Raw genomic sequence first — 48,838 nt, forward strand, 5'->3', positions numbered from 1 at the left:
CAGTCCTCCCAGTCCTCGCCCCCACGCATGACGCGCCAGTCATCGAGGTCCTCCAGTCCCGTGCGAGCCAACTCGGCGTATTGCACCGGGCACTCCCACAGTTCGCGGGCGGAGAGCCTCGTGGGCACGGGAGTGCCCGGGTGGTCCTCCGGGGCATACAGGTGGACCACCGCGCGGTACCGGTCATCGGTGGTGGAGTCGGCGGCGGACCAGGGATGCTGAGGGTGCTCGCAGGAGGCATCCAGGTCGATGGTTGCAAGAGCGGCGGCCAAGTCACGGGCGTACGAGGGCGGCAGCCCTTCGTATGTCTGGTCGATGCCCATCCACATGCACAGGAACAGGCCGATCCGCTCCTCGTCCCGCACCTGCCCGGAGAGCCAGCGGCGGGCGGACCACAACGCGACCGGGCCAGTGTTGTCCTCCCAGGACCGCCGGATCGCCTCCTGCATGGCGACGACGTCGAGACCGCCGTCGTCGCGGACGAACCGTGCATCGAGAGGGGAGACATCGATAGCGCCGAAGATCTCCCGGTCCGCCTCACGCATGCGGTTCACGGCCCGGTCGACGAGGTCCGCGAGAAATCCCTCGCAGTCGAACGCCGCCAGGTCGTCGTCCTTGAGCCCGCTGTCTTCGGCGAATGCAGCCCGCCCGGCCGCGGTCAGCATGCTCACCCCGGCCTCGATCCCGTACTCCGAGTCCAGGTCCACGGGGTGACTGCCGGCCGGGCAGGTGCAGGAGGCGGGGTCGAGCGTGGAACGGAATCCCTCAAGGACCGCCGTGTACGACGTGAACAGGGACTTGCTGAAGATGCGTGCGGAGAGATACCAGCAGGTGGCATACAGGAGGACCGCGTACCCGGCCCGCTCCTGGCGGACTTCTGGAGTGCCGTTGCTGTCGAGCGACGCCGCTGCGTCGTCGGCGAGGAGGGCGAGGGTCGATTCAGGGTCCACGTAGGGGTAGTCGCTGACGATTCCCGACAGGTCGGAGATCAGTTGGGGGTGGTGGGCGGGCAGTGCGGGCGTCGTTTCCATCACGTCTGTGCCCGACGTCTCCGTTGTGCGGGGCGGTTCCCGGTAGAAGGCGACTGCCACCCCCCCCGTTACGGCCCGGAGAGCGTTTCTCGACGAACGCTACGCCGAGGTGGCGAAGCACTATGACTTCAAGGCACTGACCACCCTGACCATGGCGATCGACCAGCTCAGCTTCTTCATCGGCTGGGCCCGTCATCGGCAAGCCCTGGCCGGTCAGTTCTCTGGCAGACGAGCATGGGGACTGAGAGAGGCGACAGCGTGACCGTCCGGGGCAGGGCTCGCACTCGGCCCCCGACGGCTCCGGGCAGCATCGCCGCCCGGAGCCGCTGTGGGGGTGTCTAGCAGCCGAATCCGCCGGACGACGTCCAGTGGTTGAGTCGGGCCCATGTCTTGTGGCCGACGATGCCGTCGGCCCTGAGGCCCTCGCACCTCTGGAAGTACTTCACCTTGGCTGCGGTACCGCTGCCGAAGGTGCCGTCGACGGCCAGGCGTTCACCCAGAATCGAGTTGTTGAGCTCGCACTGGAGCTGCTTTACGACGGCACCCCTATCACCACGCGAAAGCACGGGCTCAGTGCTGGCGTAGTGGCAGGCGTAGGAGCGCGCGGCAAAGGCGTTCGGTGCTGCTCCGACAGCCAGCGACGCCGTGAGCGCGGTGATGCTCAGAGCGGTTGCCATACGCTTTCTCATGTGTATTCCTTTCACGTTGAGGGGGAAATGCGTTGGTCGGTCGATTCGCCAAGCCAGGAAATCTGCTCCGGCGAGGGAGAATGGTGTGGTCACGGCTGCGCGCCGGTGGCCGAGATGAAATTCCGGGGCTGGCGGAGTGCGACGGCTCGGTCAGCCGCGGCCATCACATGCCTTGCAGTCGCCGCTTCCGCGACAGCTGTCGCACTTCCACACGCCCCGGTAGCCGGAGCCGTCACAGGTGGTGCACTTCCCATCTCCCTTACAGCGCTGGCACTTGTTCCACATGATCAGTTCCTTCCTGATTGGTTCGTACTGTGACCGTGAGCGGGTGCGGTGGGTCGGAGGTAAACGGGCCCTCCGGCACAAGCACCGCTCAGTGCTCTGGCGAGGCCGGTGCTGCCGGGCCCGTACCGCCGAAAGACACCTTGCCCGGTGCGAAGGTCCAGGTCAGGGCTTCAGCAGCGTCACCTTTTGCACTGCAACTTGCACCGCCGTAACCTGCTGCTCCTTCTGTTGCACCGCAACGAGAACTCACCAGCCGGAGGCTTTTGTGGGTGAACCGACCGTGCTCTTCACGGAGCTGGCACGTGCTTTAGTCCAGGCCCTGGACGCGTGGGCAGCAACGGTCGGGCAAGCGACCGACATCGACAAGCGGCCCACACGCGCAGGCCTGATCGCGGAACTGGAGAGGGGCAGAAGAGAACTGGAAGGCCTGGGCCGGAACCGAAAGAAGATCGATGAGCCTTTGCTGGCATACTGGCTCAAGGGTCGTGATCAACTCCTCGTGGGCAGGAAGCGAAACAGGCTTCCCAGCGAAGAGGACAGCGCGGCCATCGCCCGCGTTCTTTCGGAAAAGGCGTGTCACAGCGCCGCGCAACTACCCCGGATCAGCACCGAAATCGCCGACCTTTCGCGTCGCCTCAAAAACGAAGGCGGAATTCGCTGGCGAGACGAGGTCCTTGCGAGCCTCACACGCGAGGCCGACCCGAGCGGAAATAGGGAACCGGATAGCAGCCCCACCTCAATGGCCGTACCTTCGGCAGCCGCAGAATCTCAAGGCACTCCCAACTCGTCCCGGGCACACACCGGCTGTGCCACGCCGATCGCGTCCTCCACGGGCACGAACGGGCAGGATGCTTCCGCCTCGCCGCCGCTGACCACCAGTGGCAACTCGCACGGCGCGCCCCGGCCTGACGGGAGGCAGTGGCCACGGCGCGAACGGCACGGATGGGGCAAGGCATTGGGCAGTGCTGTTGCTGTTGTCGTCACCGCTGCGGCCCTCATCACCGCCCTCGTAGTGGCGACGTCCGACGAGGGCGAGAGCACTGAATCAGGTGCCGAAAGCGACGCCCCCCATAGGCTGCAGCCAACCGGCGCGGTCCCTCCCGCGCAGGGAACTCTTGCGGAAGCCAGTATGTCGCCCCCCGGCATGGAGAAGGGAGCCCTGGGTGAGGACAGTCGGTGCAGTGCGCCCTTTCAGGGTCCGGATGCGATCATGTGGCGGGTGTGCACACGTGTCGAGAGCGACCGCGTCTCCTTCGCCTTGAAGATCACCAACCGTAGCCGGGCAGAGGCCACGGTCAGGGCTCATCTGGAGTACGCCCAAGCCAGCAAGTTCCACCGGTGCCCGAACGCGCCCCACCCCCAGAAGCTCAGCGTCCCGGCAGGTAAGACCCTCATCACTGATCCCAGGCAGTGCACTGCGCCCCGCAACCAGACGCCCTTCGCTTATCAGGGGGTTGGCTGGGTACTCGCTGAAGAAGCCACTGCCGGCTCCTACGAGCTGTCTCCCACCGCCCATGTCTATCCCGACCGGGTCATCTGGAAGCCGGACCTGGTGTGACACCGAGCACCGGCCCGAACCGGACGGAGCGCAGGAAGTGATGGTCGTACGGCGTTCAGGTGCATCGCGCGGGCATTCCTGAGCTGCTGCCCAGTACTCGCCCCGCGGAATGATGTTGTCTGCCCTTGCCCTCGCCCGCTCAACCTCGCCCGGCACCGACCTCAGGTGACCAGGTCGATGGCGTTGCCTGGTCGGACATGTCGTGGTGAGCCGTTCGAGGTGATGGCTTCTCAGGTACGCCGAGACAAGAGGGCGACGAACGCGATGTAGGTGATGGCGGCGGTGGCCACGAACCAGAAGTACGGATCGCCGCTTCTTCCGGATGCCAGCTCACCGATGAAGGCGCTGAGATTCCCCACGGTGAGCACGATGCCCGTGCCGGCCCAGGCCCATCCTCCGATCCGGGCGAAGCGCTCGTCGGGAGCCTTCGCGGTGAGGCCCTGATAGGTCTCGCTCCGGCGTCCCAGCAGCACTAAGGCAAGACTGCAGACCGCCAGGATCCCGAACGTCACCAGGCCGAGAGCGAGGTGGCCGCCGGCAGTCGCGGCCACGAGGCAGGCGACACCGACGGCGAGGAATAAGCCGGGGACGGACCGCCTGGCTGCGTTACTGGTCTTCTGCTGGGCCTTCTCCCCAAGGCCAGGCAGTCACTCAGCAGGCGTTGCCCGGCGACTCGGCGAGCGGTGGCGGCGGTAGTAGGAGAGGGTGACGGCAGCGAGTAGCGGGCCCCAGAGGACCAAGGGTTGGTAGAGAATGCCGACGACGAGGTTCCCGGCAGGCGTCATGTCAGTGTGTGGGTATGTCCACCACCACGGGACATTGGCCCAGAGCAGGGTGAGCGCGACCGCGCTGAAAGCGGCAGGGACGGCGGCGGCCAGGGGACGGACTCTTCGCCCTCCGATCAACGGTACCCAGCCAGGCACGACCTCGCCCCACGGCCGTACCAGACCGATCGTCAGGAAGGCGCCCAGCTCGCAGAGGACGCTGAGTGTCAGCATCCACACCTTCGCCCCCACCGTCTCGAAGCCGGCGAAGCCTGCATCGCTGTATCCAGCCGGGTATCCGAGCACCAAGAGGATGCGCCACAGGCCGCTCGGCAGGACCACCAACGTCGTCAAATGCGCGGCGCATACCGCCCAACGAGGAGCCGGCGCTGCGGAGGTGACAACAGTGGGCGGGTTCGACCGAATGCTCATGTCAGCCATCTTCACGCGCTCCGCGCAGCGTTCCATCGTCCTGCGTGGCTGTCTCAGACAGCCACCTGGTACGAGACCTGGACGACGTGGTCAGCCGCGCGGGGGAACCGCCGTCATGCTGCGAGACGATGGACTGAGGGACTACGTTCGGATGGTTGCCTGCACACCGGGGCGAACCAAGCGGCAGTTGCCTCGGCCGTAGCCCGGGCCCCGCCGTCCGGCCGGGAGCAGACCGAGGCTGAACACCGCCACGCCGCAACCACTGATGATCCACCTGCCCGGATGGCTGGCCTCGGCGCGCCGGGGTTACTCGCCGAGGTCCGCTGTGAGCGTGGTGCGGGGCACGCTGAGCACTGCGTCGTAGGCGTCCAGGGCGGGAACGGGAAGGAAGCCGTCGTCCATGCGGATGCAGGTGGGCTCCGGCAGGTCGTGGTCCCGGGAGTGTGCGCGCAGTGCGTGGAGGTCCACCAGTGCTGGTGCCTCCGGCACCCCCACGAACAGGGCCTCCAGGCTGTCGGGGATCGCCGTCGGGGCGTCGGCTGCGGACTGGCGCATCCCGGCGGGATGTGCGGGATCGGGCACGTTCTGCACGGTCCGGCCGCCGCCGCTTGTCAGGGCCACGGACACGTAGTCCGTTCCGAGTTGCTGGGCGAGGGCGTGCCCCATGGGAATACGGGGAAGCGGACTGCCTTCGGGGCTTGCGGTGCGCTGGATGTGGGCGTTGTGCGCGGCGACCACGATGCGGGTGCCCGGTGCGGACTGGTCGAGCAGCTCCAGCAGGCTGTCGGCCAGGTAGCGGTCGCGGGCGGCGAGATCGGCGGCGTCCGGTGTGCCGCTGAGCAGTTCGGACATCGCGCGCTGCATCTGGTCGGTGCGCCAGGCTGCCCAGACGTCCGAGAGAGCGCGTTCGTAGGCGTGGTGTCCGCTGCGCTGGACGTAGATCTCGCGCATGGCCGTGACGCGGTTGAGCAGCCGGCCGAGCGTTGCCGAGAGCCGGTCCTGCGGCTCGGGGCCGAGGGCGAGGCGGGCGTGGGCGGAGACGAGGCCCGAGCCACCCGTGAGCGGCTCCGCCAGTTTCAGGGCGGTACGGGCATAGTGTGCCGCGCCGGGATCGACGTCGGTCAGGTAACTGGCGACCGGCTCCAGTGCGGGCGTCAGCGAGCCGCCGGCTGCCGGGATGTCGAGGCCGGCAAAGCGGACCGGGTACGCTGCCGTGGCGTTGTGGGAGCGCAGCCACCGTATGGCGTCGCGGCCCTCGGCGGACTGGCCCGGATAGCCGTCCGGATGAGGCGTGAGCAACGTGTCGAGGTCGCCGTTCCCACCCTGCACCCAGGCATCGACGGCCCGCCCGGAGGAAGCGCCGAACTCCACGGCGTAGACGGTGAATCCGCACTCCTGGACCAGGAAACGCAGTATGCGTTCGCGCAGCAGCCCGAACTCGCGTATCTGGTGGGAGTTCTCGCCGAGAGCGACCACTCGCGCATCGCCGACGAGTCGGTGCAGCACCACCAGGTCGTCGAACGGGGCGTTGGGATCGTCGGCGGTGAGACGGACTGCGTTGCGGGTTGTCCATTCGGCGAGGGTGAGTGGATGACTGGTGCCCATGATCGCGACCCTAGCAGTCGGCGCTCAGGCTGGGGGCGGGGCTCGTTGGTAAGGCGGCAGTCAGGACAGCAGCGCGACGGTCAGCAACTGGCGGGTCAGCGGCCGGAATTGGGGCGCAGCCGGCTGTTGGCGGCGCAGTGAGCTCCTCATCAGGGCGGCGCCGGCGACGGTCCGCACAGACGCTTCAACCATGGAGCGCGAACGACGCCCGGTCCTGCCACTTCGCGCCGTCATACACCAGGAGGTCAACTGACGAGACCCGGGACGTGAAGGGTGGTTGGCTGAGGAGGTCGGCCTCGATCTCCTCCAGGACAGCGTCGTCCTGGCCGTCGGCGATGGTCAGGTGGGGCACGACTTCGGTGAACTTGCCTCCGTAGGGAGGAGCTTCGGGCCACCGGTGAGTGAGCACCTCGGTGAGTCGCCGCAACCGCATGTCTGGCTCAGGACGGAGAAACAGCACACCCGGAAACCGCCCGCAGCTTTCAAATCGCAGGTCAAAGGCATGCTGCCTGCCGAGCATGTCAGTCAGAGCCGAGCAGGCACCCTGATCTGTTCGGCTCTCGTCGAGGAATGGGAAAAGCACCGTGATGTGTGCGGGAACCCCGGCTCGGGCTGACGGATCGAACCGCTCACGCCATGCGCGGACGGCCGGCTCTGCTTCCGGGATCCTGACGATGAGTCCTGTCTGGCCCGCCTGAAACCTACTCGTGCTGTGGTCTGCCATGCCACGGCATGTTGCCATCTCAGAGGCTGGCGACGGCACTTACGAGGCAGCTGTGCTGTGGCGGGTGTGTGCGCCGGGGCCGGCCCGTCCCCCGATCGGGCCGGCCGCGGCGCTGTCCTGATTCTCAGCGGGCTGGTTCGTCGGCGAGGTAGGGCGGGGCGGGCTCGTACTGGATGTAACGGCGCACGGCACGGGCGTGATCGCGGCCGTGCAGCTGTCCGACCAGCCAGAGTGCCATGTCGATGCCTGCGGACACGCCCTGGCTGGTGACCAGTTCGCCGTCGACGACATAGCGTGCGTCGCGGACCACGGTGATGTTCCCGCGTGCCTGAAGGGTGTCCTCAAAGGCGTGGTGCGTGGCCACCCGGCGGCCGCGGGCCGCGCCCGCCTCGTGCAGCAGGAGGGCCCCGGTGCAGACACTGGTGGTCCAGGCTGCCTGGTCGGAGGCTTTGCGGATCCACTCGATGAGGACGGGGTTGGTCACCTCGGTGCGGGTCCCGTTCCCGCCGGGCACGAGCAGCACGTCGAGCGGCGGGTGCTCGTCGAAGGTGTGGTCGGGCAGCACCCGCATGCCCTTGTTGCAACGGACAACGTCCCGTCGCTCCGCGATCAGCACGGTGGTGTCGTCCTGCTCCCGGATCATGGCGGAGGAGGTGAACACCTCCCAGGGACCGACGAAGTCCAGTTCCTCGGCCCCCTCGAACAACAACAGCCCATAGGCCGTCATGCGTACTCCTTGTGGGATCGGAATCTGTCCCGGTATTCGGACGGCGCGATGCCGACCTGACGGTGGAAGGAGCGCCGCAGCGTCTCCGCGGTACCGAAGCCGCACCGGTGGGCGATGGCCTCGATGGGATCGTCGCCTTCGACCAGCGCCCGGCGTGCCGCCTCCACCCGCACCCTCTCCACGTACGACGCCGGCGGTATGCCGAGTTCGGCAGTGAAACGGCGCTGTAGGTGACGGGGACTCAAGCCTGCTTGAGCGGCCAGATCGGCGATGCCGTGCCGTGCGCCGGGATCCGTGTGGATCGCCGACACCGTGGTCCGGATCGGATCGCTGGACGGCTGGCGCGACCACAGCGGCACGCTGAACTGTGACTGGCCGCCGGGCCGGCGCAGGAAGAGCACCAGTTCCTGCGCGACGGCATGGGCGATGTCCCGGCCCCAGGTCGTCCTCCACCAGGGCGAGCGCGAGGTCCATACCGGCGGTCACACCGGCCGAGGTCCACACCCGCCCGTCCCTGATGAAGATCGGGTCGCAGTCCACCCGCAGCTCCGGATGCTGCCGGGCGAGCTGGCCCGCACGGGACCAGTGGGTGGTGACCCGGCGGCCCTCGACGAGGCCGGCGGCCGCCAGCAGGAACACCCCGCTGCACACCGAGGTGACGCGCCGGGCGGATGCCCCGGCCGCCGCGATCCACTCGGTCAGCGCGCTGTCCCGCGCCGCCTGGTCGACGTTGTCGCCGCCCACCGCCACCAGGGTGTCGATGCCGCGCGGGTCGAGCTCGGCCACACCGTGTCCGGCCAGTACGGGCAGGCCACTGGTCGACCGGACCAGGCCGGCGGTGGGCGCCAGGATCTGACAGTCGTAACCGCCCGAGAGCGTCCCCGCGTACTGGAACACCTCGTGCGGGCCGACCAGATCCAGTGACTGGAAGCCGTCGAAGATGACGAAGACGATGCGACGTTGTTGCACGTCTTCAGCCTGCTGGCCCCGGGGGATGGCGTCAACGACGGGCATCCCACCATTCGTGCCATCACCCGAGGGCCTCCTGCGACATGGACGCGGCCGGGTGCTTGACGACTCGGTGGGCACGGCACCGAAGACCTTGGTGTTGCGGTGGGGATTCGGGGAGCGCGGCGGTGTATCGGGGCTGTCGGTCGGGTGTGGGTGGGATATCGGGGCTGTCGGGTCGATGTCGGTGCGGACTGGCACCTTTCGAGAGGTCCTGCCGGGTGCCCCATCCGGCTGTGTGGGTTCGGGAAAGGTATCTCTCGTGCATGACGTAGTGATCGTGGGCGCAGGCCCGGTCGGTCTGTTCCTTGCCTGCGAGCTTGGCCTCGCTGGCTGCTCTGTCCTGGTGCTTGAGCGGGAGCCGGAGCGCCACTCCCCGTTCAGGGCGAAGCCGCTCGGGATGCGGGGCCTGTCCGCCGCGTCGGTGGAGGCGTTCTACCGCCGCGGGATGCTGCACCAGCTGCGGGTGGCATCCGGCGTCCATGACGATTCCGGCGCGGACCCCGCTGCGCACGAGCCGGCACCCCCACGTGGCGTGGGCCATTTCGCGGGCATGGTGCTCGATCCGGCCCAGGTCGATGTCGCCGCCCTGCCGTACCGGCTTCCCAGCCCGGCGGCGGAGGGCATGCTGACCTACCTCGAAGCGGTCGAGACGCTGCTGTCCGAGCAGGCCTCCCGGCTCGGCGTGGAGATCAAGCACGGCGTCACGGTCTCGGCCATCGCCCAGACCGATGAGAGCGCGGTCGCGCAAGCCGGCGGGCAGGAGTACGCGGCGCGTTGGGTCGTCGGCTGTGATGGCGGACGCAGTGCGGTACGTGGGCTCGCCGGCTTCGAATTCGTCGGCACCGAGCCACAGTTCACCGGTTACACCATGCACGCCACCGTCGCCGATTCCGAGGAGTTGCGTTCTGGGATCAACCTGACGCCGACAGGCATGTACCTCCGGCTCTCGGAAGGGCACATCGGCATGATGGACTTCGACGGCGGCGCGTTCGACCGTTCGCAGCAGCCGACCCGTGACCATCTCCAGGCGGTGCTGCGCCGGGTGTCCGGCACCGACGTGACGCTGAGCGAGGTGCATCTCGCCTCGAGCTTCACCGATCGGGCGATGCAGACGACGACCTACCGACGGGGACGGGTCCTGCTCGCGGGCGACGCCGCTCACATCCACTCGCCCCTCGGCGGGCAGGGGCTCAACACCGGCCTCGGCGACGCCATGAACCTGGGGTGGAAGCTCGCGGTGACCGTGCACGGGTATGCGCCGGACGGGCTGCTCGACACCTACACCCGCGAACGCCATCCGATCGGTGCCGGGGTGCTCGACTGGTCGCGCGCCCAGGTGGCGGTCATGCGGCCGGACCCGCATGGCCAGGCGGTCCAAAAAGTGGTTCGCGACCTGATCGGGACCCGGGACGGAACGACCTACATGTTCGAGAGGATATCGGGAGCGTCGATCCGTTACGACCTTGGCGGCGAGCATCCACTGGTCGGCCGCCACGCCCCGGACTTTCGCCTCGAGAACGGCACTCGGCTCGGCGACCTGATGCGGGACGGACGGGGCGTCGCGCTCGAATTCAGCACCGACCGGTGCCTGCACGAGTCAGCGATGGGTTGGGAGGGCCGGATGCGGTATGTAGCCGGTCCGGCGAGAAATGACCTCGGATTGGGTGCCGTGCTTGTCCGGCCCGACGGCGTAGTCGCCTGGGCAGGTGAGCGCGCCCCTGATCGTGAAGCGTTTGAGCGGGCGGCCAGTCAGTGGTTCGGTGCTCCGGAAAACTAAAGCAGCCACTTCGTTCTCGTCAGCGGCTACTCCGTTCCCCTGAGTGGTTACCTCGTTCTCTTTTTCCGTCGCCGGCACCCGGACCGGCCCGTGACCTGGCTGAACACCGCAAACGCGGGCGACAAGGTGATGGACCTCGAAGCCCGCTGGCAGACAGACGTACTCGACGCGCGCCCGGACGTGGTGTCGATCCTCGTCGGGGTCAACGACATGGGCTGCCACACGCTGGACCCGAAGGGGCACGTGATCCGGGTGGAGGAGTTCGAAGCGGGTTACGACCGCCTGCTCGCGCCCCTCGCCGAGGCGGGCACGAAGCTGATCCTCATCGAACCGTTCCTCCTGCCGATCCGCGGCGTCGTCGAGGCCGGTGCCGCGCTCATCGGAGAGGAAGAGCGAAGGGAATGGCGCACCGGCCTGGACCCGAAGATCCAGGCCGTGCGCAAGCTCGCCCGTAAGTACGGCGCGCATCTGCTCGCTGCCGACGGCATGTTCGCCGAGCTCGCCGCGACGACCGGGCCGGAGTACTGGGCCGCGGACGGCATACACCCGACGCCGGCCGGTCACGCCGCACTCGCGAGCGGCCTGGCTGCGCCTGGTCGCCTGACCGGGCCTCGCGATCGGCTGCGAGCGTGACCGCGTATGCCGCCTGCTACCTGCCGCCTCTCGCCTGCCGCCGGTTTGAAAACCCTCCGTCAGTTGAAGGATGTAACGCCGCCTGGCCCCCCGTACGTTGGCACCGCCGCAGCGAGCCTCAGCCATGTACGGGGGGTCCCTCTCCTGTCCGGAAGGCGTTGCTGTGGCGAAAAGGCTGGTCATCGAACCCGCCTCACAGGCAAGAACTGCCGAAGGAGAACAGACCAACCATGATCACCGAGTCGACCCCCCACGGGTCGGTGCGGCGGACGATGGCCGCATTCGCCGCGGTCGCCCTCGCCATGCTCGCCACCTCAGTGTCGCCGCTCACGACCGGAACGGCCCACGCGGACACCCCCACCCTGGCGGGCCTGTCCCTGTCACCTCGCCTGCCCCAGGCGGACGGCCTTGCGGCGTCCTTGGACCTGGCGAAGGACTCGCCGGACTACAAAACCGAGATCGTCATCAACAAGTCGCCGATCGCGACCTGGAGCATCGTGCCCAACGGTGACGGTAGCTTCCTGATCCGCAACGACAAGACACAGAAGTGCCTCGACTTCAACACCGACAACGATCACCTCGTCGAGCCGGTGTACTGCGACCAGAACAACACCAAGCAGAACTGGTACCTCCAGCCCGCGCCCGGTGGTGGCGGCTACTACCTGATCCGGAACGTCAACACCGACAAGTGCATGGATGTGTTCGGCGGAAGCAGCAACGACGGCACCACAGTCGGCATCTCCGGCTGCAACCGTGGCAGCAACCAGGAATGGACCATCGGCCCGACGCCCAGCCCGGACTACACGGGTCCCACCCTTTCGGACCTGGCCACCGCGTACGCGCTGAAGCAGTGCAGCAACAGCTCCAGCATCATCAAGTCGTGTGATTACGACATCACCGGCGACAGCGTGGCGTCCGTGGGGAACCTGCAACGGGTCAGCTCCAACGTGTGGAACAACAGCACCGACCCCGCGGACCGGACCATCACCTGGACGCAGACCTCGTCCCAGACCAACACGGTGGGCACCTCCCTCACCGTCACCAGCGAGGTCGGCATCAACGTCGAAATCGTCACCGCCAAGGTCAGCACCGCGATCAGCGCACGCTACGAGCATTCGTGGACGCAGACCGACACCGTGAGCGATGCCAACAAGATATCCGTGAAGCCGAACAACTACAGCTGGGCGATGCGAGGCCAGCTGATGAAGACGGTGACGGGTCAGTGGAAGTTCACCAATGACCTCGGTGACACCTGGTCCGGGGAGGGCACCGCCACCGTTCCCGCCGTCGACGGTACCGACGGTCTCAGCAGCAACCTGGTGCTGTGCACGAGCGACAGCCTCGCCAAGGAGTGCGTCGACAACCGGTAACCAGCGCAGGGCTGCAGAGCGCTGCACCTGATGTCTGACGGCACGCCGTCGGACAGTTCCCCGGCTTCCGCTATCGGAGCCGGGGAACAACGCGTTGGTCCCGCCGCACCCGGCACCGGTCAGCAGCAGACGTCTACGGGGGCGACTGGCCGGAGTTCTGCCGGCGGGTCACCTCCGCGGCGATCTCGACCCGTGAGGTCATCGCCAGCTTTCTGAGGATGCTGGACACATGGGTGCTGACGGTGCTTCGGGCAATGGACAGCCGAGCCGCGATCTCGGGATTGGAACACCCTTCGGCCACATGCTCCGCAACCAGGCGCTCCGTATGGGTGAGTGCCTGCCAGCCGTCGCGAACGCCGGTCCGGGCCCGGTGGGAGCCCCGGCGGACGGCGACCGCTCGCAGCCGGGAGGTCGCCTGTGTCACGTCCCAGACCGCGCCCAGTTGCGTGTACGTGTCCAGCGCCTGGTCGAGGAGGAGACGGGCCTCGTCCGGTCGCCCCCGGCGGGCCAGTATTTCCGCCGCATCGGTACAGGTGTGTGCCGCGTTGAGCGGCCGCGGAGCGTTGCGGTAGCAGCGGACCGCTTCCATGAGCAGGTCGGGGTCCTCGTTCAGCAGGCCTTGGCAACGGTAGGCGTCACCGAGGTGGTAGAGGCCGCCGCTGTGCTCGGCCCGCTGCTGCGCGGCGGCGGCGTATCGTCGTGCGTCCTCGTGATGCCCCCGGGCCAGCGCCAGTCGGACCAGATCAGGCGTCAGGAAGCCCAGGATCAGCTGGCCCGGCAAGTGGCCGACGCCCTCGTCGAACGCCTCGGCAAGCCGGCCGTAGGCGCGCTCGCTATCGCCCTGCGCCTCGTCCAGAAGGGCGCCCGCGCACAGCGGCAGATACTCGTAGAAGGCGGCGACCGTGACGTTGTCGATCTCGGGCGGCGTGGCCTTCAGGTGTGCTTCGGCATCGGGGCGCCGGCCTCTGTGCACGGCGATCACCGCTGCCACCGCCCGCAGTGCCCGGCTCATCGAGGCGGCCTGGCCGCCGTAATCGAGACCTGCGGCGACCTCCGCCAGCGCATCGTCCCAGTGCCCCGAGTGAAACGCGAGCAGCGCGCAGGACAGGTGGTACCAGGGCAGGAAAACCCCTCCGGTGCGCTCCGCCGGTCTTCGTACGGCGGCGAGGGTCTGCCGGGCGTCCGGTCCGAGGTCGAGGTCGATGTAGCAGTTGCCCAGGGAGAGTTGCAGCCCCAGCCACTGGGCCGGGTGCATCGTGTCGGGTGTGAGGCGGGTGGCCTGCCGCGCCAGTTCGACCGCTTCCGCGTCCGGCGTTTCGAGGAAGCGCTTGGCTGCCAGGACGTGCAGGGCGCTGGCCAGGGCGAAACCGTCATCGGCCTCGTCGGCGACGCACCGGGCACGAGAGGCGACCGCCCCGGCTTCGGTGAGGTCACCCAGCGCGAAGAGACACACCGCGCTGAACGCCTGGAGCCGGACCCGCTCGATCGCCGGTAGGTCCGGGCTCCGGTATCCGGCCCGTGCCTCTGCCAGTGCCAGATCCGGTCGGCCGCGGGCGAACGCTGCCTGGATGACGATCCAGCGCAGCAGGCATTCCAGACCGGGTTCCGGTGCCTTGGCCAGGGCGGAGCGGGCACTTTCCTCCGCTTCGGCGAGGTGACCGGAGGAGAGCTGTGCGACGGCGTGGTGCAGTGGAAGATTGCCGTACCCGGCATGCGTGGGGTCGCCGAGTTCCAGCGCCGTGGTGATCAGCCGTAGCGCCATGGCCGGTGCCCGGGTGGTGAGCCGTGCCGCGGCTCCCTCCAGCCACGTGATCAGGAAATCCGGGCTCGGCACCCCGTTGAGCAGGTGCTCGGCGACGCGTTCGGGCGCTGCCCCGGACTCGGCCAGACACTGTGCCGCTCGCGTGTGCAGCATGGCCCGCAGCGGTCCCGGCACGGCGTCGTACAGCGCGTGCCGGATCATTTCGTGACGGAAGCCCAGGAAGGGGCCGGAGTCCGTCAGTACCCCGGACGCCTCGGCCTCCGCCATGATGCTCAGCAGGTCGCGTATCGGGATGTCCGCGACCGCTGCGAGTTCGGCCGTGGTGCAACTGGCGCCCAGTACGGAGACGATGCGCAGCATCTGCAGCACGTCCTCACGCAGGTACCGAAGCCGGTGCGTCACCAGAGCGGTCAGCGGCGGCAGCGAACAGCCGGGCGCGATGTCCGCCAAGGAGTCGTCGCCGGTCTCAATGGCGTGCTCGCGCTGCAACGCGGCGATCAACTCCGTGATGTACAGCGGGTTTCCGGCAGCTCCCTCGGCCATGCGCCGCAGTCGCGGGCCGGCCTCCCGGCCGCACAGCTCGGTCAGCAGGGCCGCCACGGCTTGTGCATCCAGGGGTGCCAGTTCCAGCAGGGTGTGGTTGCCGGTGATCCGGTTCCGTGACAGGCGGTCGACGTCCCCCGCTCCGGTCAGCGGCCGGTGGGCGCCCACCACCAGCAGCGGCAGTTGGTGCACCGACCGCACCAGCTTGTGCAGCACCGCCACACTCGCCGAGTCGGCCCACTGGAGGTCGTCGAGGAACAGCGCCAGCGGGCCCTGCGCGCACAGGTCCTCGACCAGCCCGACCAGCGCCTCGATCGTCGCGGCAGCTGCTCCCGCCGCCTCGCTCCTGGCGCCCGGCAGACCATAGCGGGCATCGCCGCGCAGCACCTCGGCGGCCTGCGCCCGCCGGTCGTCCGAGGGGGACTCCTCGATCCTCAAGCAGCTGGAGATGAAGGCGAACGGGCAGTGCTGGGCCAGGCTCTGGGCACGGCCGTACAGCACCCGTATGCCCATCCGCCGTGCGTCCGCCGCTGCCTGCTCCAGCACCGCGGTCTTCCCGAGACCGGCCTCACCCACAACGAAGCCGGCCTGCCCTTCCCCCGCGAGCGTGGACTCCGCCAACCTGGAGAGCTGCGCCAACTCAGTCGCACGACCCAGAAGACGACCTTCGAAAGATGTCATGCAACCCCCACGCGCCATGCAATGTCAGGGATTTCATAGCACACGTCTTGGATATGCCTAGTAAGGGACCACTCTCTGGACGGATCGTCCGGAGGTCTTCGCCCACGCCCACGGCTGATGGGAAGCCGTCCGTTCGGATCACCGAGGGCGGCCCTTCAGGTGATCTTTCGGACCGCTTACGGGGAGGTGGCCGCCGCAAGGGGTACGGCGTTGCAGCAAGCACGCCCCTTGAACCCCACGAGGAGATCGGCCATGTACGCAGCAGTCCGACGGTACGAAGGGGTGACCGATCCAGGCGAGGCAGCACGCCGGGTCAAGGAAGGGTTCGTACCACTCATGCGCCAAATCCCCGGCTTCGTGGCCTACTACTGGATCGATGCGGGGAACGGAGTGATGGTCTCGACCAGCATCTTCCGCGACCAGGCCGGCGCCGAACAATCGGTATCCCAGGCAGCGGATTTCGTGCGTGACAACCTCGCGACACTGCTTCCCCATCCGCCCCTGGTATCGGCCGGAGAGGTCGTGGCCTCCGCCTCCTGACCGGCGGCAATAACGGCCGCTGTCCGTGACGCGCCCCGGCACCCCGCTGACCAGGCCGGACAGTGGCCGGGCTGTCCCGGACATGTCCCGGACAGTCAAACCGTTCCCTCGTCCTGCCTGCCCTGATGAGGATGACGACTGCCCAGAACACTTCGACTGTGAGGGGACATCATGCGTACCCGAATATGGATCACCAGTGCCGCGATGGGAGCCACCCTGCTGATCGGCGGAGCCGCCGCCACCGCGCAGGCAGCACCCTCGTCCTCGTCGAACGGCACGACAGTGAGCACGTCGGCCGCGGGCGGGATCTACATCGGTACCTACCGCAGCCTGTCGGCCTGCAAGGCGGACGGCCGGAACTCGGCCCAGCAGTGGACCTGCGTACCCCGGCCGGACGGCAAGTTCGATCTCTATGTCTACAACTGAGCGTCTGGGCGTCCGGGCGTCTGGACGCCTGAGCAACTGAGCAACTGATGTGACGTGAACTCCGGTTGGCGCGTGCCTCTGTGTGTGTGAGGCACGCGCCTTCTCGTTGCACGGTGGCCTGCGTGAAGCGCTGCCGGGCCGCCGACCGAGCGTTGCACCGGCACCACCGGCACCGCCGGCCCGGTTCGAGGGAGAGAATGTCCTGGATATCCCTTGATTCCCCTGTCGGGTCCTCGAACACTGACCTGCACGGGGGAAGGGGTACGGGGTGGCCGTCGAAATCTGCTTGCTCCACACGATCAGTGCGCGGGTGGACGGCCGGGAGGTGGATCTGGGGCATCTGCGCCAGCGTCAGGTGCTCGCGGCTCTCCTCGTCGAGGCCAATCGCCCCGTCTCCGTGGAGCGGTTGACCGACCGACTGTGGGGCGAACGCCCGCCGCAGCGCGCCGCGACGACGCTCTACAGCTATGTGTCGCGGCTGCGTCGCGTCATCGAGCCGCTCGGCGCGTCGATCAGCCGCCATCCGCACGGCTATCTGTGCGAGGTGGACCCGCAAACCGTCGACCTGCACCGTTTCCGCGACCTGGTCGCACGGGCCCGTTCCGCCGGGGACGATGGCCACGCCGCACGGCTGCTCACCGAGGCGCTGCGGCTGTGGCACGGCGAGGCGTCGGCCGAGCCGGACACCCCGTGGTTCAACGCGCTGCGCGACACCCTCGAAGGAGAGCGCCTGGCCGCCGAGTTGGACCTCAACGACCTGCTGCTGCGGCAGGGCCGGGAATCCGAACTGCCGGGCCCGCTGCGCCTGCTGGCCCAGGCACACCCCCTCGACGAGCGGATCGCCGCGCAGCTGATGCTCGCCCTGCACCGGCAGGGCCGCACCCCGCAGGCGCTGGAGGTCTATCGGGGCATCACGCGACTCCTGGACGCGGAGCTGGGCCTCGCCCCGAGCCCCTCGCTCAGGCAACTGCACCAGGACATCCTCGTCGGCGCGCCACTCCTGGGCGTCGACGCTCTGGGCGGGCCGCTCGACGACACACCCCCCGACTCCGGCCCCGGTTCCGACTCCGACTCCGGCTCCGGCTCCGATGTGGGGCCCGGCCCGTCGCCGGTGGCGGCCGCCGCAGCCACTCGAATGCCGGTGCCGCGTCAATTACCGCCGCCCCCACCGGTGTTCACCGGAAGGGGGCGCGCCATGGCGGAGCTCGACCGGCTCCTGGAACCGCCGCCCGCCCACGACGGTACGGTGCCGATCGCGGGCATCGGTGGATCCGGCGGCATCGGCAAGACCTGCCTCGCCCTGCACTGGGCGCACCAGCGGCTGGACCAGTTCCCCGAGGGACAGCTCTACCTGAACCTGCGCGGCTTCGAACCGTCCGGGACGCCGACGACCGTCGCCTCGGCCCTGCGCGACCTGCTCGACAGCCTGGGCGCACCCGAGGGGTCCGTCCCCACCGGACTCAACGCCCGGATGGGGCTCTACCGCAGCCTCGTCCAGGGACGCCGCATCCTGGTGATCCTGGACAACGCACGCGACGCCGAACAGGTCAGGCCGCTGCTCCCCGGCAGCCCCACCTGCGTCGTCATCGTCACCAGCCGCCACCACCTGGCCGGCCTGGTCACCACGCACGGCGCCCGCCTCCTCACGCTCGGCCCGCTGTCCACCGCCGACGCCGCGTCACTGCTCACCCGTCGGCTCGGCCGGGACCGGGTGCGCAAGGAACCCGCCGCGGCCTCCGGCCTGCTCCAGCTGTGCGGCGGGCTGCCGCTGGCCATCAGCATCATCGCCGCCCGCGCCGCGGTCCACCCGACGTTCCCGCTGCGGGCGCTCATCCGCGATCTGCACGGGGCGGGCGGCGCCCTCGACACCCTCGACGCGGGGGACGCCTCCGCCGACCTGCGGGCCGTCTTCGCCTCGTCCTACGGCGCGCTCAGTGAACCCGCACGCCGGATCTTCCCCCTGCTCGGCCTGCCCGCCGGCCCCGACATCGGCCTGGCCGCGGCGGCCGCCCTGGCCGGGGCCGAGCCCCGTCAGGTCAGCCGGGCCCTGACCGAACTGGTCCGCTCGCACCTGGTGACCGCCCACCGGCCTGACCGCTACGCGATGCACGATCTGCTGCGCGCCTACGCCGCGGAACTGGCCGCGGCGGACCCGGCGAGCCGATCCGCCTTCGAGCGCCTGGTCGACCACTATCTGCACACCGCCCACGCCGCCGACCGGCTGCTGTCTCCCCACGGCGAGCCGATCGCCCTGACACCGGCCCTGCCCGGCGCGGCGCCCGTCCAGCCGGCCGACCACCAGGCCGCCCTGGCGTGGTTCACCGCCGAACGCGCCGTGCTGACCTCCCTCGTGGCACAGACCCACCATGCCGAACTGCACGTCAAAACCTGGCAGTTGGCAGCAGTGCTGCCGACGTTCCTGGCACGACGCGGCTTGTGGGACGAGCTCACCGCGACGCAGTACGCCGGGCTCGAAGCGGCGACCGCCCTCGCCGACCGCTCGTACCAGGCACGCATCCACCGCGAACTGGGCAACTCCTGCTGCGAAACCGGCCGCTTCGACGATGCGCACGCCCACCTGGTCCAGGCCCTCGACCTGTACCGGGAGCTGGGCGACACGGTCGGGCAGGCCCACACCCACCTCAACCTCGGCTGGCTGTGGGAGCGCCGGGGAGATCAGCAAAAGGGCCTGGAACAGGATCTGCTCGCACTGGACCGCTTCGAGGCCGCGGGCCACGAGACCGGCCGGGCCAGGGCCCTCAACGCCGCCGGCTGGGACCATGCGCAGCTCGGCAAATTCGAGGAAGCCGCCGACTTCTGCCGGGAGGCGCTCGCCCTGCAGCAGCAGCTGGGTGACCGCCGCGGTGAGGCGAACACCTGGGACAGCCTCGGCTACGCGCTCCAGCACCTCGGCGACCACCGGCAGGCGGCCGACTGCTTCCTGCGGAGCCTGCACCTGAACGAGGAACTCGGCCACCAGTACAACCAGGCCGAGACGCTGGAACATCTCGGCGACACCCACGAAGCCGGCGGTGACACCGCGGCGGCCCGCGCGGCCTGGCAACGGGCGGCGGACCTGCTGCACGCGATGGGACACCACGACGCCGATCTCCACCGGCTCTGCGGCAAACTCCAAAACCCCTCCTGAACAGCCCATTCAAGAGATGGACAAGGTTTCTCCAGGACCGCCCGAGCATCGTGAGAGGCGCCAGTACGGCACCCGGAACGAGTAGGGAGTGTGGAGATGTACCGGAAGATCGAAGCAATGGGGAGCAGGCTCCTGGAGCGGTTCGTGCCCAAGGCCGAGGCATCCGCCGCCGGCTGCTACGTGTGCGTCCAGGGCGGGCCGGGCTCCGGCTGCGCGCGGTGGAACCACACCTGGGTCAAGGACCAGTGCACGAACACGTTCATCCGCTGCGGCTGCTTCTGACGGCGCCGTTTTCACAGGTCATCGCCGTCCGGCCGGGTCGCGCACCGGCGCGCCGCCCGGCCGGCTCCGGCGCATGAAGGGGCATCCGTACCGTGGACATACTCGCCGTAGCCTGCGCGTCCTGCCTTGCCGTGGTCTTCGGGGCGGCGGCGCTGGGCAAGCTCCGCAGCCGGGACGCGTTCTCCCGGTTCACGCAGTCGCTGACCACCATGGACCTGCTGCCCGCCGGCTGGGTGCGCCCCTGCGCCGTGCTCGTGGCGGCGAGCGAGGTGGCGGTGCTTCTCCTTCTGCTGGCAAGCCCGTTGGCAGTGCCTGCGGGCCTCGTCGGGTTCCTCCTCGCGGCCGGACTGCTGCTGGCGTTCACCGCGGGCGCCGCGCTCATGGTCACCCGAGGAGTACGTGCGGTGTGCCGCTGCTTCGGGGCCTCCGGCACCCCGATGGGCCGGCTTCATGTGCTGCGCAACGGTGTGCTGACGCTGATCGCGGCGGGGGGAGCGCTCAGCGGCAGCGGCACCGGCATCGGGGCGGTCGCACCGGCGTACGGGGCGGTGGCGGTGGCCGGCGGGGCCGTCGTAGGGGCGCTGGTGACCAGGCTCGAAGACCTCGCGGCGCTGTTCCGCCCGTCGCTGCCGGCCCGGCCGGAACCCGCCCGCGACTGAGGGATCAACACCGGCCCGGTACCGCAGGGGCCGTACGGACAAGAGGAGTTGGGCAATGTCCTTCCTGATTGCGGCAGTGGTGTTCGTCGGCATGCTCTGCACGCTGGACCTGGTCCTCACCCTGGGGGTGATCAAGCGGCTGAGGGAACACTCCGAGCGGCTGTCCGGGACGAGCGGCCCCGGCAGCCGGTTCGACACCCTCGACATGGCCGTGGGGGAGGAGGTGGGGGAGTTCGCCACGTCCACCGTGGACGGCGAACGGCTGACCCGCGGCATGCTCGCCGCGGACACGCTGGTGGCGTTCTTCGCCCCCGGTTGTCAGCCGTGCCGGGAGAAGATGCCGGCGTTCGTGGACCACGCCCGGGCCCTGCCCGGTGGACGGGCGCAGGTGGTGGCCGTCGTGGTCGGCGATCCCGCCGAGGCCGCCGCGTTCGTGACCGAGTTGTCCCCGGTCGCCCGCGTGGTCGTCGAGGAGGGGCCCGACGAACCGCTGAGCGCCGCGTTCCGCGCGCGATCGTTCCCCACCTTGCTGCGGGTGTCACCGCACGGCGACGGCCGGGTCCTGGTCACCGCCAACCGCATAGCGCTGGACCGACCGGTCACCGCGGCGCGATGACGGACATGGACGTCACACCGCGCGGACGCCGGGTGACCCGGGGCACGGGGGCCCGGCTCACCACGGCGTGGTCGCTCGCCGCCAAGGCCGCGCCCGGCACCCTTGTCGCCTTTGTGCTGCTGACGCTGGCGACCGGCGGGCTGCCGGTCGCCACGGCGCTGCTGACCAAACGGATACTGGACCACCTGGTCGCCGGTGCCTCGACCGGGACCCTGACCGGGCTGGGGCTGTGCCTCGCCGCGGTCGGCGTCGTGACCGGGGCGGCGCCGCAGGTCGGCCAGTATCTGCGCGCGGAGCTCGACCGCCGGGTCGGACTGCTCATGCAGGACCGGCTGTTCACCGCAGTGGACGGGTTCGTCGGACTGGAACGGTTCGAGGACCCCCGCTTCCTGGACCGGCTGCGGCTGGCCCAGCAGACCGCCGGCGGCACCCCCAACGAAACCGTCTCCGGCGCCCTGGGCATCGTCCGGGCCGCCGTCACCCTCACCGGTTTCATCGGCTCGCTGCTGGTGCTCAGTCCGGTGCTGACCGGGCTGGTGCTGGTGGCCGGAGTGCCGGTGCTGTTCGCCGAGATCGCGCTGTCGCGACGGCGGGCGCGGATGGTGTGGGACATCGGCCCAGCCGAGCGGCGGGAGCTGTTCTACAACGATCTGCTCTCCAGTATGGAAGCCGCCAAAGAGGTGCGGCTGTTCGGCATCGGGGGCTTTCTGCGCGGGCGGATGCTGGCCGAACGGCGCACGTCCGACGCCGCCAAGCGAGCGGTGGACCGGCGGGAGGTCCGCGCCCAGGCGGGGCTCGGGCTGCTCGCCGCGCTGATCTCCGGCTGCGGGCTCGTATGGGCGGTGGGGGCGGCGCGGTCCGGCGACCTGTCGGCCGGTGACGTCACCCTGTTCGTGGCCGCGGTGGCCGGTGTGCAGGGCGCACTCGCCACGCTCGCGCTGGAGGTCGCCCGCACGCACCAGGCGCTGCTGCTGCTCGACCACTACCTGGCGGTGACCACCGCCGGTCCCGATCTGCCGCTCGCGGCGGAACCCCGTCCGCTCCCCGCCCTGAGCGGCGGAATCGAACTGCGCGACGTGTGGTTCCGATACTCCGACGCGCATCCGTGGATCCTGCGGGGGGTCAGCCTGCGCATCCCCCACGGCCAGGTGCTGGCGCTCGTCGGGCTCAACGGAGCCGGGAAGTCCACGCTGGTGAAGCTGCTGTGCCGGTTCTACGACCCCACCCGCGGAGCGATCCTGTGGGACGGGGTGGACCTGCGCGAGGTGGACGTCACGGCCTACCGCCGACGCCTCAGCGTGGTGTTCCAGGACTATATGCACTACGACATGACGGCGGCGGAGAACATCGCCCTCGGGGACCTGGACGCGCTCCACGACGACCAGCGGCTCAGCGCCGCCGCCGAACGGGCCGGCATCCACCAGAAACTGGCAGGCCTGCCGCACGGCTACCGCACCCTCCTGTCGCGGATCTTCTTCACCCACCCGGAGGGCGACAGGGCACAGAGCGGGGTGATGCTCTCCGGCGGGCAGTGGCAACGGCTGGCGCTGGCCCGCGCGTTCCTGCGGGAGGGGCGGGACCTGATGATCCTGGACGAACCCTCGGCCGGGCTCGACGCCGCGGCCGAGCACGAGATCCACGCCGCCCTGTGCGGCCACCGGGGCGACCGCACCGGTCTGCTGATCTCCCACCGGCTCAGCGCGGTACGCGACGCGGACCGGATCGTCGTACTCAAGGACGGCCTCATCGCCGAACAGGGCAGCCATGACGCGCTGATGGCGCTGGACGGCGAGTACGCCCGCCTGTTCACCCTGCAGGCGACCGGTTACCGGACGGACGGCGAGCCGGTGGGAGCCGAGCCGGGTACGGCGGCGCCATGACCGCGGCGTCATGGGCTCTGGCCGCGGGTGTTCCGATACTGGCCGTCGCCCTCGCCCTGACCGCCTCCGGCCTCCGGCGGCGGCTGGTCGCGATCACCGTTCGCGGCGCGAGCATGGAACCGGCCTACCGGGACGGCGACCGGGTCCTCGTACGCCGTGGACGCCTGCCCGGACCGGGCCAGGTGGTCGTGGTGCGAGACCTCCCGACCACCGGCCCGGCCGCCGCCCCGCCACCCGCCGCCACGTCCCGCGCGGTGCCGGGCCCGGCGCTGCTGATCAAGCGCGTGGCCGCGGTGCCCGGAGACCCCGTGCCCCGCGACCGGGTCGCCGCGCTGGCCGGTGTTCCCGAGCGGTACGTGCCCCACGGACAACTGGTCCTGCTCGGCGACAATCCGGCGGCCAGCTTCGACTCCCGCCACCGGGGCTACTTCGCGGCCGCGCAGGTCGTGGGAACGGTATGGCGCTCGCTGCCCGCACCGACACGGCCGCAGGGCGGCAGTCGTGGTCGGTACGGTGATCGCTGAGTTGTGCACTGGGCCCGACCACGCTGGAACGGGTACTACCAGCGATCCCACCAGGCGGGCAGTTCCGGGACGTCGAGCACGAACCCACTTCGCCGGCCGGGCAGTACGCCGATCGCCGACTCGGCGCGGTGGCGACGCTGGAAGTCGCGGGCGCCTGCGCCGTTCTGCTGGGAGAACCGAAAAGCCTTGCCCGCCCTGTGTGTGCGGCCGTTGCGGGGATCCGTCCAGGCCACCTCGATCCGCACCGTCCAGTGGCCCGGACCCCGTGGGTTCTTGGCAAACGAGGTATGCGCCGCGACGACCCGGCCCTGCAGGGCCGGGCCCTCGCGACGCAGCCGCCGCAGGTGCCGGTAGTGCGCGAGGCGCAGCAACCTGGTCCAGCCGAAGACGGCGGCAGCAGTCCCGGCGATGCCCACCAGCGGGATCGCCGTGTCCACGATGGCCGGGTCACCGGTCAGCGGCCTTGTGAGGAAGGCGGCGGCCATCGCGCCGAGCACGAACCCGATGAAGGGCGCGACGATCGCTCCCACCACCAGGAGCGTGATCCGGACGATCCGCATGAGAGGCGATCCTAGTTTCTCGCCCTCCCCGGCCGACTCGCGCCGGATCGAGGCACCGGCTACCCCAGGCAAGCCGGCCGGTGCCTCACCGCGCGCTGTGCGGCGCCGCGTTCCCGGTGTGGACGGTCACGAAAGGATCTCGACGTACCCGTCCGTTCCGTGCACGCGGATCCGCTGCCCGTCCCGGATCAGCCGGGTGGCCTGCGCCACGCCCACGACGGCCGGCAGGCCGTACTCCCGGGCGATCACTGCGCCATGGGTCATCAGGCCGCCCACCTCCGTCACCAGGCCGGTGATTCCGACGAACAGCGGCGACCAGCTGGGATCCGTGAAGGTCGTGACCAGGATGTCGCCCGCTTCGAGATCGGCCTCCGCGATGTCGAGGATGACGCGGGCCCTTCCCTCGATGGTCCCGGCGGACACCGGTAGGCCGACCAGGGCGCCGGCCGGCACGTCGTCGCGCCGGTACGCCCCGGTGACGGCCTCACCCTCCGACGTGAGCACCCGGGGCGGAGTGAGCGCCTGATACGACCGGAACGCGTCCTTGCGCGGCTGGATGAGCTGGTCATCCACCTGGTGCGAGCGCACGACGTCGCGGAACTCCTGGAACGTGAGGTAGAAGACGTCCTCCTGCTCGGCGAGCACGTTGGCCTGCACGAGGCGCTCGGCCTCCCGCAGCAGGGCCTGCTTGTAGACGAAGTAGCGGCTGACGATGCCGTACTTGGGATACTCCCGGTACCCGATGAAGGTGCGGACCCGGTCGATCATCCGCTTGGTCTCGTCGGCTTTCCGGCCCCCGTCCGGCAGGGCCCGCAAGCGCGACAGCACGTCCTGTTCCTTCTTCTGCGCCTTCTGCCGGCCTTCCTCGAACCGCCGCTCGGCGGCGCCCGGTTGGAAGTTCCTGACGTTGTCGAGGATCACGGGCACGAGCGTGGTGGGACGCTCGCGCCAACGCGGCCTGGTGATGTCGATCTCGCCGACGCAGCGCATGCCGTACCGGTCGAGATAGGCCTCGATGGCGTCGCGCGCTTCGGTCCCGCCCGCGAGCTTCGCCAGCTCGTCCAGGAACCCCTCGTCCTCGACGCCCTGCAGGAACGCCACCACCTCGGGATGCCGGCGGATCACGTCCGCAACGTCGAGCAGCGCCAGTCCCATCTCCGACGTGACGTTGTCGGGGGCGGACAGCGTGAGCGTGTCGGCCGCGTTCTTCTCGCCCAGCCACTCCTGCAGCTTGTCGTTGAGCCACCACGTGGCCTCCATCCCCGCCATGATCACCTGAAGGCTCAGCGGATCACTGAGGACCCGCTTGTGCTCCTCGAAGGCCTCCAGCAGGAAGTCGAACAGCGCCGGTCCGGTCTTCGTCCGGATGTCGCGCTCCAGAGCGGCGATGGACGCCTGGCTGCGCTCGATCAGCTTGGTGACGATGGCCGGATCGGTCTCGATCGGGGCGGACGCGCCGCCGGCCGGCGGCCCGCCGGACTGCGGTCCTCCGGGAGGGGCGTCCGGGAGCGACGGGACGAAGTCCTCGCGGTCGAGGACGGTCTCCAGCGCGTCCCTGACCAGCGGATCGCCTCTCCCGATGAGCTCCAGGAGGCCCGCGCGGCTCGCGGGCGAGGCCAGCCGCCGGGTGACGTCGACGAACAGCCTCCCGCCGGCCTCCTGCATCGGCGCCATGGCCGTCAGCTGCCACAGGGACAGCCCCAGGGGCTTCATCGGGTCGGTCATCATCTGCTGATGGCCGACGGAGACATAGACGTGATTCTCCTGGTCGCCGGCCTCGGGGATGGGGAACAGCGTGGTGATCGGCCGGCTCTGAACGATCCGGAAGTCCCCATCGACCAGGCACCATTCGATGTCCTGCGGGCGGCCGAAGTGCGCTTCGATCCGACGCCCGAGCTCCACGAGCCGCACGACCTGCGCATCCGTCAGCGCCGGCTGCTCCTGCCGCTGCGCGTCGATCGCCACTTCCTGCGTACCGCCGGCCGGCAGGGCCTGAACGGCACGCTGTTTGGCGGCGATCGTCTTGGCGACGACTTCGCCGTGTCGCACCTTGAAGACGTCCGGGTTCACCAGCCCGGAGACCAGGGCCTCGCCGAGGCCGAAGCCGGCGTCCACGGTGGCGACCTGCCGGTTGCCCGTGACGGGGTCGGCCGTGAACAGGATGCCGGCCGCCTGCGGGAAGACCATCTGCTGTACGACCACGGCCATGTGCACCGTACGGTGGTCGATGCCGTTTTGCCGGCGGTAGGTCACGGCCCGCTCGGTGAACAGCGAGGCCCAGCACCGGCTGACGTGCCGGAGGACCGCCGTCGGCCCCACGACGTTCAGGTAGGTGTCCTGCTGGCCGGCGAAGGAGGCCGTCGGCAGGTCCTCTGCCGTCGCGCTGGACCGGACGGCGTAGGCGACTTGCTCGCCGAACGGGGCGAGCGCGTCGGTGATCGCCGCCGCGATATCGCCCGGAAGGGCAATCCCTTCGATGGTCCGGCGAATCTGCGCGCTGAGCGTGCGGATCGCCTCCCGGTCGTCCGGGTCGGTGCGCGCCAACTGGTCGAGCTGACTGTGGACCGACGGTGCTTCCGCCATGATCCGCCGGAAGGCGTCCGTCGTCACGCAGAAGCCACCCGGCACGCGGATGCCTTCGATCCCCGACAGCCCGCCCAGATGCGCGCCCTTGCCGCCCACGACCGCGACCTGCGTCTCGTCGATCTCTTGAAGATCCAACACGTACTGCTCAGTCATCGGGCTACCTCCTCCGCGCCGTGCACCCGCAACCGCAATCGCGCTGCCGGTCCCCCCATCGGTTCGACGTCACCGCGTCCCCCGTACGTCGACAACAACACACGCACGTCGTGCCCCTCATTTCCGCAGGTTGTGTGGCCTCGGCCGACGATTCTGCGCTGTGCCCCGGGTCTTGCCGCAAGCCCCCCAGTGCGCTATACGTTGAGAGTGGCAAGGAGAGAACTCTCCTTGCCTTTCCCTTTGCCCCTCGCCGTCCGCTGGGGCCTTGTCGTCCCGGCCAGTTCGTCCACGCACGCGCCGTCGACCGCGCACCGGCACCCCGGCCCCCGGCACCTCTCGGCGCCCCGCCCGGGCATCGTCGTGGTGCATGCCGGTCGTCAACCGTTCCATGAGCATTCAACTGACTGCTCCTGGCCATCGTTGAGGACTGCCTCTACGTTCCTTGAGGCTCTCGAAGGAAGGGACTCATGGACGCACTCCTCGCAGTCCGGGCTCGCGGGATCACCAAGTCGTTCGGCGATGTCGTCGCGCTCGACGGCGTCGACCTGGATGTGACGCAGGGGCAGATTCACGGCCTGGTCGGACCGAACGGCGCCGGCAAGACGACCTTGCTCGGCCTCCTGTTGGGTCTGGCCGTCGCCGACAGCGGCAGCCTGGACATCCTGGGTACACCGGTCGGGCGGACGCTCGACGCTCCCGACGGTGTCGCGGGCTTCGTGGACGGACCCGGTCTCTACCCCTCGCTCACCGCTCGGCAGAACCTCGCCGCACTGGCCGCTCTCCGCGGTGACGACGCGCGGACGACGGTGATCGACGACGCGCTTGCGCAGGTCGGGCTCACCGATGTCGCCGACGAACGGGCCCGCGGCTTCTCCCTCGGCATGCGACAACGGCTGGGGCTGGCCGCGGCGCTGCTCACCAGGCCCCGGCTGCTGGTGCTCGACGAGCCGTCCAACGGTCTGGACCCGGCCGGCAAGAAGCACGTACTCGGTGTCCTGACCCGGCTCGCGACGGACGGCACCAGCGTCGTGCTCTCCAGCCACCGCATGGACGACGTCGAGGCCCTGTGCTCCGACGTCACCCTCCTCGCCACCGGCCGGGTCGTCTTCTCCGGGCCGCTGAGCAAGCTGGCCGCCGAGGAGCAGGAACTCGACTACCGGGTACGCACCTCCGATGCCCCCGCCGCCCGCCAACTGGCCACCGAAACGGCCGGGATACGCCTCGTCGAGGACGCCGGGGTACGGCACGACGCGCAGGTGCTCGTCGTACGCGCGCTGGCGCCTGCCCTCGACGAACTGGTGGTGCGGCTGGTGCAGGCGGGCATCGCGGTACGCGAGCTCTCCCCCCTGGTGTCGCCGCTCGAAGCAGCGTTCCTCGCCCTCACCGAGCCTGCGGAGGCCGGACGATGACCGTGCCCCTCACCCACGCCCAGGCCCAGAACCAGGCAACCGCCCACGGTGCCGGTGCCCGCCGCGCCTCGGTGGCGCGTTGCTACCGCTTCGAGCTGGTCAAGCTGGTCTCACAGTGGCGGATCCGCCTGCTGGTCCTTGCCTGCTGGATCGCGCCGGCGCTCTTCGTCGCCGCGGTGAGCCAACAGAGCACGCTGCCCGTCGACACCCTTTTCGGCCGCTGGATGCACGCCACGGGATGGGCCGGACCGCTGGTGCTGCTCGGTTTCGCGGGCACCTGGGCGCTGCCGCTGCTGACCTCGGTGGTCGCCGGCGATGTGTTCGCCGCCGAGGACCGGCTCGGCACCTGGCGCCACCTGCTCGTGGCGGTCCGGTCGCCCCGGCGGATCTTCGCCGCGAAGGTGTTCGCCAGCCTCACCGTCCTGCTGCTGCTCGTGGCCGGACTGGCGTGTTCCAGCGCGGCCGGCGGGGTCGTGGCGGTCGGCAACCAGCCGCTGGTCGGGCTCGACGGCCACCTGCTGACGCCGGCGGACGCCGCCGTGAAGGTCCTGCTCGCCTGGGTCTGCGTCCTCGCTCCGACCCTGGCCCTCGCCGGGATCGGACTGCTCGGGTCCGTCGCGCTGGGGCGCTCCCCGATGGGACTGCTGCTGCCCGTGCTCGTCGCCCTCGCGATGCAGCTCGCCCAGATGATGCCACTGCCCGTCGCCGTACGCCTCGCCCTGCCCAGCTACGCCTTCATCGCCTGGAACGGCCTGTTCACCGGCCCGGCCCAGCTCGCCCCGCTCCTGATCGGCATCGGTGTCAGCCTGGCGTGGGCCGTACTGGCGACCGCGCTGGCCTACCTGCTGTTCGTGCGGCGCGACTTCACGAACCTGGGCTACGACGGCTCGGGGCGCCGCGCGGTCACGGTCGGAGTGCTGCCGCTGATCGGGCTGGTCGCCATGACGGTGGCGGTCCTCACCACGTCGACCACGGCCTCGGCGACCGGCTCCGGGATCGGGCAGGAGAAGGTGCAACGCTCGGTCGCCACGGCATTCGCCCACCTGTACCGCATGCAGACCGAGCAGCTCCACCGGCCCGCCGTCACCGAGGCGCAGTTGGGAGCCACGGCGACGTGCAACAAGGGCAGCCTCCAGGTCGCCGCGCAGGGGCCGGGCAACGACTGGCGCTGCGTCGTCTCCTGGCACCTCCCCGGCGTCCAGGCCGTGGGGCAGGCCATCTATCAGCTCGATGTGACCCCGGACGGGCGGTACATGGCCGATGGCGATGGGCCGAAGGAAGTCAACGGCTATTTCCTGGTGCGGACCCCGGAGGGGGACACGCCGAACCCGCTGTGGCAGTTCGACGGCAATGTCGAACTTCTCTCCACCTCGAAGGGATGACTCCATGCAGGTCATACGCCGCCGTCGACATGACGAGGACGACCGTTCCGGCTTTCTCGACAGACGCGTCGGCCGCTTCAGCCGCCGCAGTGCCCTGGCGACCGCCACCGCGGTCGTCCTCGCCGCCACGGCCGGCATCGGTTATGCCCAGACGCACCAGTTCGGCACCGACCAGGTCGGCCAGCAGACCGCGAACGGCCAGGTCGTCTCCAGCGACCAGTACATCGCCCCGTACGGCGACCGCCTCGTCATCGACAACGGCAAGATCATGTCGTCCTCGGTCAGCCCGGACGGCACCCACATCGCGGCCTCGCTGACCGACGGCGGCGCGGCGCTGGCCATCGTCGACCGCAAGAACTGGAAGGTGCAGCAGCTCGTCAGCGCCTCCGCATCGTCGAACCCGCGCCTCAGCAGCAACTCCGTGGGCCAGGAAGGCCCCACGTACTCGCCGGACGGCAAGCAGCTGTGGCTGGGCCAGACCGACGGCTACACCAGGCTCACCGTGAACCCGGACGGCAGCGTCAGCAACCCGACGTTCCTCAAGATCCCGGCGGACGGCGCCAAGCGGGCGCTGGTGGGGGAGCCGGTGTTCTCGTCCGACGGCTCCACCGTGTACGCCGCGGTCAACGGCCAGAACAGGGTGGTCGCCCTCGACGCGGCGACCGGGGCCGTCCAGCGCAGCTGGGACGTGGGCAACGCCCCGCGTGACATGGTCAAGGTCGGCGACAAGCTCTACGTCAGCAACGAGGGCGGCCGTCCGGCCAGGCCCGGCGACACCACGATCAACTCGTACAACACCCAGGTGCCGGCCAACCCGAAGACCGGAGCCACCACCACCGGTACGGTCAGCGTCATCGACCTGGCGAATCCGGACGCCGCGGTGGGGAGCATCGACGTAGGTCTGCACCCGACGGCCCTGTACGCCAAGGGCGGGGCAGTGTTCGTCACCAACACCGCCACCAACGACGTGTCGGTCATCAGCACCGCCCGCGACAAGGTCGTGCAGACCATCGCCACCCGTCCGTGGCCGGAGGCGTCGGTGGGTTACGAGCCCAACGCGGTGACGCTCACCGACGACGGTCATCTGCTGGTGACGCTCGGCCGTGCCAACGCGGTCGCCGTGTACAAGTACAAGAGCCCGCAGGAGCCGGTCAGCTACGTCGGCCTGCTGCCCACGGACTACTTCCCCGCGGAGATCGCCACCGTCGGCAACCAGGTGCTGGTCTCCAACACCCGTGGTATCGACGCCCGTCGCCCCAACCCCAGCGGCGCGCACGGCACCCACGACACCACCTCCAGCCTGCAGCGCTTCACGCTGCCCGACGACAGCGCCATCAGGGCCCAGACGTCCAAGGTCTTCAAGCAGAACGGCTGGCTGGGCCACTCCGTCAAGAAGGCCGACGGCAACAGCAACGCGAAGCCGGCAGCGGTCCCGCAGCGGCTCGGCGACCCCTCGCCCATCAAGCACGTCTTCCTGATCGTCAAGGAGAACCGGACCTACGACCAGGTCTTCGGCGACCTCCCGCAGGGCAACGGCGATCCGAAGCTGGCGCAGTTCGGCGAGAACGTGACGCCGAACCAACATGCGATGGCCAAGCAGTTCGGGCTGTACGACAACACCTATGACATCGGCACGAACTCCGCCGAGGGCCACAACTGGCTGATGCAGAGCGACAATCCGGAGTACACCGAGTCCTCGGCCGGTGAGTACCAGCGCAGCTACGACACCGAGAACGACGCGCTCGGCCACCAGCGGTCCGGCTTTCTGTGGACCGGTGCGCAGGCGGCGGGCAAGTCCGTCAAGGACTTCGGTGAGTTCCAGTCGGTGGAGAGCAAGCCGTCCGGAGCGTCCTGGCAGAACCTGTACTGCGACGCCAAGACCATGGACACGTCCGGGCAGCCCACGGCCTACCCCATCAATGTCGGGTCGGCGATCCCCTCGCTCAACGACGTGTCGGTGCCCGGCTTCCCGATGTTCGACCTCGACGTCCCGGACGTCTACAAGTACCAGATCTGGAAGCAGGACTTCGAGAAGAACGGGCCGGCGAACCTGAACATGTTCTGGTTCTCCAACGACCACACCGGTGGTCCCGCGAGCCCGTCCGCCCAGGTCGCGGACAACGACCTCGCGGTCGGCAGGATGGTCGACAAGATCTCGCACAGCAAGTACTGGAAGAACTCGGCCATCTTCGTCGTCGAGGACGACTCCCAGGCCGGCCTCGACCACGTCGACGGGCACCGGGCCCCGATCCAGATCATCAGCCCCTGGGCACAGCGCGGCAAGACCGACAGCCACTACTACACCCAGATCACGGTGATCCGGACCATCGAGCAGATCCTCGGGATCCACCCGATGAACCAGAAGGACAGCGCGGCCAGCCCCATGAGCGGCGCCTTCACCCGTCTCCCGGACACCACCCCGTTCACGGCGCAGCCCAACCGCGTCCCCCTCACCGACGGCCTGAAGACCCAGCCGCCCTGCGGCCCGGACATCCCGGCACCGCAGAACCCCCACGCAGCGGCCGTCGCGCCCGCGAAGGTACCCGCGGACAAGCGGGAGCTGGCGGCGATCTGGGACAAGTGGAAGTCCAAGCAGCGGCTGACCGGCCCGCACGCCGTCCCCGACTACGCCAACCCCGCCCAGATGAACCACCTCACCTGGTACGAGACGCACAACTGGAACAAGCCGTACCCGGGCGAGAAGAAGATCTTCGCGCCGCAGGATGTGCCGGGGGCGTTCCTTCCTTCCTCGGAGAACGACGGCTGATTTCCGCAGGAGCCTGAGGGACGACCGGCTTCACCGCGGCCCGGACCTTATCGGTCCGGGCCGCACCGCTTTTGGGTATAGGCGGCACCGCCGTCCAGCGTGCCTCGGCAATGCTTGATGACTGGTTTGTGGCCACCGTGGGCCGGGACAGGGGGCGTCGTTGTCCGGCAGGTGGGACGGCTTAACGGCCCCGGGCGCCCTCGTGCGCAATTACGGCCCGCAGGTGTTGGAGCGAGAGCGGGGGGCCCAAACGGTTGTGCGGGCACCTGAAGCCGCACCAGAAGCCCCGTAGAGATGATTTCGGCCAGCGGCGCCCGCTGAGCCGTCAGCGGTTGTGGCGGGTAATCGCGCCCGTTCGGGGACGTCTCGCTGTCAGTGCCGTCGAGTAGGTTCTGTCCGTTCGGCCTGACAGGCAGGCCACCGAACGGGAGAACTCGTCGCCGTGAGCATCCACCTACACCTGCGCGCCGTCGCGGAATCCGAGATCCGGGACGACCACACCTGGCTTGCGGAGTTCATGTGGAAGGCCTGGGAGAACCACCCCGACGAGTACGCCGCGGGCATCGCCGACTCGATCAACAAGGTCTGGAGCTCCGTCGATGCCGTCTACGCCGCAGCCGAAGTCCTTGAGGCGGATGCGGATGCGGAGGCAGAGGCGGATGCAGACGCAGGCACAGACGCAGGCACAGATATAGGCGCAGATGCTGACAAGCCCTGGACGCTACCGATTTACGGCGGCCGCCCCGTGGCACACAGCGTGGACGCCGATCCCTCCAACCCACCCATGATGTTTCTGGAGCCGCCTGGGGTGTCACAGGCTGCGCACTTCCTCGCAAGTGTCTCCTTCGACGAGCTCTGGAACGTCGCCGGTCCCAAGCTCGTCGGACGGGGCTGGGACGAGGCGCAGGCCAGGCAGGAGTTCCTCGACCACCACAGGAGCCTCCAAGGGTTCTACGCGCGGGCGGCTGCAGCGGGCCACGGCGTGGTCAAAGTGGTGTGGGCTTGAGGCGCCGTCACGTGCCGGCTACAGCCGACCGCCTGCTGCGCACCGCCCTTGCCGACCGGCCGGAGGAGCACGACGCGTTGTGACTGGGCTTCCGGATCCTGACCGGTCCAGAGTGGTGCTGGTGGGCGCGAGCAGCTTCGCGCACCTGCCTGCACTGCCGGCCGTCACCGCCAACGTGGCCGCGATGCAGGAGGTGTTCGCCTCTGAGGCCGTATGGGGGCTCCCCGCCGCCCACTGCACCGTTCTGCATGACCCGCACGGTCCGCGTGAGGTATCCCAGGCGATCAAAAACGCTGCCCGCGAGGCGACCGACGCGCTGATCTTCTACTACGCCGGTCATGGGCTGATCGACCCAGGAACCGGTGAGCTCTATCTGGCCCTGCACGGCAGCCATGCGGACGAGGTCTACGACTCGGCCGTGCCCTACCAATGGATCAGACGCCCCTTCGAGGCGAGCCGGGCAGCGCGACGTGTCGTGGTTCTCGACTGCTGCTACAGCGGGCGCATGCTCGGTGCCATGTCGGAAGGGCTTGGACTCGCCGAGATCGACGGGACGTATCTGCTGGCCGCGGCGGCGGAGAACGCGCTCGCCCTGGCACCACCAGGCGAGTTCTACACGGCTTTCACCGGAGAGCTCGTGACGCTGCTGCACCACGGTGTGCCAGGAGCCGGTGAGTCGCTGACCCTCAATGAGATCTACGAGAGGGTGCGCTCGTCGCTGTGCGCGGCCGAACGGCCGGAGCCGCAGTGCCGGGACCGCAATGCCCTGGGCACCATGCCTTTCGTACGGAATTCCGCCTACCAGCCGCCAACAACTGCTGCCACGGAGTCCTCCGAAGCGACCATGAGACGGTTCGTGTCCGATATGGCTCATGAGCTGCGCACGCCGCTGACTGTCCTCTCGGCCGTGTCCGAGGTATTGGAGGAAAGAGCCGGCCGGCTCGAACCCATTCTCCAGCCGGCGGTGCAACTGGTCGTCGGCGAGACCCGGCGGTTGAACGACGTGGTGGACAAGATGATGGACCTGGCGAGACTCGACTCCGGCAGCGTGCACCTGGCCACCAGGCAGGTGGACGTCGCCCAAGAGCTGGAGGCCTGCCTGGCAGTCCACAACTGGACTGCCTTGGTCACGCTGGACGTGCCGCGCCTGATGCCTGCCGAGCTCGACCCAAGGCGTCTGGGCATCATCCTCGCCAGCGTGATCGACAACGCGTTACGGCACGGCGGCGCACCCGTGAGGGTGAGTGGCACGTCAAGGCCCCGGGAGCTCTTCATCGAAGTGGCGGACAGTGGCAGTGGCATCCCGGAGGAGGCACTTCCTTATGTCTTCGACCGCTTCTTCAAGGCGGGGAGTCGCCGCTCACGGTCCGAGGGAAGCGGACTGGGGCTGTCCATCGCCCGAGCCACCGCACGTTTGATGGGCGGTGACATCCGGGCCGCCAACCGCGCAGAGGGGGGAGCCGAATTCACCCTGCGCCTGCCGCGCTACGCCAAGGGAAGCAGCTCTCGTCCATGACATCCGGGCGCTGCGCTCGACGCTTCATGAGAACCCAAGGTTTTCGCCTACACCCTCGCCCACGCCGGCGTCGGAGGCGAACGTCACTGCCTCTGGTGGCCCACCGCTGCTCTTGCCGCAGCCACGAACGCGGCGATCGCCGGATGCGTACCGCCGCCCGCGCGGAAGGCGACCCTCGATCGACGGAACAACGGCAACTTGGTCAACACGACGCCCGCGGGGGGATGCGCAGTGGCCATTTGCGGTACCAGTCCGGCACCTTGCCCGATGGCGGCCAGGGACAGTGCGGTGCGGAAATCGTTGACCTGGTGGTGGATTCTCGGCTGGAACCCGGCCGCCTGGCAGGCGCGTACGGCCATCGCGTGACCGGTCGTGCCGTCTCGTGCGGTGATCCATGGGACCTCGGCATAAGGGCCGAGCAGTTCTGCCAGCGTGTTGCCGCGGCTGGTGGACTTGGCCGCGGTGTTGGTGGCGAGGTACATGGGTTCCTCCAGCAGAGGCACCTCGTCCACGGTGGTGTCTGGTGACGCGGGTACGAAGTCGTAGTCGTGGACGAGGGCCACGTCGAGTTCGCCGGCTCGCAGGCCGTCGGAGACGCGCGCCGAGTCGATCTCTTGCACCATCGGTTCCAGTGCGGGGTGCCGTTCGGCCAGCTCGGCCAGCGCCGCCGGAACGATGGTGTGGCCACCGGAGGGGAAGGTCCCGATGCGCAGCGACCCGCCGATGCCCTCCCGCGCGTTGGCGAGTTCGGCGACCGCCAGTTCCAGGCGTTCCAGCACGGCATCGGCGTGTGCGACGAGGGACCGGCCGGCGGGCGTGAGGACCACACGCCTGCCGCTGCGTTCCAGCAAGGCCACGCCTGCCTCGCGTTCCAACACGCTCAGCTGCTGGGAGACGGCCGACGCGGTGAAGGTCAGCGCCTCGGCCACGGCGGCGATGGTGCCCCGCCGGTCCAACTCGCGAAGCAGGTAGAGACGACGAACATCGAGCATAAGTTCAGCTTAGGTATCACGGCAGAAATCAGCAATGGACCTACAGGATCAGCATGAGCCAGGGTGGGACCATGAAGCCCGATCCGAATTTCACCGGCCTGTACGTCCCCCTGGTGACTCCGTTCACCGACGATCTGCGCGTGGCACCCGATGCGCTGGCCCGACTCGCCGACGAGGCGCTGTCGGCGGGCGCCTCAGGGCTCGTCGCCCTCGGCACCACCGCGGAAGCGGCCACACTGACCGCGGAGGAGAAGCAGACCGTGGTGCAAGTCTGCTCAGCCGCCTGCCGGAGGCACGGCGCCCCGCTGATCGTCGGGGTCGGCACCAATGACACCGCCACCGCCATCGAGTCGCTGCGCGAACTGGCGGCCAGGGGGGACGTGGCCGCGGCGCTGGTTCCCACACCGCCCTACATCCGCCCCGGTGAAGCGGGGACCCTGGCGCATTTCACCGCGCTGGCCGACCGCGGCGGCATACCACTGATCGTGTACGACATCCCCTACCGCACCGGGCAGACGCTCAGCGCCGACACGCTTGCGGCTCTCGGCCGCCTGCCAGAGGTCGCCGGGGTCAAGCACGCGACCGGCGCGATCGATGCGACCACGGTCGAGTTGCTCGGCCGCGCACCGCACGGCTTCGCCGTGCTCGGCGGCGACGACGTCGTCATTTCACCCCTCCTCGCGGCGGGCGCGCACGGTGGAATTCTCGCCTCGGCCAATCTCCGAACCGCCGACTACGCCGAACTGATTTCGTTGTGGCGCCGCGGCTCCGGCGCACCCGCCGGCAGGCTCGGAGCCGAGTTGGCCCGCTTCTCCGCTGCGCTCTTCGCCGAGCCGAACCCGACAGTCATCAAGGGAGTGCTGCACGCCCAGGGACGCATTCCCAGCCCGGCCGTCCGCATGCCACTACTGGCCGCCTCCACCCACTCGATCCGCCGAGCGGCCCTCCTGACCGGCAGCCGCACTCCCGCAGCGGCAGCTCACTGAACAGGCAGGCTCGAACGCGGCCTGAGCCCGCGGCAGTTCGGCAAATCACCGCGTGACGTGGCGAGGGTGAGGGTGCAGCCCCCGTCCGCAGGCGCGTTGTCCTAGGCGACAGGCGTCCCGCATCCTGTGGCGGTCGTGCTGCTCGCGCAGGCAGTGAGGGGTGGGACTGAGCCCGGTCCGGCTTTCCCGCAGGTGGGCTGCCGTGTGCCGTCGTGGGGTCTTCGGCAGTGACTCTCTGACCTGCATGGACGCAGGATGACCGGGATGACCGGATGACCGGGGAGCGTCGGGACCCTGGGAAGCGGGGCGCGGAATTACCCTGGACTGTATCCGGGGGACGGCACTCGAAGCCGAACGGCGGGCGCGGGTGCAGCGGTGGAGTGCATGCCATACGTCGACAGTGCGAGGCCGGGTGCGAGGCCGGTTGGTGCGACCGCATGCGGTCGTGGGCGGCTGCCTGGGCTTCATGTGGATATGCATGACTTCGCGCGGCCTGCACCGCTGCGGATGGCTGTGCGTGACGCCCGGCCGCTGTGCGTGCATGCGCGCAGGCGTGCACGCACGCAGCCGAGCTGCACCGCGCCCCGAAGCGACCATGACACACGTCCACAGGCGGTGGGACACCATGTGGGATGCGATCAAGCGCAAACGGCGCTCACGCCATCCGGAACCGGAAGAAGTGGAAGAAGTAGAGGAAGTAGAGGAAGTAGAGGAAGTAACGGACATCGTGTGTGACCGCTGCAAGCGGCCCATGCAGGGTGAGGGAGACGGATGGAACGTCGTCTTGGACCAGGGGTACGCGATTGGTTATCTGTGCCCGGACTGCCAGACGGGGGAGGAGAACGCCGAGGCCGAGGTGCATGAGGCGACCCTCGACTACAGCGCAGGCCACGTGGATGAGGACGGCCGCGTCCGGTGGCCGGCGAAGGGGGCCTGGAACAGTGTGTCGACCGGAACCCACGGTGCGATGCGGGAGAACAAGGCCATCCACATGCTGGTCTCCCTGGAGCCTCCCGTGCTGTGCGTCGCCGTCGGGCCTCAGTCGGATGCACGGCTGAGCGGGCTGTTCAGAACCGAGACGTGCAAGAAAGCCGTCCAGGAGGCGATGTCGAGCAAGGGCGCACGGCCCGGAACCCGGGACCTCGCGTACCTGGTGGACAGTGGCATGGACTCCACCGATGTCTGGGTCGTGGAGGACCACGTGATGGCGGTCGGAGGGATCGACTCGCACAAGCTGGTGGTCGTCTACTCTCCGGACATCGACCCGCACCTCCTCGACGCGTTCGCGCCGGAGTACGCCGACTCGATGCGCGAGGCGATCCACGCGCAATGACGTCCAGGACCATGGTCAGGGTCGCGACCTGACCCTGGCCCTGGCTGGTCCTGGATCTGGCTGTGCCCCTGATTCCGCCCAGAATCGTCGCGTTACCGCCCCGGCCGCCCCACCGTTGGGGTCGTGGGACCACTACGATCCCCGCCCCGGGAGCGCCGTCGGGGCCCCGGGAGCGCTGTCGGGCGGCTCGGCCCGCTGGGCCTGACCCGCTGGCCCAGACCAGCGGGAAGAACCAACCCGGCCCGGCCGGTTCACCTCTCCGACGCTGCCCAGACTTTCCTGCCGGCCTTGGACGACACCAATTACCCCTGGATCTGGTCTGCCGTGGACCATGGCAGAGTCCGTCAGGCGTCCCTTTCTGAACCACCTTTTAGTCGTCGGTGGTTCCGACGACGCGCCGGCATTCATCGGTGAAAGCGAGAGCGGCCTGGGTGGCTAGTGCTTTGCGGCTTCGGAGGTCGTGTGCTGCTTCCGTGTTGTTTCCGAGGTCTTCCCACCCTCTCAAGGCGTCCACGGTCGAGTCGATCTCTGCGAGCAGGCGCAATGCTGCGGCATGCGCTGCAGAAGGCCCCAACAAGTGGAGTGAGCTGGTGGATAGTTCAAGGTCCCGGAGGCGTTGCTCCAGGAGCTGATGCAGTTCGTCAGCGTTGCTGCCGGCTCGCACGCGGGTTTCGAACTCTTGAACTGCAGTCATGAAGTCGGTGCAGGCCTGAAGGACGGACCGGTAGACGTGTAGCCGCTCTTGCCGAATCCAATGGGCATGCTCATTCTCCGCTTCCCCTTTGACCTGTTCGATGGCTGACTGTACCGCCGCGGTAGCCCCGTGCCGCGCTGCCTTCCAACTGGCCCATCCGCCGACTGTGGCTCCGATGACGGCTGCTGCGAAGCCGATGATGGCGGCGTAGAGGGCCGCCTTCCCCTCGTCCATGTGTCCCCCTGTGATGGTGCGTGACAGGAGGCTAGTGGCAGGGCTAGTTGAGGGTGCGGTGGGGGTGCGGTGGGGTGCGGCGGGGATTGCCGACTGCCAGTAGGCGGTTTTCAACTATCGCAAACGAATCAAGTCGAGACCTGCGCGGCCAGCTGTGGTCGTTGCAGGACCTGCCTGATCTGTTCAACGGCGGGGGAGCGAGGGGACCATCGAAGGTCTCCGCGTTGGCCCGGGACGGGGAACTCGCGTGAGGAGGGGCGCTGGTCAGAGCCGGGCGATGACCAGCGCGATGTCGTCGCGGCCGCCGCCGGCCAGGCCGAGGCGAGCCAGGACGGTGTCGGCCATGTGCTCCGGGGTGAGTTGGCTGGACTGGCTGAGGGTGTGTACCAGCCGGGCCAGGCCGGTGTCGATGTCTTCGTCGCGGCGTTCGATCAGGCCGTCGGTGTAGAGAACGAGGGTGTCGCCGGTGCTGTAGATGGCCGTGGCCTGAGGGCGAGGGACGTGTAGGGGGCGAACGCCCAGGGGCGGGTCGGTGGCCTGGTCCAGGAGCTCGCAGTTGCCGTCGCCGTGCACCAGGATCGGGGGCGGGTGGCCGGCGTTGCTGTAGATGATCAGGCAGCTTGTGGGGTCGACCAGCGCCTTGACGGCGGTGGTGTTCAGCGCGCCGTCGACCGAGCGGGCGTACAGCCCCAGTACCTCCAGCGCCTGGGCCGGCCGCTCCAGGGCGCGGATGGCCGCGCTCAGCGCGCTGCGGAGCATTCCCATGACGGCGGCGGCCTCCAGGCCGTGGCCGACGACGTCGCCCACCGCTACCGAAAAGCGGCCGTCGGTCAGGTCTGCCACGTCATACCAGTCACCGCACACGTTCAGCGATCCGGCTGCGGGCAGATAGCGCACGGCGACGTTTTGGTGCCGGGCCAAATCCGGTGACTGGAGCATGCCCTCCTGCAAGGTGACGGCCACCTGGCGCTCGCGGGAGTGGGCCTGCCGCAGCTCCTCGTTCAGCCGCTGCAGCTCCCGGGCCCGCGCGTACAGCTCGGCCTCCAACGCTTCGCGCTCGGTCAGCTGCTCGGTCGGCGGCCGGGCACCGGTGCGGGCTTGGACGAACGCGGTCACGTCCTCCACCCGGTGGATGATCCACACCACCGTGCCGTCCGTGGCAAGGATCGGCGTGTTGACCGGGGACCACCACCGCTCCTCGAACACCCCCGGCCGGCCCATGATGGGGATGTCGTACTTCTGCAGTGCCATCGGGTCGGGCTCGCGCGTGGCCAGGACCCGGTGCAGCGAGGCGCTCAGGTTCCGTACCCCGTCGGCCTCGGGGTCGTCCGGGTTGTCCGGGAACGCATCGAAGACGTATGTCCCGATCAGGTCATCCCGCGTCCGGCCGGTCGCGTCGAGGTATGCCTGGTTGACCTCCACGATCACCAGATCCGTCCCCAGCACCAGATACGGGCTCGGGGTGGCGGCGAACAGCGCTGCGTAATCCATGCCCGCCATGGCCACCCACCGTCCCTTCTGCGCCCTTCAGGCCGGCCCGCCCGCCCTCAGCCCGGTCCTTTCACGCTACGGTCCGTCCCGCTCACCCGCCTGCCAGGACAACGTCGGCCGTCCTCTTGGGCCCCAACGGCTTGCGGGCAGCCCAGCCGGCCCACGCTCGCCGGCCTGGGCTCAGCCCTGTGGCGGGGCGCATGGGGCGACGTAGGCAGCCTGACCTGGATCCTCCCGGGGGGCACTGTCACGGCTCGCGCGGGCTCGGCCACGAGCTGTGCTGGCAGTCTGTCCCGGGGTGAGCGAGCAGTTGCGGGCTGAATGACCGGTGGGACGGAGGGTGCCCAAGGATGGCAACGGCCGTCGTTTGGCTGCTCCGCGGGGTCCCGCGTTCAGTCGCCGTGACACCCCCGAGGAGGCGAGACCCGCGGGTTGGGCAGATGGTCGTCGTAGTGGACCTTCTTCAGCAACTGCTCGGACGCCGTGCCACCGGGCTGGAGCGGTGCGCTCTGGTCAGACGTCACTGCGATGGTGGCCTTTCTTCCACCGGTCGTGGTGGTCGGTGGGCGGTCACCAGGGGAGTGGTCAGAGGGAGTGGTCAGATGGGCTGGGGGTGGCCGAAGAGGAGGTCGTAGCCCGCGGGAAGCTGGAGCAGGATCTCCTTGAGGAGGTCGTCGCCGGCGGCGTCGGCGACGGTACTGAGGACGGCGCTGACGTCCCAGGCAGCGGTCCGTTCGGTCGCGCCCTCGATCCAGGCCGCCGTCGCCCGCACGAACCGCTCAGGTGGCAGTGGCTCGGCGCTCTGCAGCGGGTTGAGGAGGATCAGGGCGAAGCCTTCCGGCAGACGCGCCGCCAGCTGGGCGCGTACCTCGCCGACCAGGTGTGCGCCCAGCAGGGCGAGCACCACGCGGGCCGCGCGTTCGGCTTCCTGCAAGGTGCCGTACTCGCCGCGTTCCTTCACATGGTCGAGAAACGCTTCACGTCGCACAGTCACGGCGGCCGCCACCCCTTTCTCGGTCCACGGGTGCGGAGGACGGCGGGGGGAGATCAGGTACCCGTCCTCCGCCGTTGTTCAGCCCTCGTCTGTCCTGCTCAGCCGGAGATCTCCGTACGGCCGGATCCGACGCCGATGCTGATCTTGCGGGGCTTGGCGCGCTCGGCGATCGGGATCCGCAGGGTGAGCACTCCTGCGTCGTAGTCGGCCTGGATGCGCTCGGTGTCCAGCGTGTCGGCCAGCACGATCTGGCGGGAGAAGACGCCCTGCGGCCGTTCCGACAGCTCCATCTGCGCATCGTCGGTCTTCGCCACGGGCCGGCGCTCGGCCTTGACGGTCAGCATGTTCCGCTCGACGTCAATGTCGATCGCGTCCGCGCTGACGCCGGGGAGGTCGAAGGCCACCACGTACTGGTCACCCTCGCGGTAGGCGTCCATCGGCATCGGGGAGGGACGCGACCAGGTACCCGGGCCCGCAAGCTGCTGCGCCAGCCGGTCGAGCTCACGGAAGGGGTCTGTGCGCATCAACATCGGAAAACACCTCCAGGAACGTTCGGGCAGTTGCTGCCAATGCGCCTCACTGACATAGTTGTACCACGTCGTCCATTGGATGACAAATGTTTCGTCATCTAAAGGATGACGGATTACGCCTGTATGCCGCACGGCGCAACGTGCCCGGCACTGCCGAGACTCACGACGCCGGCCCGGAGCAGGCCCTGGCCTTGCTGTTGCTGCTGCGGGCAGATGCGCGAGCAGCTCGCCGGATGGGAAACCGGCCTGATCGAAACCGCCCGCCACGCGAGTGCCGGCTGGGCCGGCCTCGCCCACCCCCTCGGTGCCGCCAGCTGCCAAGAGCGGCCGGTGCGGCGGCGTCTGCGGACACAGGCGAGGGACGCGCTGCGGCAACGGGCGCCCGCGTGCACGCACTTCCGTACGGGCGCCGCGCTCGGCTTCATGGATGATGCCCCCCGGACGGCGGCTCCCCAGCGTCTTGCAACCCGCGGAGGGAAGAGGTGCCCCGGCAACGGGCACCTGAGGAGATGTGCGGTGTCAGCGAGTGTCCGCGCCGGTGCCAAGATGGTGGAGTCGCGGCGAAGGGAGGGCATCGGCGTCAGTTGCCTGGCCGCCCTGGTTGCCCCGGCCGGCCAGCTCCACCCGGACCATCGGCACGCACCCCCCTGCCGCGTCGCTGCCCGTACTTCTTGATATGGCCTGCTTCTCCGCCCGACCATTCAACAGGCCGACGGCACCGCTTCCCCTACGGTAAGGAACCACGCCATGACCACCCCGCACGCCTTCCCCCCGGAGCCCACCCCGATCCATGTCTCCGACGAGGTGCTCGATGACCTGCGTGCCCGTCTCGCGTTGACCCGTCCGCCGTTGGACGAGGGGAATGGGGACTGGTCCTACGGCGTCCCGGACAGTTATCTGCGTGAACTGGTCGCCTACTGGCGGGACGGCTACGACTGGCGCAAGGCCGAGGCCGCCATCAACGTCCACGAGCACTACCAGGTGAACGTTGCCGGTGTCCCGGTGCACTTCATGCGCAAGCCCGGCCGCGGGCCCCGCCCGATCCCGTTGGTCCTCACCCACGGCTGGCCGTGGACGTTCTGGCACTGGTCGAAGGTGATCGACCCGCTCGCCGACCCGGCCGCGTTCGGGGGTGACCCCGCCGACGCGTTCGACGTCATCGTGCCGTCCCTGCCCGGCTTCGGCTTCCCCGGCCCGCTCACCGGCTTTCCGGACGTCAACTTCTGGAAAGTCTCCGACCTTTGGCACACCCTGATGACCGAGACCCTGGGGTACGAGAAGTACGCGGCCGGGGGCTGCGACATCGGCGGGATCGTCTCCAGTCAGCTCGGCCACAAGTACGCCGACGAGCTGTACGGCATCCACATCGGCTCCGGGCTGCCGCTCGACTTCTTCAACGGTCCCCGCGCCTGGGACTTCGCCCGGAATCGGCCCCTCATGGACGACCAGCCCGCCGACGTCCGCGCCCGCATCATCGAGCTGGACCACAGCTTTGCGTCCCACCTCGCCGTGCACATGCTCGACGGCGCCACCCTGGCCCACGGGCTGAGCGACTCACCCGCCGGTCTGCTTGCCTGGCTGCTGGAGCGCTGGAACGCCTGGAGCGACAACGGCGGCGACGTCGAATCCGTCTTCACCAGGGACGACCTGCTCACCCACGCCACGATCTACTGGGTGAACAACTCCATTGCCACGTCGATGCGTTACTACGCCAACGCCAACCGCTACCCCTGGGCCCCCGCCCACGACCGCACCCCGGTCGTGCAGGCCCCGGTCGGCCTCACCTTCGTCACGTACGAGAACCCGCCCGGCATCCACACCGCCGACGAGCGCGTCCGGGCATTCAGGACCGGCCCGCAGGCCGATTGGTTCAACCACGTCAACGTCAACGCCCACGACCACGGGGGCCACTTCATCCCCTGGGAGAACCCCGATGCCTGGGTGAGCGACCTGCGCCGCACCTTCCACGGCCGGAGGCCCTGAACCGACCCTGCGCACTCGTCTGGCGACGGGCCAGGCGAACGCTGTCTGGCGGGGGAGGCGTACGCGTCGGCCGACCGGCACGCACCGCCCGCCCGCCACGGGGCCTCGTTCCTCCTCGGGTCGGGAAGTCCTGGCTCTGGCGCACGGTCTAGGGGGGTGCATGACGATCTTTCCCACGTGCCTCCTGCGGGCGAGTTCTTCCTGCGCCCGGGCGGCCTGGTCCAGCGGGAAGGTCGCGGCGACAACGGGCGGGAGCTCGGCCCGGCGAGCCAGGTCCATGAGGCGGGCGAAGTGCGCGGGTGTGGGCATGGAGGAGCCGATCAACTGCGCGTTGTGCAGGTAGAGACGGCGCACGTCGAAGGCCACGTCATAGCCGCCGAGTGCGCCGGTGACGACCCACCGGCCACCTTCGCGCAGCAGCGGCAGCCCCTCGGCCACCAGCTTCCCGGCCACGACTCGAACCTCCTCGCAGACAGGGTGTCACCGCCCACGCGCTTTGCTCGCGCTCGACACCCTGCCAGGCTCCTTGCCAGGCTCCTTGATCCAAGCCGGCGCGCCGAGCCGGCGTCGGCGACTGACGACAACGTGGCGTGCGGCACCTCCCGTGCTCGAGGGCTACGGAGGAGTGCCTGCCAGACGCCGGCACCGGCTGAGGCGGACGTCCCTGGGCACCGCGGCCTGATCAAGGTGTTCCAGTGGAGAACGTCAGGTTCGCGTACTACGTGCGATGCGGTACAGCACGTTGGGACGCAGTGGTCCTTCGGGTGCGGTGGGGTCATCGAAGTCGTCGGCCGGGTCCCGGGTCATGCCGATCCGACGCATCACTGCCTGGGAACGGAGGTTGGTGGCCGTGGTCACCGCGAGGATCTCGGGAAGCGAAAGAGTGTCGAAACCGTAAGCCAGGACTGTCAGTGCGGCTTCCGTGGCGTAGCCCTGGCCCCAGGCCGAGCGGGCGAGTCGCCAGCCGATCTCCACCCCTGTGAACGGCATGCCGTCATCCACCTGGTCCAAGCCCGCGAAGCCGATGAACTCCCCTGTAGCCCGCACTTCAACCGCCCACCACCCGTAGCCTCGCTGATCGAACTCGGCCCGGAACTGGGCCACGGAGGCATCGCTTTGTTCGCGGGTGAGCGGATCGCCCAAGTGCTCTCGAACCTCGGGATCGGCATTCATCGCCGCCCATGGTGCGAGGTCGGAGTCACGCCATCGACGGAGGGTGAGGCGATCGGTACGCAGTTCGGCCATGCTGCCCAGCCAATGTGAACTCCGCCGTCCGGGCAATCCATTTTCTTTGATTGAAGAGCCGTGCAGAGAGGACCTGTACGGCTCGCTCCTGGACCGAACGGAGCGACCGGCGACCGGCGAGCGGCGAGGGTATGTGGTTGCGTGGCGCGCCCTGCCGTCGGGCAGTTGGCTCATGCCGGTGCCGCCTACTTCGGCTGGGCGGTGCCGGTGGCGCCCAAAGGGCTTGACGGTGAGGTGAGTTGGGGATCGATACTTGGCTGGGGACTGCAGGGGTGGGCGGGCGACGGGGGGCTTTCGGTGGGGGCGTTGAGGGACGTTGAGACACAACGGGCCTGGGATTTGGCGCGGGAGGCCGTGCGACGGTTGGCGCCGGAGGAGTTGGAGCTCTTCGAGGAGACGGCCGGGGCGTACTTCGATGATCCGCGGCGGGGAGACCGGAAGGCTCGCCAGGAGCCGTTGGGGATCGGCATCGACGCCGCGGTCATCGGGACGCTGACGCAGTTCGCGCTGCCGGTCGCCTCGGCCGTTGCGGGGAACATCGCCACCGACGTCCTGCGCAGGCAACGCCGGCGGGGCTGGTGGCGGTTGGGGCGGCGAGGTGGCGACGGTGACACCGAGGGCGGTGCGGACAACCCGTTCGCCGCGCCGGGCTCCGTACGCGCCGTGGAGCGCAACGGCAGCGAGCCCTCCCGGTCCCAGGAGCTGGAGCGTCTGCGGCGGGTCGCCCATGACCGGGCCATCGCACTGGGGCTGCCGCCGGCCCAGGCGAATCTGCTGGCGGACGCGATCGTCGGTGGGATGCAGACGCCGCCGGCTCCGGGCGGGGAGGAGATCACCTCATGAGTACGGCGCCGGCCCCCTCGGTCGGCGCTGCCGGGGGTATGCCGCATCCGTTCCGGATGCCGTCCGGGACGTCCCTGCGGTTCGCCCTGCTCATCCTGAGCACGTCGACGGCCATGGCTGCGGCCCTGGGCGGGGCAATCGGCACGGCGGCGTACTTCACACGGGGCGGGGATATCGGCAGCCTCGCCGGGGCCATCGACTGCGCAGCCCGAAACAGCCACCAGGTGATCGACCCCGACAAGTTCACCCGCACCTGCCCGCAGTCGTTCTTCGGGAACCAGACCGCCCTGGCACTGGCCACCCTGGGGGCATTGTGGCTGGCCATCGGGGTTGTCTACTGGCTGCTGCCGGCCTATCGGATCCGCCGGCGCCGACTGCGCTCCCTGCCGACCGACGGACTCGCCGACATCCGACGCACCCTGGATGAGCTGGCCGCGATGGCCAAACTGCGCTGCCGGGTGCGCTATGTCGTCGACTGGCACGACCCGGCCCCCAACGGACTTGCCTTCGGACGGATCGGGCGGCGCCATGTGATGCTCAGTACCGGCCTACTGCAACTGCACCGCCGGGATCCCGAGGCATTCCGAGCGATCGTCCTGCACGAACTGGCGCACCTGCGCAACCGGGACGTGGACATCGCCTTCGTCACGCTGATCTGCTACCGACTGTTCATCGTCGCGGTAGCGATTCCGATCGCCGTCACCGCGCCGCTCGGGCTGCTGGTCGAGTGGGTATTGGTGCCCTCAGGTCTCCTGTACCAGCTGCTGTCTGTCCTCGCCCAATGCGCCCTCGCGGTCACCGTCGCCCTCACCAGCGCCGCGGTGCTGCGCAGCCGCGAGTTGTACGCGGACGCCCGGGTGGCGGTGTGGACCCGCGGAGCCCCCTCGCTACGACGCGTCCTCACCGCGGAGCACGGCCGCCGACGGACCGGCCGCAGCCTGCCCCCCTTCCTGCGCCCGCATCCTCCTGTCGAACATCGGCTGGCGGCTCTGAGCGACCCGCGGCTGCTGTTCGGCTTCGGTCCCTGGGAAGCCTTCGGACTGGCCCTGACATGCTCACTCGTCTACCAGCAGGTGGTGCAATGGACCGAGGAAGCCGCGCGCCTGACGGACCGCGGCGGGCCGTTGTCCGCCGTCATCCCCTCCGTCGCGCTCGGCGGCGGCGTGGCGATGGGGATCTGGCGCGCGGTGCTGGCCGCATGGATGAACCGTGGTCGGTGGCCGGACGCCCATCGCACAGGACTCGCCATGGCGGCCGGGCTCATCGTGGGTACCTTCGGGGACCAAATGCACAGCACGGCGATGACCCTCGGCATCGCCAACCCGCTGCCCGTCCAGCTGTCGTGGTGGCTGATCCTCGGAGGCATCGGCTACGGCTTCGTCCGCTGGAACGCGGCGACGGGCCGGGTGTGGGCACCCGTGGTACTGGCCGGCCGGCGTCCGTTGCTACTGGTCGTCGCAGGGTGCGGGGTCGGCGTCGCACTGTTGAGCATCTTCTTGGGGCACGTCTACGATGCCGGCGCCCCGGGCTTCCAACTGCTCTCGTTGCCGCGCCCGCTGAATCTGCTTCCCACGCCGCTGGACTACCTGGGCTTCGTGTTCTCCACAGCCTTCATGCTCACGCCGCCGCTGTCGGTCATCGCCCTGGTCGTGGTCACAGCCGGGGTCCCGCTTGCTGCGCGGTCCGGAGCACGGCTCTTCGGCCCGCGCCGTGCCCAGGCGCCCACCGCGGGACCCGAACGGTTCCTGCTCCAGGCCGTGTCGGTCGAGGACTCGGCGGCGCTCTTGACTGTCCCGCGGCTGCGCCCCGTCAGGGCGGCGGCCCAGGGCACCGTCTTCGGGGCCGCCGCCGGGCTCGGACTGTGGCTGTGGCACCTGTTCTGTGCCGTGGTCTTCCCCTGGCCGATCGAATGGGTCGGAGCGGTCTTCACCTACTATCAGCTGGCCCTGGCAGCATTGCTGCAAATGACTGTCGGCTTCGTCGTCGCGTGGCGGCACGCCCGCGGCGAACTACGCGCGCTGCACGGAATCTTCGGCACCCTCGGCGCGGGGCTGCTGCTGCCGCTGGCCGCCATCACCGCCCGCAACCACTTCGCCTGCGTACGGTGGGGCACCGGCCACGCGGCCTGCCGAGTGATGCCCGACCTGGAGTTCGGAGTGTGGGTAATCCCGATGATCACGACCTGGGCCGCGGGCCTGGCCCTGCTGCTCATCCCGGCCTGGACGGCGCTGCGTGATCGCCGCCGCCGGCCAGCGGCGCCGGCGTGATAAGCGACGACGGCCCGCGCGCCGCGGCACGGGCCGCCTCTCAGTGACGTCTCGCGCCGGTCGACCGAACTTCATCTGGTCAGCGAGATGATCCGAAATAAACGTCCTAGGGGGTGTCTTCAAATGATCTCGGGTGGTGGACCATGGTCGGGTGATACGTCGCCATGAACTATCCGATGCTGAGTGGGAGTTCGTCCGAC

Annotated in this window: 41 protein-coding genes and 2 pseudogenes (1 of these 43 cut by a window edge); 23 read left to right on the plus strand and 20 right to left on the minus strand. The window is 69.2% G+C overall.

Going from position 1 to position 48,838, the window contains the following annotated elements; genetic code table 11:
* On the minus strand, positions 1-1,031 hold the 5' portion of the coding sequence (locus ACGF4C_RS14390) for a hypothetical protein (RefSeq protein WP_393566246.1). 1 nt of this gene lie to the left of the window's left edge; 1,031 of the gene's 1,032 nt are visible here — the first part of the coding sequence; its start codon is at positions 1,029-1,031; its stop codon straddles the left edge of the window (only 2 of its three bases are visible, at positions 1-2).
* A gap of 109 nt (positions 1,032-1,140) precedes the next feature.
* Here ACGF4C_RS14390 and ACGF4C_RS14395 point away from each other — a divergent pair, with 109 nt between their 5' ends.
* Positions 1,141-1,293 (plus strand): hypothetical protein, encoded by a 153-nt coding sequence (locus tag ACGF4C_RS14395; protein ID WP_393566248.1) that lies wholly within the window; start codon positions 1,141-1,143, stop codon positions 1,291-1,293.
* Positions 1,294-1,369: 76 nt separating this feature from the next.
* Here ACGF4C_RS14395 and ACGF4C_RS14400 read toward each other — a convergent pair whose 3' ends face one another.
* A complete protein-coding gene (locus ACGF4C_RS14400; RefSeq protein WP_393566249.1) occupies positions 1,370-1,720 on the minus strand; it encodes a peptidoglycan-binding protein in 351 nt (116 codons plus the stop codon).
* A 550-nt stretch (positions 1,721-2,270) separates the two neighbouring features.
* On the opposite strand from ACGF4C_RS14400, the gene ACGF4C_RS14405 reads away from it, so the two are divergent.
* Positions 2,271-3,563: a hypothetical protein gene (locus ACGF4C_RS14405; protein WP_393566250.1), complete on the plus strand. Its 1,293-nt coding sequence runs from the start codon at positions 2,271-2,273 to the stop codon at positions 3,561-3,563.
* A gap of 230 nt (positions 3,564-3,793) precedes the next feature.
* Here the strand turns inward: ACGF4C_RS14405 and ACGF4C_RS14410 are convergent, their stop codons facing one another.
* The 7 genes and pseudogenes from ACGF4C_RS14410 to ACGF4C_RS14440 form a co-directional block, all read right to left on the minus strand.
* Positions 3,794-4,114, minus strand: a complete 321-nt coding sequence (locus tag ACGF4C_RS14410; RefSeq protein ID WP_393566252.1) for a hypothetical protein — start codon at positions 4,112-4,114, stop codon at positions 3,794-3,796.
* A 96-nt stretch (positions 4,115-4,210) separates the two neighbouring features.
* Positions 4,211-4,768 (minus strand): hypothetical protein, encoded by a 558-nt coding sequence (locus ACGF4C_RS14415; RefSeq protein WP_393566253.1) that lies wholly within the window; start codon positions 4,766-4,768, stop codon positions 4,211-4,213.
* 297 nt (positions 4,769-5,065) lie between these two features.
* Entirely contained in the window at positions 5,066-6,364 is a 1,299-nt protein-coding gene (locus ACGF4C_RS14420; RefSeq protein ID WP_393566254.1) for an erythromycin esterase family protein, read from the minus strand.
* A gap of 60 nt (positions 6,365-6,424) precedes the next feature.
* Positions 6,425-6,556 carry a hypothetical protein gene (locus ACGF4C_RS14425; RefSeq protein ID WP_393566256.1) on the minus strand — a complete coding sequence of 44 codons (132 nt, stop codon included), beginning with the start codon at positions 6,554-6,556 and terminating at the stop codon, positions 6,425-6,427.
* Positions 6,549-7,088 carry a 2'-5' RNA ligase family protein gene (locus tag ACGF4C_RS14430; RefSeq protein ID WP_393566257.1) on the minus strand — a complete coding sequence of 180 codons (540 nt, stop codon included), beginning with the start codon at positions 7,086-7,088 and terminating at the stop codon, positions 6,549-6,551. The genes ACGF4C_RS14425 and ACGF4C_RS14430 overlap by 8 nt, the downstream gene beginning before the upstream one ends.
* Positions 7,089-7,212: 124 nt before the next feature.
* The gene (locus tag ACGF4C_RS14435; protein WP_393566259.1) at positions 7,213-7,815 is read right to left on the minus strand and encodes a DJ-1/PfpI family protein; all 603 of its coding nucleotides are present in this window, start codon (positions 7,813-7,815) and stop codon (positions 7,213-7,215) included.
* Positions 7,812-8,784 (minus strand): annotated as a pseudogene (locus tag ACGF4C_RS14440) (GlxA family transcriptional regulator). Before ACGF4C_RS14440 ends, ACGF4C_RS14435 begins: the two are co-directional and overlap by 4 nt.
* A 301-nt stretch (positions 8,785-9,085) precedes the next feature.
* Between ACGF4C_RS14440 and ACGF4C_RS14445 the strand changes: the two are divergent.
* The 3 genes from ACGF4C_RS14445 to ACGF4C_RS14455 all read left to right on the plus strand — a co-directional run bounded on the left by ACGF4C_RS14445 (position 9,086) and on the right by ACGF4C_RS14455 (position 12,606).
* Complete coding sequence (locus tag ACGF4C_RS14445; protein ID WP_393566261.1) at positions 9,086-10,603, plus strand: FAD-dependent oxidoreductase; 1,518 nt, start codon at positions 9,086-9,088, stop codon at positions 10,601-10,603.
* A 90-nt stretch (positions 10,604-10,693) separates the two neighbouring features.
* The gene (locus tag ACGF4C_RS14450; protein ID WP_393566262.1) at positions 10,694-11,236 is read left to right on the plus strand and encodes a GDSL-type esterase/lipase family protein; all 543 of its coding nucleotides are present in this window, start codon (positions 10,694-10,696) and stop codon (positions 11,234-11,236) included.
* 230 nt (positions 11,237-11,466) lie between these two features.
* On the plus strand, positions 11,467-12,606 hold the full coding sequence (locus ACGF4C_RS14455; RefSeq protein ID WP_393566263.1) for an RICIN domain-containing protein: 1,140 nt from the start codon (positions 11,467-11,469) through the stop codon (positions 12,604-12,606).
* Between the two features lie 133 nt (positions 12,607-12,739).
* Here ACGF4C_RS14455 and ACGF4C_RS14460 read toward each other — a convergent pair whose 3' ends face one another.
* Positions 12,740-15,610, minus strand: a complete 2,871-nt coding sequence (locus ACGF4C_RS14460; RefSeq protein WP_393566265.1) for an ATP-binding protein — start codon at positions 15,608-15,610, stop codon at positions 12,740-12,742.
* Positions 15,611-15,844: 234 nt separating this feature from the next.
* Between ACGF4C_RS14460 and ACGF4C_RS14465 the strand changes: the two genes are divergently transcribed.
* The 8 genes from ACGF4C_RS14465 to ACGF4C_RS14500 all read left to right on the plus strand — a co-directional run bounded on the left by ACGF4C_RS14465 (position 15,845) and on the right by ACGF4C_RS14500 (position 23,667).
* Positions 15,845-16,132, plus strand: coding sequence for a hypothetical protein (locus ACGF4C_RS14465; RefSeq protein ID WP_393566266.1), 288 nt, complete (start codon positions 15,845-15,847; stop codon positions 16,130-16,132).
* 171 nt (positions 16,133-16,303) lie between these two features.
* Entirely contained in the window at positions 16,304-16,558 is a 255-nt protein-coding gene (locus tag ACGF4C_RS14470; RefSeq protein WP_393566268.1) for a hypothetical protein, read from the plus strand.
* A gap of 268 nt (positions 16,559-16,826) precedes the next feature.
* Entirely contained in the window at positions 16,827-19,706 is a 2,880-nt protein-coding gene (locus ACGF4C_RS14475) for a BTAD domain-containing putative transcriptional regulator (RefSeq protein ID WP_393566270.1), read from the plus strand.
* A gap of 117 nt (positions 19,707-19,823) precedes the next feature.
* Positions 19,824-19,988 (plus strand): hypothetical protein, encoded by a 165-nt coding sequence (locus tag ACGF4C_RS14480; RefSeq protein ID WP_201804471.1) that lies wholly within the window; start codon positions 19,824-19,826, stop codon positions 19,986-19,988.
* Positions 19,989-20,080: 92 nt separating this feature from the next.
* Positions 20,081-20,647, plus strand: a complete 567-nt coding sequence (locus ACGF4C_RS14485; RefSeq protein ID WP_393566272.1) for a MauE/DoxX family redox-associated membrane protein — start codon at positions 20,081-20,083, stop codon at positions 20,645-20,647.
* 55 nt (positions 20,648-20,702) lie between these two features.
* Entirely contained in the window at positions 20,703-21,263 is a 561-nt protein-coding gene (locus ACGF4C_RS14490) for a TlpA disulfide reductase family protein (protein ID WP_201804465.1), read from the plus strand.
* Positions 21,260-23,143: an ABC transporter ATP-binding protein gene (locus tag ACGF4C_RS14495; RefSeq protein WP_393566274.1), complete on the plus strand. Its 1,884-nt coding sequence runs from the start codon at positions 21,260-21,262 to the stop codon at positions 23,141-23,143. Before ACGF4C_RS14490 ends, ACGF4C_RS14495 begins: the two co-directional genes overlap by 4 nt.
* On the plus strand, positions 23,140-23,667 hold the full coding sequence (locus ACGF4C_RS14500) for a S26 family signal peptidase (RefSeq protein WP_393566276.1): 528 nt from the start codon (positions 23,140-23,142) through the stop codon (positions 23,665-23,667). Before ACGF4C_RS14495 ends, ACGF4C_RS14500 begins: the two co-directional genes overlap by 4 nt.
* Before the next feature lie 35 nt (positions 23,668-23,702).
* On the opposite strand, the gene ACGF4C_RS14505 is transcribed toward ACGF4C_RS14500, so the two are convergent.
* Complete coding sequence (locus ACGF4C_RS14505; protein ID WP_393566278.1) at positions 23,703-24,227, minus strand: hypothetical protein; 525 nt, start codon at positions 24,225-24,227, stop codon at positions 23,703-23,705.
* A 126-nt stretch (positions 24,228-24,353) separates the two neighbouring features.
* Positions 24,354-26,966 carry a rifamycin-inactivating phosphotransferase gene (gene rph / locus ACGF4C_RS14510; protein ID WP_393566279.1) on the minus strand — a complete coding sequence of 871 codons (2,613 nt, stop codon included), beginning with the start codon at positions 26,964-26,966 and terminating at the stop codon, positions 24,354-24,356.
* Positions 26,967-27,433: 467 nt separating this feature from the next.
* Here rph and ACGF4C_RS14515 point away from each other — a divergent pair, with 467 nt between their 5' ends.
* From ACGF4C_RS14515 to ACGF4C_RS14535, 5 genes are all read left to right on the plus strand, one after another.
* Positions 27,434-28,375, plus strand: coding sequence for an ABC transporter ATP-binding protein (locus ACGF4C_RS14515; protein WP_393566280.1), 942 nt, complete (start codon positions 27,434-27,436; stop codon positions 28,373-28,375).
* A complete protein-coding gene (locus ACGF4C_RS14520; protein WP_393566282.1) occupies positions 28,372-29,757 on the plus strand; it encodes an ABC transporter permease in 1,386 nt (461 codons plus the stop codon). The genes ACGF4C_RS14515 and ACGF4C_RS14520 overlap by 4 nt, the downstream gene beginning before the upstream one ends.
* Positions 29,758-29,761: 4 nt before the next feature.
* On the plus strand, positions 29,762-32,524 hold the full coding sequence (locus ACGF4C_RS14525; protein WP_393566284.1) for an alkaline phosphatase family protein: 2,763 nt from the start codon (positions 29,762-29,764) through the stop codon (positions 32,522-32,524).
* Between the two features lie 442 nt (positions 32,525-32,966).
* A complete protein-coding gene (locus ACGF4C_RS14530; RefSeq protein ID WP_393566285.1) occupies positions 32,967-33,530 on the plus strand; it encodes a DUF1877 family protein in 564 nt (187 codons plus the stop codon).
* A 121-nt stretch (positions 33,531-33,651) separates the two neighbouring features.
* Positions 33,652-35,046, plus strand: coding sequence for an ATP-binding protein (locus ACGF4C_RS14535; protein WP_393566287.1), 1,395 nt, complete (start codon positions 33,652-33,654; stop codon positions 35,044-35,046).
* Between the two features lie 83 nt (positions 35,047-35,129).
* Here the strand turns inward: ACGF4C_RS14535 and ACGF4C_RS14540 are convergent, their stop codons facing one another.
* A complete protein-coding gene (locus tag ACGF4C_RS14540) occupies positions 35,130-36,038 on the minus strand; it encodes a LysR substrate-binding domain-containing protein (RefSeq protein WP_393566288.1) in 909 nt (302 codons plus the stop codon).
* A gap of 71 nt (positions 36,039-36,109) precedes the next feature.
* On the opposite strand from ACGF4C_RS14540, the gene ACGF4C_RS14545 reads away from it, so the two are divergent.
* Positions 36,110-37,024: a dihydrodipicolinate synthase family protein gene (locus tag ACGF4C_RS14545; protein WP_393566289.1), complete on the plus strand. Its 915-nt coding sequence runs from the start codon at positions 36,110-36,112 to the stop codon at positions 37,022-37,024.
* A 625-nt stretch (positions 37,025-37,649) separates the two neighbouring features.
* Positions 37,650-38,357 (plus strand): hypothetical protein, encoded by a 708-nt coding sequence (locus ACGF4C_RS14550; protein ID WP_393566290.1) that lies wholly within the window; start codon positions 37,650-37,652, stop codon positions 38,355-38,357.
* Positions 38,358-38,727: 370 nt separating this feature from the next.
* Here ACGF4C_RS14550 and ACGF4C_RS14555 read toward each other — a convergent pair whose 3' ends face one another.
* The 5 genes from ACGF4C_RS14555 to ACGF4C_RS14575 form a co-directional block, all read right to left on the minus strand.
* On the minus strand, positions 38,728-39,285 hold the full coding sequence (locus ACGF4C_RS14555; RefSeq protein ID WP_393566291.1) for a hypothetical protein: 558 nt from the start codon (positions 39,283-39,285) through the stop codon (positions 38,728-38,730).
* Positions 39,286-39,549: 264 nt separating this feature from the next.
* A complete protein-coding gene (locus ACGF4C_RS14560; protein WP_393566293.1) occupies positions 39,550-40,785 on the minus strand; it encodes a PP2C family protein-serine/threonine phosphatase in 1,236 nt (411 codons plus the stop codon).
* Between the two features lie 383 nt (positions 40,786-41,168).
* A complete protein-coding gene (locus ACGF4C_RS14565; protein WP_393566294.1) occupies positions 41,169-41,300 on the minus strand; it encodes a hypothetical protein in 132 nt (43 codons plus the stop codon).
* 74 nt (positions 41,301-41,374) lie between these two features.
* Positions 41,375-41,770 (minus strand): DUF2267 domain-containing protein, encoded by a 396-nt coding sequence (locus tag ACGF4C_RS14570; protein WP_393566296.1) that lies wholly within the window; start codon positions 41,768-41,770, stop codon positions 41,375-41,377.
* Positions 41,771-41,868: 98 nt separating this feature from the next.
* The gene (locus tag ACGF4C_RS14575) at positions 41,869-42,300 is read right to left on the minus strand and encodes an Hsp20/alpha crystallin family protein (protein ID WP_030410618.1); all 432 of its coding nucleotides are present in this window, start codon (positions 42,298-42,300) and stop codon (positions 41,869-41,871) included.
* A gap of 747 nt (positions 42,301-43,047) precedes the next feature.
* Here ACGF4C_RS14575 and ACGF4C_RS14580 point away from each other — a divergent pair.
* Positions 43,048-44,283, plus strand: a complete 1,236-nt coding sequence (locus ACGF4C_RS14580; RefSeq protein ID WP_393566298.1) for an epoxide hydrolase family protein — start codon at positions 43,048-43,050, stop codon at positions 44,281-44,283.
* Between the two features lie 153 nt (positions 44,284-44,436).
* Here ACGF4C_RS14580 and ACGF4C_RS14585 read toward each other — a convergent pair.
* Together ACGF4C_RS14585 and ACGF4C_RS14590 are read right to left on the minus strand one after the other, a co-directional pair.
* Positions 44,437-44,742 (minus strand): annotated as a pseudogene (locus tag ACGF4C_RS14585) (zinc-binding dehydrogenase); the annotation flags it as partial.
* A 246-nt stretch (positions 44,743-44,988) separates the two neighbouring features.
* Positions 44,989-45,528 carry a GNAT family N-acetyltransferase gene (locus tag ACGF4C_RS14590; protein WP_393566300.1) on the minus strand — a complete coding sequence of 180 codons (540 nt, stop codon included), beginning with the start codon at positions 45,526-45,528 and terminating at the stop codon, positions 44,989-44,991.
* Positions 45,529-45,882: 354 nt separating this feature from the next.
* On the opposite strand from ACGF4C_RS14590, the gene ACGF4C_RS14595 reads away from it, so the two are divergent.
* Positions 45,883-46,371, plus strand: coding sequence for a hypothetical protein (locus tag ACGF4C_RS14595; protein WP_393566302.1), 489 nt, complete (start codon positions 45,883-45,885; stop codon positions 46,369-46,371).
* Positions 46,368-48,638, plus strand: a complete 2,271-nt coding sequence (locus tag ACGF4C_RS14600; RefSeq protein WP_393566304.1) for a M48 family metallopeptidase — start codon at positions 46,368-46,370, stop codon at positions 48,636-48,638. The genes ACGF4C_RS14595 and ACGF4C_RS14600 overlap by 4 nt, the downstream gene beginning before the upstream one ends.
* Positions 48,639-48,838 lie beyond the last annotated feature (200 nt).

Source organism: Streptomyces sp. NPDC048197, from assembly GCF_043202395.1.
GTDB classification, from domain to species: domain Bacteria; phylum Actinomycetota; class Actinomycetes; order Streptomycetales; family Streptomycetaceae; genus Streptomyces; species Streptomyces siderophoricus.

Bases quoted from the DNA above. Each gene is read 5' to 3' on its own strand.
- ACGF4C_RS14455 (WP_393566263.1), top strand. From the start codon at position 11,467: ATGATCACCGAGTCGACCCCCCACGGGTCGGTGCGGCGGACGATGGCC.
- ACGF4C_RS14400 (WP_393566249.1), bottom strand. From the start codon at position 1,720: ATGAGAAAGCGTATGGCAACCGCTCTGAGCATCACCGCGCTCACGGCG.
- rph (WP_393566279.1), bottom strand. From the start codon at position 26,966: ATGACTGAGCAGTACGTGTTGGATCTTCAAGAGATCGACGAGACGCAG.
- ACGF4C_RS14415 (WP_393566253.1), bottom strand. From the start codon at position 4,768: ATGGCTGACATGAGCATTCGGTCGAACCCGCCCACTGTTGTCACCTCC.
- ACGF4C_RS14420 (WP_393566254.1), bottom strand. From the start codon at position 6,364: ATGGGCACCAGTCATCCACTCACCCTCGCCGAATGGACAACCCGCAAC.
- ACGF4C_RS14480 (WP_201804471.1), top strand. From the start codon at position 19,824: ATGGGGAGCAGGCTCCTGGAGCGGTTCGTGCCCAAGGCCGAGGCATCC.
- ACGF4C_RS14500 (WP_393566276.1), top strand. From the start codon at position 23,140: ATGACCGCGGCGTCATGGGCTCTGGCCGCGGGTGTTCCGATACTGGCC.
- ACGF4C_RS14425 (WP_393566256.1), bottom strand. From the start codon at position 6,556: ATGGTTGAAGCGTCTGTGCGGACCGTCGCCGGCGCCGCCCTGATGAGG.
- ACGF4C_RS14505 (WP_393566278.1), bottom strand. From the start codon at position 24,227: ATGCGGATCGTCCGGATCACGCTCCTGGTGGTGGGAGCGATCGTCGCG.
- ACGF4C_RS14470 (WP_393566268.1), top strand. From the start codon at position 16,304: ATGCGTACCCGAATATGGATCACCAGTGCCGCGATGGGAGCCACCCTG.
- ACGF4C_RS14495 (WP_393566274.1), top strand. From the start codon at position 21,260: ATGACGGACATGGACGTCACACCGCGCGGACGCCGGGTGACCCGGGGC.
- ACGF4C_RS14540 (WP_393566288.1), bottom strand. From the start codon at position 36,038: ATGCTCGATGTTCGTCGTCTCTACCTGCTTCGCGAGTTGGACCGGCGG.
- ACGF4C_RS14560 (WP_393566293.1), bottom strand. From the start codon at position 40,785: ATGGCGGGCATGGATTACGCAGCGCTGTTCGCCGCCACCCCGAGCCCG.
- ACGF4C_RS14515 (WP_393566280.1), top strand. From the start codon at position 27,434: ATGGACGCACTCCTCGCAGTCCGGGCTCGCGGGATCACCAAGTCGTTC.
- ACGF4C_RS14555 (WP_393566291.1), bottom strand. From the start codon at position 39,285: ATGGACGAGGGGAAGGCGGCCCTCTACGCCGCCATCATCGGCTTCGCA.
- ACGF4C_RS14465 (WP_393566266.1), top strand. From the start codon at position 15,845: ATGTACGCAGCAGTCCGACGGTACGAAGGGGTGACCGATCCAGGCGAG.
- ACGF4C_RS14460 (WP_393566265.1), bottom strand. From the start codon at position 15,610: ATGGCGCGTGGGGGTTGCATGACATCTTTCGAAGGTCGTCTTCTGGGT.
- ACGF4C_RS14575 (WP_030410618.1), bottom strand. From the start codon at position 42,300: ATGTTGATGCGCACAGACCCCTTCCGTGAGCTCGACCGGCTGGCGCAG.
- ACGF4C_RS14435 (WP_393566259.1), bottom strand. From the start codon at position 7,815: ATGACGGCCTATGGGCTGTTGTTGTTCGAGGGGGCCGAGGAACTGGAC.
- ACGF4C_RS14590 (WP_393566300.1), bottom strand. From the start codon at position 45,528: ATGGCCGAACTGCGTACCGATCGCCTCACCCTCCGTCGATGGCGTGAC.
- ACGF4C_RS14545 (WP_393566289.1), top strand. From the start codon at position 36,110: ATGAAGCCCGATCCGAATTTCACCGGCCTGTACGTCCCCCTGGTGACT.
- ACGF4C_RS14520 (WP_393566282.1), top strand. From the start codon at position 28,372: ATGACCGTGCCCCTCACCCACGCCCAGGCCCAGAACCAGGCAACCGCC.
- ACGF4C_RS14490 (WP_201804465.1), top strand. From the start codon at position 20,703: ATGTCCTTCCTGATTGCGGCAGTGGTGTTCGTCGGCATGCTCTGCACG.
- ACGF4C_RS14550 (WP_393566290.1), top strand. From the start codon at position 37,650: ATGTGGGATGCGATCAAGCGCAAACGGCGCTCACGCCATCCGGAACCG.
- ACGF4C_RS14430 (WP_393566257.1), bottom strand. From the start codon at position 7,088: ATGGCAGACCACAGCACGAGTAGGTTTCAGGCGGGCCAGACAGGACTC.
- ACGF4C_RS14580 (WP_393566298.1), top strand. From the start codon at position 43,048: ATGACCACCCCGCACGCCTTCCCCCCGGAGCCCACCCCGATCCATGTC.
- ACGF4C_RS14600 (WP_393566304.1), top strand. From the start codon at position 46,368: ATGAGTACGGCGCCGGCCCCCTCGGTCGGCGCTGCCGGGGGTATGCCG.
- ACGF4C_RS14525 (WP_393566284.1), top strand. From the start codon at position 29,762: ATGCAGGTCATACGCCGCCGTCGACATGACGAGGACGACCGTTCCGGC.